This window comes from Pseudomonas morbosilactucae (genome assembly GCF_023241715.1).
GTDB classification, from domain to species: domain Bacteria; phylum Pseudomonadota; class Gammaproteobacteria; order Pseudomonadales; family Pseudomonadaceae; genus Aquipseudomonas; species Aquipseudomonas morbosilactucae.
The window spans coordinates 54328-111998 of sequence record NZ_JALQCW010000008.1 but is presented as its reverse complement, the minus strand read 5'-3'; the positions used below and the strand labels follow the sequence as shown (position 1 = coordinate 111998).

Annotated in this window: 53 protein-coding genes and 3 pseudogenes (2 of these 56 only partly in view); 19 read left to right on the top strand and 37 right to left on the bottom strand. The window is 60.8% G+C overall.

The genetic code is table 11. The features are described 5' to 3' along the window. Both M1B34_RS05070 and M1B34_RS05065 read left to right on the top strand, forming a co-directional pair. A protein-coding gene (locus M1B34_RS05070; protein ID WP_123327977.1) for an NAD-dependent epimerase/dehydratase family protein crosses the window boundary here: on the top strand, positions 1–87 show its end. It extends 738 nt beyond the left edge of the window; the window shows 87 of its 825 coding nt (coding positions 739–825); its start codon lies beyond the left edge, outside the window; the stop codon is at positions 85–87. 35 nt (positions 88–122) lie between these two features. Beyond that, positions 123–1013, top strand: a complete 891-nt coding sequence (locus M1B34_RS05065) for an SMP-30/gluconolactonase/LRE family protein (RefSeq protein ID WP_268264571.1) — start codon at positions 123–125, stop codon at positions 1011–1013. A 45-nt stretch (positions 1014–1058) separates the two neighbouring features. Here M1B34_RS05065 and M1B34_RS05060 read toward each other — a convergent pair whose 3' ends face one another. From M1B34_RS05060 to rpmH, 23 genes and pseudogenes are all read right to left on the bottom strand, one after another. Continuing rightward, positions 1059–1814, bottom strand: coding sequence for a FadR/GntR family transcriptional regulator (locus M1B34_RS05060; protein WP_123327979.1), 756 nt, complete (start codon positions 1812–1814; stop codon positions 1059–1061). Between the two features lie 246 nt (positions 1815–2060). After that, on the bottom strand, positions 2061–3023 hold the full coding sequence (locus tag M1B34_RS05055) for a bifunctional GNAT family N-acetyltransferase/nucleoside diphosphate kinase regulator (RefSeq protein ID WP_268264570.1): 963 nt from the start codon (positions 3021–3023) through the stop codon (positions 2061–2063). Between the two features lie 139 nt (positions 3024–3162). Continuing rightward, positions 3163–5010, bottom strand: a complete 1848-nt coding sequence (glmS, locus tag M1B34_RS05050) for a glutamine--fructose-6-phosphate transaminase (isomerizing) (RefSeq protein ID WP_268264569.1) — start codon at positions 5008–5010, stop codon at positions 3163–3165. A gap of 10 nt (positions 5011–5020) precedes the next feature. Next, positions 5021–5788 carry a DeoR/GlpR family DNA-binding transcription regulator gene (locus M1B34_RS05045; RefSeq protein WP_123327981.1) on the bottom strand — a complete coding sequence of 256 codons (768 nt, stop codon included), beginning with the start codon at positions 5786–5788 and terminating at the stop codon, positions 5021–5023. A 188-nt stretch (positions 5789–5976) separates the two neighbouring features. Next, positions 5977–7344 carry a bifunctional UDP-N-acetylglucosamine diphosphorylase/glucosamine-1-phosphate N-acetyltransferase GlmU gene (gene glmU / locus M1B34_RS05040; RefSeq protein WP_268264568.1) on the bottom strand — a complete coding sequence of 456 codons (1368 nt, stop codon included), beginning with the start codon at positions 7342–7344 and terminating at the stop codon, positions 5977–5979. Between the two features lie 117 nt (positions 7345–7461). After that, a complete protein-coding gene (locus M1B34_RS05035; RefSeq protein ID WP_123327983.1) occupies positions 7462–7887 on the bottom strand; it encodes a F0F1 ATP synthase subunit epsilon in 426 nt (141 codons plus the stop codon). A gap of 44 nt (positions 7888–7931) precedes the next feature. Beyond that, a complete protein-coding gene (gene atpD, locus M1B34_RS05030) occupies positions 7932–9308 on the bottom strand; it encodes a F0F1 ATP synthase subunit beta (protein WP_123327984.1) in 1377 nt (458 codons plus the stop codon). A gap of 27 nt (positions 9309–9335) precedes the next feature. After that, a complete protein-coding gene (gene atpG / locus M1B34_RS05025; RefSeq protein ID WP_123327985.1) occupies positions 9336–10196 on the bottom strand; it encodes a F0F1 ATP synthase subunit gamma in 861 nt (286 codons plus the stop codon). Between the two features lie 50 nt (positions 10197–10246). Continuing rightward, entirely contained in the window at positions 10247–11791 is a 1545-nt protein-coding gene (gene atpA, locus M1B34_RS05020; protein WP_123327986.1) for a F0F1 ATP synthase subunit alpha, read from the bottom strand. 21 nt (positions 11792–11812) lie between these two features. Further along, positions 11813–12348, bottom strand: a pseudogene (locus M1B34_RS05015) (F0F1 ATP synthase subunit delta). A gap of 12 nt (positions 12349–12360) precedes the next feature. Next, complete coding sequence (locus tag M1B34_RS05010) at positions 12361–12831, bottom strand: F0F1 ATP synthase subunit B (protein WP_123327988.1); 471 nt, start codon at positions 12829–12831, stop codon at positions 12361–12363. A gap of 57 nt (positions 12832–12888) precedes the next feature. Next, on the bottom strand, positions 12889–13146 hold the full coding sequence (atpE, locus tag M1B34_RS05005; protein ID WP_002555987.1) for a F0F1 ATP synthase subunit C: 258 nt from the start codon (positions 13144–13146) through the stop codon (positions 12889–12891). A gap of 134 nt (positions 13147–13280) precedes the next feature. Beyond that, positions 13281–14150 (bottom strand): F0F1 ATP synthase subunit A, encoded by an 870-nt coding sequence (atpB, locus tag M1B34_RS05000; RefSeq protein ID WP_123327989.1) that lies wholly within the window; start codon positions 14148–14150, stop codon positions 13281–13283. 16 nt (positions 14151–14166) lie between these two features. Next, entirely contained in the window at positions 14167–14574 is a 408-nt protein-coding gene (locus M1B34_RS04995) for a F0F1 ATP synthase subunit I (protein ID WP_268261141.1), read from the bottom strand. 148 nt (positions 14575–14722) lie between these two features. After that, complete coding sequence (locus tag M1B34_RS04990; RefSeq protein WP_123327991.1) at positions 14723–15595, bottom strand: ParB/RepB/Spo0J family partition protein; 873 nt, start codon at positions 15593–15595, stop codon at positions 14723–14725. A gap of 9 nt (positions 15596–15604) precedes the next feature. Continuing rightward, on the bottom strand, positions 15605–16402 hold the full coding sequence (locus M1B34_RS04985; protein WP_123327992.1) for a ParA family protein: 798 nt from the start codon (positions 16400–16402) through the stop codon (positions 15605–15607). An 18-nt stretch (positions 16403–16420) separates the two neighbouring features. Beyond that, positions 16421–17065 (bottom strand): 16S rRNA (guanine(527)-N(7))-methyltransferase RsmG, encoded by a 645-nt coding sequence (gene rsmG, locus M1B34_RS04980; RefSeq protein ID WP_268264567.1) that lies wholly within the window; start codon positions 17063–17065, stop codon positions 16421–16423. Then, positions 17062–18954, bottom strand: a complete 1893-nt coding sequence (gene mnmG / locus M1B34_RS04975) for a tRNA uridine-5-carboxymethylaminomethyl(34) synthesis enzyme MnmG (RefSeq protein WP_123327994.1) — start codon at positions 18952–18954, stop codon at positions 17062–17064. The genes rsmG and mnmG overlap by 4 nt, the downstream gene beginning before the upstream one ends. Positions 18955–19714: 760 nt before the next feature. Beyond that, positions 19715–21085, bottom strand: a complete 1371-nt coding sequence (gene mnmE / locus M1B34_RS04970) for a tRNA uridine-5-carboxymethylaminomethyl(34) synthesis GTPase MnmE (protein WP_123327995.1) — start codon at positions 21083–21085, stop codon at positions 19715–19717. 79 nt (positions 21086–21164) lie between these two features. Then, positions 21165–22847 carry a membrane protein insertase YidC gene (yidC, locus tag M1B34_RS04965; RefSeq protein WP_268264566.1) on the bottom strand — a complete coding sequence of 561 codons (1683 nt, stop codon included), beginning with the start codon at positions 22845–22847 and terminating at the stop codon, positions 21165–21167. 2 nt (positions 22848–22849) lie between these two features. Further along, positions 22850–23095, bottom strand: a complete 246-nt coding sequence (gene yidD / locus M1B34_RS04960; protein ID WP_010207715.1) for a membrane protein insertion efficiency factor YidD — start codon at positions 23093–23095, stop codon at positions 22850–22852. Next, complete coding sequence (gene rnpA, locus M1B34_RS04955; protein ID WP_221178408.1) at positions 23088–23489, bottom strand: ribonuclease P protein component; 402 nt, start codon at positions 23487–23489, stop codon at positions 23088–23090. The genes yidD and rnpA overlap by 8 nt, the downstream gene beginning before the upstream one ends. A gap of 16 nt (positions 23490–23505) precedes the next feature. Beyond that, a complete protein-coding gene (rpmH, locus tag M1B34_RS04950) occupies positions 23506–23640 on the bottom strand; it encodes a 50S ribosomal protein L34 (RefSeq protein WP_003213577.1) in 135 nt (44 codons plus the stop codon). Positions 23641–24208: 568 nt separating this feature from the next. Between rpmH and dnaA the strand changes: the two genes are divergently transcribed. From dnaA to M1B34_RS04920, 6 genes and pseudogenes are all read left to right on the top strand, one after another. Then, positions 24209–25738: a chromosomal replication initiator protein DnaA gene (gene dnaA / locus M1B34_RS04945; protein WP_268264565.1), complete on the top strand. Its 1530-nt coding sequence runs from the start codon at positions 24209–24211 to the stop codon at positions 25736–25738. 38 nt (positions 25739–25776) lie between these two features. Beyond that, a pseudogene (gene dnaN, locus M1B34_RS04940) lies at positions 25777–26879 on the top strand (DNA polymerase III subunit beta). Positions 26880–26899: 20 nt separating this feature from the next. Continuing rightward, positions 26900–28003, top strand: coding sequence for a DNA replication/repair protein RecF (recF, locus tag M1B34_RS04935; RefSeq protein ID WP_123327999.1), 1104 nt, complete (start codon positions 26900–26902; stop codon positions 28001–28003). Between the two features lie 4 nt (positions 28004–28007). Continuing rightward, positions 28008–30425 carry a DNA topoisomerase (ATP-hydrolyzing) subunit B gene (gene gyrB / locus M1B34_RS04930; RefSeq protein ID WP_123328000.1) on the top strand — a complete coding sequence of 806 codons (2418 nt, stop codon included), beginning with the start codon at positions 28008–28010 and terminating at the stop codon, positions 30423–30425. Between the two features lie 113 nt (positions 30426–30538). Beyond that, a complete protein-coding gene (locus tag M1B34_RS04925) occupies positions 30539–31054 on the top strand; it encodes an Imm21 family immunity protein (RefSeq protein ID WP_268264564.1) in 516 nt (171 codons plus the stop codon). 12 nt (positions 31055–31066) lie between these two features. Beyond that, positions 31067–31522, top strand: a complete 456-nt coding sequence (locus tag M1B34_RS04920) for a hypothetical protein (protein ID WP_268264563.1) — start codon at positions 31067–31069, stop codon at positions 31520–31522. A gap of 13 nt (positions 31523–31535) precedes the next feature. Here the strand turns inward: M1B34_RS04920 and M1B34_RS04915 are convergent, their stop codons facing one another. Next, entirely contained in the window at positions 31536–32261 is a 726-nt protein-coding gene (locus tag M1B34_RS04915; protein ID WP_268264562.1) for a response regulator transcription factor, read from the bottom strand. A gap of 223 nt (positions 32262–32484) precedes the next feature. Here M1B34_RS04915 and M1B34_RS04910 point away from each other — a divergent pair, with 223 nt between their 5' ends. The 3 genes from M1B34_RS04910 to M1B34_RS04900 all read left to right on the top strand — a co-directional run bounded on the left by M1B34_RS04910 (position 32485) and on the right by M1B34_RS04900 (position 36497). Next, positions 32485–32769, top strand: a complete 285-nt coding sequence (locus tag M1B34_RS04910; protein WP_123328004.1) for a hypothetical protein — start codon at positions 32485–32487, stop codon at positions 32767–32769. Between the two features lie 395 nt (positions 32770–33164). Then, complete coding sequence (locus M1B34_RS04905; protein WP_425273379.1) at positions 33165–34175, top strand: FecR family protein; 1011 nt, start codon at positions 33165–33167, stop codon at positions 34173–34175. Positions 34176–34193: 18 nt separating this feature from the next. After that, the gene (locus tag M1B34_RS04900) at positions 34194–36497 is read left to right on the top strand and encodes a CHASE2 and HATPase_c domain-containing protein (RefSeq protein WP_268264561.1); all 2304 of its coding nucleotides are present in this window, start codon (positions 34194–34196) and stop codon (positions 36495–36497) included. Positions 36498–36666: 169 nt separating this feature from the next. Here the strand turns inward: M1B34_RS04900 and M1B34_RS04895 are convergent. The 4 genes and pseudogenes from M1B34_RS04895 to glyQ all read right to left on the bottom strand — a co-directional run bounded on the left by M1B34_RS04895 (position 36667) and on the right by glyQ (position 41078). Continuing rightward, a pseudogene (locus M1B34_RS04895) lies at positions 36667–37436 on the bottom strand (lysophospholipid acyltransferase family protein). Between the two features lie 96 nt (positions 37437–37532). Next, a complete protein-coding gene (gene gmhB / locus M1B34_RS04890) occupies positions 37533–38066 on the bottom strand; it encodes a D-glycero-beta-D-manno-heptose 1,7-bisphosphate 7-phosphatase (RefSeq protein WP_123328007.1) in 534 nt (177 codons plus the stop codon). Between the two features lie 7 nt (positions 38067–38073). Further along, complete coding sequence (gene glyS / locus M1B34_RS04885) at positions 38074–40128, bottom strand: glycine--tRNA ligase subunit beta (protein ID WP_123328008.1); 2055 nt, start codon at positions 40126–40128, stop codon at positions 38074–38076. Next, positions 40125–41078 carry a glycine--tRNA ligase subunit alpha gene (glyQ, locus tag M1B34_RS04880; protein WP_053253611.1) on the bottom strand — a complete coding sequence of 318 codons (954 nt, stop codon included), beginning with the start codon at positions 41076–41078 and terminating at the stop codon, positions 40125–40127. Before glyQ ends, glyS begins: the two co-directional genes overlap by 4 nt. Positions 41079–41159: 81 nt before the next feature. Here glyQ and tag point away from each other — a divergent pair, with 81 nt between their 5' ends. From tag to M1B34_RS04865, 3 genes are all read left to right on the top strand, one after another. Beyond that, positions 41160–41723, top strand: a complete 564-nt coding sequence (gene tag / locus M1B34_RS04875; protein ID WP_123328009.1) for a DNA-3-methyladenine glycosylase I — start codon at positions 41160–41162, stop codon at positions 41721–41723. A 42-nt stretch (positions 41724–41765) separates the two neighbouring features. Continuing rightward, entirely contained in the window at positions 41766–42653 is an 888-nt protein-coding gene (locus tag M1B34_RS04870) for a lysophospholipid acyltransferase (RefSeq protein ID WP_268264560.1), read from the top strand. Positions 42654–42726: 73 nt separating this feature from the next. Then, positions 42727–42966 carry a PilZ domain-containing protein gene (locus M1B34_RS04865; RefSeq protein ID WP_123328011.1) on the top strand — a complete coding sequence of 80 codons (240 nt, stop codon included), beginning with the start codon at positions 42727–42729 and terminating at the stop codon, positions 42964–42966. A gap of 5 nt (positions 42967–42971) precedes the next feature. Here the strand turns inward: M1B34_RS04865 and M1B34_RS04860 are convergent, their stop codons facing one another. The 5 genes from M1B34_RS04860 to def all read right to left on the bottom strand — a co-directional run bounded on the left by M1B34_RS04860 (position 42972) and on the right by def (position 47664). Beyond that, the gene (locus tag M1B34_RS04860; protein ID WP_185039024.1) at positions 42972–43289 is read right to left on the bottom strand and encodes a tetratricopeptide repeat protein; all 318 of its coding nucleotides are present in this window, start codon (positions 43287–43289) and stop codon (positions 42972–42974) included. A gap of 85 nt (positions 43290–43374) precedes the next feature. After that, positions 43375–44748, bottom strand: a complete 1374-nt coding sequence (trkA, locus tag M1B34_RS04855) for a Trk system potassium transporter TrkA (RefSeq protein WP_123328013.1) — start codon at positions 44746–44748, stop codon at positions 43375–43377. A gap of 23 nt (positions 44749–44771) precedes the next feature. Further along, on the bottom strand, positions 44772–46097 hold the full coding sequence (rsmB, locus tag M1B34_RS04850; RefSeq protein ID WP_123328014.1) for a 16S rRNA (cytosine(967)-C(5))-methyltransferase RsmB: 1326 nt from the start codon (positions 46095–46097) through the stop codon (positions 44772–44774). Further along, positions 46094–47041 carry a methionyl-tRNA formyltransferase gene (gene fmt / locus M1B34_RS04845; protein WP_123328015.1) on the bottom strand — a complete coding sequence of 316 codons (948 nt, stop codon included), beginning with the start codon at positions 47039–47041 and terminating at the stop codon, positions 46094–46096. Before fmt ends, rsmB begins: the two co-directional genes overlap by 4 nt. 116 nt (positions 47042–47157) lie before the next feature. Beyond that, a complete protein-coding gene (gene def / locus M1B34_RS04840) occupies positions 47158–47664 on the bottom strand; it encodes a peptide deformylase (protein WP_123328016.1) in 507 nt (168 codons plus the stop codon). 335 nt (positions 47665–47999) lie between these two features. On the opposite strand from def, the gene dprA reads away from it, so the two are divergent. Both dprA and tsaC read left to right on the top strand, forming a co-directional pair. Continuing rightward, entirely contained in the window at positions 48000–49100 is a 1101-nt protein-coding gene (dprA, locus tag M1B34_RS04835; protein ID WP_268264559.1) for a DNA-processing protein DprA, read from the top strand. A 54-nt stretch (positions 49101–49154) separates the two neighbouring features. Beyond that, positions 49155–49712, top strand: coding sequence for an L-threonylcarbamoyladenylate synthase type 1 TsaC (tsaC, locus tag M1B34_RS04830; RefSeq protein ID WP_268261129.1), 558 nt, complete (start codon positions 49155–49157; stop codon positions 49710–49712). A gap of 54 nt (positions 49713–49766) precedes the next feature. On the opposite strand, the gene M1B34_RS04825 is transcribed toward tsaC, so the two are convergent. Next, on the bottom strand, positions 49767–50744 hold the full coding sequence (locus tag M1B34_RS04825; protein WP_268261128.1) for an NADPH:quinone reductase: 978 nt from the start codon (positions 50742–50744) through the stop codon (positions 49767–49769). Positions 50745–50912: 168 nt separating this feature from the next. On the opposite strand from M1B34_RS04825, the gene hemF reads away from it, so the two are divergent. Together hemF and aroE are read left to right on the top strand one after the other, a co-directional pair. Beyond that, on the top strand, positions 50913–51830 hold the full coding sequence (gene hemF / locus M1B34_RS04820; protein WP_123328020.1) for an oxygen-dependent coproporphyrinogen oxidase: 918 nt from the start codon (positions 50913–50915) through the stop codon (positions 51828–51830). Positions 51831–51909: 79 nt separating this feature from the next. After that, the gene (gene aroE / locus M1B34_RS04815) at positions 51910–52731 is read left to right on the top strand and encodes a shikimate dehydrogenase (protein ID WP_268261126.1); all 822 of its coding nucleotides are present in this window, start codon (positions 51910–51912) and stop codon (positions 52729–52731) included. Positions 52732–52964: 233 nt separating this feature from the next. Here the strand turns inward: aroE and M1B34_RS04810 are convergent, their stop codons facing one another. The 3 genes from M1B34_RS04810 to betC all read right to left on the bottom strand — a co-directional run bounded on the left by M1B34_RS04810 (position 52965) and on the right by betC (position 57114). Next, positions 52965–54536, bottom strand: coding sequence for a SulP family inorganic anion transporter (locus tag M1B34_RS04810; RefSeq protein WP_268264558.1), 1572 nt, complete (start codon positions 54534–54536; stop codon positions 52965–52967). Between the two features lie 130 nt (positions 54537–54666). After that, positions 54667–55584, bottom strand: a complete 918-nt coding sequence (gene choX / locus M1B34_RS04805) for a choline ABC transporter substrate-binding protein (protein ID WP_123328023.1) — start codon at positions 55582–55584, stop codon at positions 54667–54669. A 15-nt stretch (positions 55585–55599) separates the two neighbouring features. Then, positions 55600–57114 (bottom strand): choline-sulfatase, encoded by a 1515-nt coding sequence (gene betC, locus M1B34_RS04800; protein WP_123328024.1) that lies wholly within the window; start codon positions 57112–57114, stop codon positions 55600–55602. A gap of 114 nt (positions 57115–57228) precedes the next feature. Here betC and M1B34_RS04795 point away from each other — a divergent pair, with 114 nt between their 5' ends. Then, a protein-coding gene (locus tag M1B34_RS04795; RefSeq protein ID WP_268264557.1) for a choline sulfate utilization transcriptional regulator crosses the window boundary here: on the top strand, positions 57229–57671 show its 5' end (the start). Its footprint extends 508 nt past the window's final position; 443 of the gene's 951 nt are visible here — the first part of the coding sequence; it begins with the start codon at positions 57229–57231; the stop codon falls past the right edge of the window.

Genomic DNA, 57671 nt, shown 5'->3' with positions numbered 1-57671 from the left:
GAACAGCAGCCCAAGCCGGCCGCCGATGACCCCAACGCCACCTTGCAAGGCGGTGCCTTCTGCGCAGCCGGCCCGTTCGGCGACTGAGTCGCCCGATAGCCCCCACTTTGGAAAGGACCGCCATGCAAGCCGAACTGATCGTCGATGCACAGAACGCCACCGGAGAAAGCCCGGTCTGGCACAGCGCTGAAAACGCCCTGTACTGGGTGGATATCCCGGCCGGGCGCCTGCACCGCTGGACCCCGGACGGGCAGACCCGTCACTGGCAATCCGAAGAAATGCTCGCCTGTATCGCCCGCAGCGCCGATGGCCAATGGCTGGCCGGCCAGGAAACCGGGTTGTTCCACCTCACGCCCGAGGACAACGGGCAACTGCGCGCCCGGCCCCTGGCCGCGGTTGAGCACGCCACCGCAAAAATGCGCTTCAACGACGGTCGCTGTGACCGCCAGGGGCGTTTCTGGGCCGGCACCATGCAGGTCAATATGGGCGGTGACAGCGTGGGCGGGTTGTACCGTTACGACGGTGAGCAGGCTGGCATCGTGCCGTTGCTGCAACCCCAACTGGAAGGCCTGGTGGTGCCCAACGGCCTGGCGTTCAGCCCGGACGGACGGACGATGTACCTGTCCGACTCGCACCCGAGCGTGCAACTGATCTGGGCATTCGACTACGACACAGACACCGGCACGCCATCCAATCGCCGGGTGTTCGTGGACATGAACCAGCATCCCGGGCGCCCGGACGGGGCCGCGGTGGACGCTGAAGGTTGCTACTGGATTTGCGCCAACGATGCGGGACTGATCCTGCGCTTCACCCCTGAAGGCAAACTCGACCGTTCCCTGGCCGTACCGGTGAAAAAACCGGCCATGTGCGCCTTTGGTGGCAGCGGCCTGGACACCTTGTTCGTCACCTCGATCCGTCCCCAGGGCGATCTCAGCGACCAACCCCTGGCTGGCGGCGTGTTCGCCTTGAACCCTGGGGTCAAGGGCTTGGCAGAACCTGTCGCCCGGGGCTGATCAGCCCGTCATACGTTCCCTTGCTGAAAACAACTGCGCGTCTGATTAGCCGCGCAGTGCTTGTTCCTCCGCTTCTTCATACGCCTGGCGCAGCCGCTCGCGACTGTTGGTCAGGTGCAGGCGCATCGCTGCCCGGGCCGACTCGGCATCCTTGCGGGCAATGGCCGAGTAGATTTCCTCGTGCTCACGGCTCAGGCGTTCCAAGTAGAGCTTCTGGTCGTCATGGGCCAGGCCCGCGGAGTTGAGCCGGGTCCGCGGAATGATGCTGGTGCCCAGGTGCAACATGATGTCAGTGAAGTAGCGGTTACCCGTGGCCAGGGAAATCTGCTGGTGGAACTGGAAATCCGCCGCCACCGCGTCGCTGGAGCGATTGACGCTGGCATTCAGGGTGTCCAGGGCTTCACGCATCAGACGCAGGTGCTCATCGGTACGCCGGGCACTGGCCAGGCCTGCCGACTCCACTTCCAGGCTGATACGCAGCTCAAGAATCGCCAGCACATCACGCAGGGTGACAATGGTCGCCGGGTCGATGCGAAAGCCGCTGGGGCTGGGGATATCCAACACAAAGGTGCCGATGCCGTGGCGGGTTTCCACCAGGCCACCGGCCTGCAGGCGGGAGATGGCTTCACGCACCACGGTGCGGCTGACCCCCTGCTCTTCCATGATCTGCGACTCGGTCGGCAGTTTGCTGCCACGGGAAATCTCGCCGTCGCGAATGCGCCGAGTGAACTCAGTCACCAGCTCCTGGGCCAGGCTGCGATGTTTACGGCGGGTACGAGGTTGGACGGTGGGTTGGTCCATGGCGAACGCTTGTCTCAGTCAACTGATAAGCGCCAATGATAGCTGACGCAGTTGTACGACAACAGTAAATTTGCGTACGAACCTCGCTGATTTATGGTTTAAAAAACCGCAACTGCTCTAGATCGACGGTTGCGGGGGTGTGGTTCAAGGTGGACTGGTAAAAACCACAAAGCCCGGGTAATCCATTGATTTCCCGGGCTTTTGTATGCAATTACGCTGGCAGAAGCGGTTTAGCAAAACACGCAATTACAGGTGGAAGTCGCCCGCCGCCTCCGGCTGGTAAAGCACTTTCCTGATCTCAATCCGGCGGGTCCGATCAGAAATTCGCCAGTCGATGGCATCCCCCTCCTGATAGCCCAGGATGGCGGCGCCGATGTCGGAATACACGGAATGCTTGCCTGCGTTGCTGTCCGCGTCTTCAGGGTAGACCAAGGCCACTTCGATCTCTTCGTCGTCCAGCTGCAGCAAGGCCCTGGAGTTCATCGTGACGACATTGCCCGCCACCTGCTGCGGCTTGACGACAATGGCTCGCTCAAGCTCATGTTCAAGTTCAACAACGGCCGGGCCTGGCTCGAGTGCGATTAGACTCTCGAGCCTGGCCTTGTCGATTTCAGTGATGTAAATCCTCGTGGAGTCGCCAACGGCCCCTTCGCGCAATAACTGGAGATAGCGCCCCACCGTCATGGAAAAGGACTTCAATGTCGGCGTTTCGCTCTCAAGCAGAAAGCCGCTGCGCAGAAAGGCTTTCAGCGAACGCGCGTTATCCGGGTGGATCTTGGCGATGAGCTTCTCGGCCCGCATGTCGAGGAAAGCCAGTTTCATGCCTTCGCGGATCGTGCGGGGGCCAAGGTTTCGGCCCCATTTGTCGCTGTCTCCGATAACCAGGACTATCTCGCAATTTGAGCCGGTCTTGATTAGACGGACAAAGCCCACCGGAGCGTCGTGCCGGTCATAGGCCATGAAGAATCGGCCGCCCTGATTGAATAGATGGGTCAGGATCGGCAATTGAGTCCGATCGATGACGTGCTCGATGGAGCGGGAGACATGACGCGAATCGCTCAGATAGCAGGTGACGCGCTCATCCTCCAACCAATCCATCAGCGTCAGCGCGTGCGCCCGAGTAATTTCAGGGCACAGCGAAATGAAAGGCTTGTTCATCTTCAGCACACTTACTTGTAAAGGTTGGAAGCCCGTCATGGTGATGGCCATGACGGTTCTTTCGGCAAACGGTGGGGGGCTGCGACAGTTTGCGGTTCCTTTATACGACGCTGCAGGCCCCCGAAATACGGGCACCCTTCGCGACAGTTTTAATGCTCTAAAACCAGGACCCCGTCCGGCTGTGGATAACTCACTCCACGGTGACCGACTTGGCCAGGTTGCGTGGCTGGTCGACATCGGTGCCTTTGAGCACGGCCACGTAATACGACAGCAACTGCAGCGGGATGGTGTAGAGGATCGGCGACAGGATGTCGTGGATATGGGGCATGTGGATAACGTGGGTGCCCTCGCCGTTGGTCATGCCAGCCTGTTCGTCGGCAAACACGATCAGTTGGCCGCCACGGGCGCGCACTTCCTGCAGGTTGGACTTGAGCTTCTCCAGCAGCTCGTTGTTCGGCGCCACGGTGACCACCGGCATGTCGTTATCCACAAGGGCCAACGGACCGTGCTTGAGCTCACCGGCCGGGTAGGCTTCGGCGTGGATATAGGAGATTTCCTTAAGCTTGAGCGAGCCTTCCATCGCCACCGGGTACTGGGCACCACGGCCAAGGAACAGGGTGTGGTGCTTGTCGGCGAACAGCTCGGCGGTCTTTTCCACCACGCCGTCCATGGCCAGGGCTTCGCCCAGGCGGACCGGCAGGCGACGCAGTTCTTCCACCAACTGGGCCTCGACGCCCGGCGCCAACGTACCGCGTACCTGGCCCAGGGACAGGGTCAGCAGCAGCAGGCCCACCAATTGGGTGGTGAAAGCCTTGGTCGAAGCCACGCCGATTTCACGACCGGCCTGGGTCAGCAGGGTCAGGTCGGACTCACGCACCAGGGAGCTGATGCCGACGTTGCAGATCGCCAGGCTGGCCAGGTAACCGCCGGCGTCGCTAGGCAAGGCCTTGGCGTTGCGCAACGCGGCCAGGGTGTCGGCGGTTTCACCGGACTGGGAGATGGTCACGAACAGGGTGTTGTCCTGCACCACCACCTTGCGATAGCGGAACTCGCTGGCAACTTCGACCTGGCAGGGAATGCCGGCCAGCTCTTCCAGCCAGTAACGGGCAACCATGCCGGCGTGGTAACTGGTGCCGCAAGCCACGATCTGCACGTTGCGTACCTTGGCGAACAGCTCGGCCGCCTGTGGACCGAAGGCCTGGACCAGCACTTGGTTGGCGCTCAGGCGGCCTTCCAGGGTGCGTTGCACCACGGACGGTTGCTCGTGGATTTCCTTGAGCATGAAGTGGCGGTACTCGCCCTTCTCGGCGGATTCGGCACTGTCACGGTATTGCACAGCTTCGCGCTCGACAGCACGGCCGGTCACGTCCCAGATCTGCACGCTGTCGCGGCGGATCTCGGCGATGTCGCCCTCTTCCAGGTACATGAATCGGTCGGTGACCTGGCGCAGGGCCAGTTGGTCGGAGGCGAGGAAGTTTTCCCCCAGGCCCAGACCGATCACCAGCGGGCTGCCACTGCGGGCTGCCACCAGGCGATCCGGCTGGCTGGCGCTGATCACGGCCAAACCGTAAGCCCCGTGGAGTTCCTTGACCGTGGCCTTGAGGGCCGTGGTCAGGTCACCCAGCTCCTTGAGCTTGTGATTGAGCAGGTGGGCGATGACTTCGGTGTCGGTGTCCGAGGTGAACACGTAACCCAGGGCCTTGAGCTGTTCACGCAGGGGGTCGTGGTTTTCGATGATGCCGTTGTGCACCACCGCCAGGTCGCCAGAGAAATGCGGGTGGGCATTACGCTCGCACGGCGCACCGTGGGTGGCCCAGCGGGTGTGGGCGATGCCCAGACGACCGACCAGGGGCTCGTTGACCAGGGCCTGTTCCAGCTCGCTGACTTTGCCCGGGCGACGCATGCGCTCCAGGGTGCCGGCGTTGGTGTACACCGCAACGCCTGCACTGTCGTAGCCGCGGTATTCGAGGCGCTTGAGGCCTTCCAGCAAAATGGCGGTGATATTGCGTTCAGCAACGGCGCCAACAATTCCACACATGGTTTTTCTCCTAGCTGACAGCCGCGCAAATCAGAGTTATGCCGCGGGCCTGGATCTGGTCGCGGGCCTCAAGGGGCAGGCGATCATCGGTAATAAGGGTATGGACACTGCTCCAAGGCAGCTCCAGGTTGGGAATCTTGCGGCCGATCTTGTCGGCCTCGACCATCACCACCACTTCCCGGGCCACTTCGGCCATGACCCGGCTCAAGCCCAGCAGCTCGTTGAAGGTGGTGGTCCCGCGCACCAGATCGATGCCGTCGGCACCGATAAACAGTTGGTCGAAATCGTAGGAACGCAGAACCTGCTCGGCCACTTGGCCCTGGAACGACTCGGAATGAGGGTCCCAGGTGCCACCGGTCATCAGCAACACCGGTTCGTGTTCCAGTTCGCTCAAGGCGCTGGCGACATTCAACGAGTTGGTCATGACCACCAGGCCGGGTTGCTGGCCCAGTTCGGGAATCATCGACGCGGTGGTACTGCCACTGTCGATGATGATCCGCGCGTGTTCGCGAATGCGTTTGACCGCCGCACGGGCGATGGCTTGTTTGTATTTGGAGACGGGCTGGCCAAGGTCGCTGACCAGCTCCTGGGGCATGGTGATCGCGCCGCCGTAACGACGCAGCAGCAGGCCATGGCTTTCGAGTGCCGCCAGGTCTTTACGGATCGTAACTTCCGAAGTTTCGAAATGCTTGGCCAACGCGTCAACGCTCACTTCGCCCTGTTCATTGAGCAAGGCGAGGATATTGTGGCGACGCTGGGGTGTGTTGCGTTTCGACATAGTGGCTTTAAGTTTCGATTCGAAAGATAACGGAAGCAATCAAAACCTATCGCAAGGAAATCGTCAAGCAGCGAACACAAAAAATGTAGGAGCCGGCTCGCCGGCGATCACGCCAGGCCGCCGGGTGGCGATGCTCGGACGCTTTCGCCGGCAAGCGGCTCCTACAGGTCAGGCAGGGTGTGGATAACTCAGGTCTTTTTGATTTTGACCGGGCGTTTCCAGCCGTCGATGTTGCGCTGGCGCGCGCGCGCCACAGCCAACTGGGACTTATCCACATTCTGATTGATGGTAGAACCGGCCGCCGTGTTTGAACCATCGCCAATGCTGACGGGGGCAACCAGCGAGTTGTTGGAGCCGATAAACACATCGTCGCCAATGGTGGTCTGGTACTTGTTGGCGCCGTCGTAGTTGCAGGTGATGGTGCCGGCGCCAATGTTGGTGCGCGCGCCGATCTCCGCGTCCCCGAGGTAAGTCAGGTGACCAGCCTTGGCGCCTTCGCCCAAGTGGGCATTCTTCAACTCGACAAAGTTACCCACATGGGCCCGAGCTCCCAGCACGCTGCCCGGGCGCAGGCGAGCGAACGGACCGGCATCGCTGCCCTCGCCCATGATCGCGCCGTCGATGTGGCTGTTGGCCTTGATCACCACGCCCTTGCCCAGGGTGCTGTCCTTGATCACGCAGTTCGGACCGATCACCACGTCGTCCTCGATCACCACACGGCCTTCGAGAATCACGTTGATGTCGATGATCACGTCGCGCCCCACACTGACCTCACCCCGAATGTCGAAGCGGGACGGATCACGCAGGGTCACGCCCTGGGCCATCAAGCGGCGAGCGGCACGCAGTTGGTAGTGACGCTCGAGTTCGGCCAGTTGCTTGCGATCGTTGGCGCCCTGCACTTCCATGGCGTCGTGGGGTTGCTCAGTGGCAACCACCAGGCCATCGCCAACGGCCATGGCAATCACGTCGGTGAGGTAGTACTCGCCCTGGGCGTTGTTGTTGGACAGGCGGCTCATCCAGTCGCCCAGGCGCTGGGCCGGCACCGCGAGAATCCCGGTGTTGCCTTCGGTGATGGCGCGCTGGGCATCGTTGGCGTCTTTCTGCTCGACGATGGCGGTCACTTGGCCGGTGGCGTCACGCACAATGCGGCCATAACCGGTGGGGTCGTCCAGCTCGACAGTGAGCAGGCCAAGCTGTTCGGGGCCGACCTTTTGCAGCAAGCGCTGCAGGGTGTCCACTTCGATCAGCGGCACGTCGCCGTAGAGGATCAGCACGGTGTCGGCGCTGATAAAAGGCACAGCCTGGGCCACTGCATGGCCGGTGCCGAGTTGCTTGTCCTGCAGCACAAAATTCAGATCGTCAGCCGCCAGGCGTTCGCGCACGGCATCGGCTCCGTGGCCGATGACCACATGGATGCGCTGTGGATCAAGTTGCCGGGCGCTGTGGATAACATGACCAAGCATGGAGTTGCCGGCGACCGGGTGAAGCACCTTAGGCAAGGCCGAACGCATGCGAGTGCCTTGACCGGCGGCGAGGATAACGATTTCAAGAGACATGACTGGCTACCAATCCTGGGAGGTCAGGCTGTGACCCAAAGGGGGGAGATGTTGCAGAAAAAGAAAAAGGGTAGCCGAGGCTACCCTTTTTAATCAATCGCACAGGACGTTTGCGGCTTAGCCGCCGAACTTCTTGCGGATCTGCTGGACGGTGCGCAGCTGAGCTGCGGCCTCGGCCAGACGTGCAGCAGCAGAACCGTAGTCGAAATCTGCGCCTTTTTCATTCAGGGCCTTCTCAGCAGCCTTGACGGCTTCCTGAGCGGAGGCTTCATCCAGGTCGGCAGCACGTTGCACGGTGTCGGCAAGAACCTTGACCATGTTCGGCTGAACCTCGAGGTACCCACCGGAGATGTAATACACCTCGGCTTCCCCACCCTGTTTGATCAGGCGGATCGGACCTGGTTTGAGTTCAGTGATCAGCGGAGCGTGACCCAGAGCGATACCAAGATCACCCAGGCTGCCGTGCGCAATCACCATCTCGACCAGGCCGGAAAAGATTTCTCCTTCCGCGCTGACGATATCGCAATGGACTGTCATAGCCATCTGCTTGCCTCAACCTGATTAGCGCCCGTTGCCGGGCGCCGGGATTACAGTTTCTTGGCTTTCTCGATCGCTTCTTCGATGCCGCCGACCATGTAGAACGCTTGTTCTGGCAGGTGGTCGTAGTCACCGTTGAGGATGCCTTTGAAGCCAGCGATGGTGTCTTTCAGGGAAACGTATTTGCCTGGAGAACCAGTGAAGACTTCAGCCACGAAGAACGGCTGCGACAAGAAGCGCTGGATCTTACGAGCACGGTTTACCAACTGCTTGTCGGCTTCCGACAGCTCGTCCATACCCAGGATCGCGATGATGTCCTTCAGCTCTTTGTAGCGCTGCAGCACGTACTGAACGCCGCGAGCGGTTTCGTAGTGCTCGTTGCCGATCACGTTCGGATCCAGCTGACGTGAAGTCGAGTCCAGTGGGTCTACCGCTGGGTAGATACCCAGGGAAGCGATGTCACGGGACAGAACGACGGTAGCGTCCAAGTGGGCGAAGGTGGTCGCTGGCGACGGGTCGGTCAAGTCGTCCGCAGGTACGTATACCGCTTGGATCGAGGTGATCGAACCTTCCTTGGTCGAAGTGATGCGCTCTTGCAGCACGCCCATCTCTTCAGCCAGGGTCGGCTGGTAACCTACTGCGGAAGGCATACGGCCCAGCAGTGCGGATACTTCAGTACCGGCCAGGGTGTAACGATAGATGTTGTCGACGAACAGCAGAACGTCGTTACCTTCGTCACGGAACTTCTCGGCCATGGTCAGGCCGGTCAGTGCTACGCGCAGACGGTTACCCGGCGGCTCGTTCATCTGACCGTAAACCAGTGCCACTTTGTCCAGAACGTTGGAGTCCTTCATCTCGTGGTAGAAGTCGTTACCCTCACGAGTACGCTCACCCACACCGGCGAACACGGAATAACCGCTGTGCTCGATGGCGATGTTACGGATCAGTTCCATCATGTTTACGGTTTTGCCTACACCGGCACCACCGAACAGACCGACTTTACCGCCCTTGGCGAACGGGCAAACCAGGTCGATAACCTTGATGCCGGTTTCCAGCAGGTCGTTGCCGCCTGCCTGTTCTGCGAAGGAAGGAGCGGCGCGGTGGATACCCCAGCGCTCTTCGGTGTCGATCGGGCCAGCTTCGTCGATCGGGTTACCGAGGACGTCCATGATCCGGCCCAGGGTCGCTTTACCGACCGGTACGGAGATGGCTGCACCGGAGTCGATAACGTCCAGACCGCGCTTCAAGCCTTCGGTGGAACCCATCGCAATGGTACGAACTACGCCGTCGCCCAGCTGTTGCTGAACTTCCAGAGTAGTTTCCGCGCCTTGTACTTTCAGCGCGTTGTAGATGCTCGGTACGCTGTCGCGTGGAAATTCCACGTCGATAACGGCGCCGATGATTTGAACGATACGTCCGCTACTCATAGCTGGATCCTCTGAATATTTGAACCGTTAAACCGCGGCAGCGCCGCCGACGATTTCCGAGATCTCTTGGGTGATCGCAGCCTGACGCGCCTTGTTGTAGATCAGCTGCAAATCGCTGATCAAATCACCGGCGTTGTCGGTAGCGTTCTTCATTGCGATCATCCGCGCCGCTTGTTCAGCTGCGTTGTTCTCGACCACCGCCTGGTAGACCTGCGACTCCACGTAACGGACCATCAAGCCGTCGAGCAGCTCCTTGGCATCCGGTTCGTAGAGGTAGTCCCAGTGGTGCTTGAGTTCTTGCTCTGGGGTTGCCACCAGCGGAATCAACTGCTCCACGGTAGGCTGTTGCGTCATGGTGTTGATGAACTTGTTGGACACCACGGACAGGCGGTCAATACGGCCTTCCAGGTAAGCATCCAGCATCACCTTGACGCTGCCGATCAGGTCATTGATCGACGGTTCTTCACCCAGATGGCTGATAGCTGCAACGACGTTACCGCCGAAGTTGCGGAAGAAGGCCGCACCCTTGCTACCGACCACGCACAGATCGATCTCGACGCCGTTTTCGCGGTTTACCGCCATGTCCTTGACCAGGGCCTTGAACAGGTTGGTGTTCAAGCCACCACACAGACCACGGTCACTGCTCACCACAACGTAACCGACGCGCTTGATAGCACGGTCGATCATGAAAGGGTGACGATATTCCGGGTTGGCGTTGGCCAGATGACCAATAACCTGGCGGATGCGCTCCGCATAAGGACGGCTAGCAGCCATGCGCATTTGTGCCTTGCGCATTTTGCTGACCGCCACTTTTTCCATGGCGCTGGTAATTTTTTGCGTGCTTTTGATGCTCGCAATCTTACTGCGAATCTCTTTTGCGCCTGCCATGTAACACCTATCAGGTTAGCAAGCGGGAGCCTTGCGGCTCCCGCTGCGGCTTACCAGGTTTGGGTGGCCTTGAACTTCTCGATACCGGCTTTCAGGCCAGCGTCGATTTCGTCATTGAAGTCACCCTTCACGTTGATCTTCGCCATCAAATCGGCGTGATCGCGGTTGAAGTAAGCAATCAGCGCTTGTTCAAAGCTGCCGACCTTGGCGATTTCGACGTCAGTCAGGAACCCACGCTCAGCGGCATACAGCGACAGCGACATGTCGGCGATCGACATTGGCGCGTATTGCTTCTGCTTCATCAGCTCGGTAACGCGCTGACCATGCTCAAGTTGCTTACGGGTCGCTTCGTCCAGGTCAGAAGCGAACTGGGCGAATGCCGCCAGTTCACGGTACTGAGCCAGAGCGGTACGGATACCACCGGAGAGCTTCTTGATGATCTTGGTCTGAGCGGCGCCACCTACACGGGATACCGAAACACCGGCGTTCACTGCCGGACGGATGCCGGAGTTGAACATGGCCGATTCCAGGAAGATCTGACCGTCGGTGATGGAAATCACGTTGGTCGGAACGAACGCGGAAACGTCGCCAGCCTGGGTTTCGATGATCGGCAGAGCGGTCAGGGAACCGGTTTTGCCAGTCACTGCGCCGTTGGTGAACTTCTCTACGTACTCTTCCGAAACGCGGGATGCGCGCTCCAGCAGACGGGAGTGGAGATAGAACACGTCGCCTGGGTAAGCTTCACGGCCTGGTGGACGGCGCAGCAGCAGGGAAATCTGGCGGTAAGCCACTGCTTGCTTGGACAGATCGTCATAAACGATCAGCGCGTCTTCACCGCGGTCGCGGAAGAATTCGCCCATGGTGCAACCGGAGTACGGTGCCAGGAACTGCAGCGCAGGAGATTCGGAAGCACTGGCGGCCACAACGATGGTGTTGGCCAGGGCGCCGTTTTCTTCCAGCTTGCGAACCACGTTAGCGATGGTCGATTGTTTCTGACCGATCGCTACGTAAACGCAGAAAATGCCGCTGTCTTTCTGGTTGATGATCGCGTCGATCGCCAGAGCGGTTTTACCGATCTGACGGTCACCGATGATCAGCTCACGCTGGCCACGGCCGACTGGGATCATGGCATCGACAGCCTTGTAGCCAGTCTGTACAGGCTGGTCTACCGACTTACGCCAGATCACGCCTGGAGCAACTTTCTCGACCGCGTCGGTCTCGGTGTTGTTCAGCGGACCTTTGCCGTCAACTGGGTTACCCAGTGCGTCGACTACGCGACCCAGCAGTTCCTTACCAACCGGAACTTCGAGGATGCGGCCAGTGCACTTGGCGCTCATGCCTTCAGCCAGAGAGGTGTATGCGCCCAGTACAACGGCACCTACAGAGTCTTGCTCAAGGTTGAGGGCCATACCGTAGACGCCGCCCGGAAACTCGATCATCTCGCCGTACATAACGTCGGCCAGACCGTGAATCCGCACGATGCCGTCAGATACGCTGACGACAGTGCCTTCGTTACGGGCTTGGGAGGTCACATCGAGCTTGTCGATGCGGCCCTTGATAATTTCACTTATTTCGGAAGGATTGAGTTGCTGCATTGCTCTGCTGCCCCTTCAAACTCAAGATTTCAATGCTTCGGCAAGGTTCGCGAGTTTCCCGCGAATCGAGCCATCGATAACCAGGTCGCCGGCGCGGATTACGACGCCACCAATCAGGCTGGCATCCTCCGCAGCGTGCAGGCGCACTTCCCGGCCGAGCCGTGCACTGAGAACCTTGGCGAGTTTGTCTTGCTGTTCTTGGTTCAATGCAAAAGCACTGGTCACATCCACATCCACCGACTTCTCTTGTTCGGCCTTGTACAGGTCGAACAGAGCGGAGATCTCCGGCAACAGCAGGAGACGGTCGTTTTCGGCGGCAACGTGAATGAAATTCTGTGCCTGGACATCAAACTTGTCGCCACACACGTCGATAAACGTGGTGGCCTTTTCTGCGCTCGTCAGTCGCGGGGCCTTAAGCACGCGCTGCATGGTGTCATCTTGTGACACCGCTGCAGCCAGGCCGAGCATGGCTGACCAAGAGGCCAGCTGCTGGTGGGCCTGAGCGTGCTCGAAGGCGCCTTAGCGTAAGGTCGGGCCAACGTGGTCAATTCTGCCATGATCGCCCTCGCTTAAATTTCAGCAGCCAGTTTGTTAACCAGCTCTGCGTGCGCGTTTTGATCGATTGTGGCGCCCAGGATCTTCTCTGCACCATTGACCGCCAAGCTGCCCAGTTGGGCGCGCAGCGCGTCTTTGACGCCGTTCAGTTCCTGTTCGATCTCGGCCTGAGCCTGAGCCTTCACACGTTCAGCTTCGACACGAGCCTGTTCACGGGCTTCGTCGACGATCTGAGTGCCGCGTTTCTTGGCTTGCTCAATGATTTCAGCTGCCTGAGCCTTAGCTTCGCGAAGTTGCTGACCCGCTTTATCTTGGGCCAGTTCCAGGTCACGAGCTGCTCGGTTGGCAGCGTCCAGTCCATCCGCGATCTTCTTTTGACGTTCGTGCAAAGCAGCAATGACCGGAGGCCAAATGAACTTCATGCAGAACAGTACAAAAATTAAGAACGCAACGGACTGGCCAATCAGGGTTGCATTAATGTTCACGCCAACACCTCGCTCGTTCGTTGTCCATCACACCAATCAACTCGAATAATCGAGTGATTAGCCAGCGAGTTGGCCAACGAAGGGGTTCGCGAAGGTGAAGAACAAAGCGATACCAACGCCGATCATGGTTACGGCGTCGAGCAGACCGGCAACGATGAACATTTTAACTTGCAGCATTGGAACCATTTCTGGTTGGCGAGCAGCGCCTTCCAGGAATTTGCCGCCCAACAGGCCGAAACCAATTGCGGTACCCAGTGCGCCCAGGCCGATCAACAGTGCAACAGCGATAGCGGTTAGACCAACTACAGTTTCCATCTTTCCTCCCGACTTTTACGTCGTATGGTTTAGGTTTTTTTAATTTAAAGCGGTAAAACAAATCGTTTCATCAAGCCCTAAGCGGGCCCCCTCTCGTTTGACCGAGAGGGACATCAGACTAGTCGAGACTGGTCTTAATGGTTCTCTTCGTGCGCCATCGACAGGTAGACGATGGTCAGCATCATGAAGATAAACGCTTGCAGGGTGATGATCAGGATGTGGAACACAGCCCACGCCCATTGCAGCACCACGCCCAGGCCGCTGAGCCAGAGCAGGCCGCTGCCGAACATCACAGCGATCAGGATGAACACCAGCTCGCCAGCGTACATGTTGCCGAACAGACGCAGTGCCAGAGAGATTGGCTTGGCGATCAGCGTCACGAACTCCAGCAGGAAGTTCACCGGAATCAGCAGCGCTTGAACGAAGATGTTCTTGCTGCCGAACGGGTGCAGGGTCAGTTCGCCGATGAAGCCGCCGAAGCCCTTGATCTTGATGCTGTAGAAGATGATCAACGCGAACACCGACAGGGCCATGCCCAGGGTAGCGTTCGGGTCAGTGGTGGATACGGCACGGAATGGAATGTGCGCATCACCGGAGATCAGCATGGCCAGTTGTGGAATCCAGTCCACCGGCACCAGGTCGATGGCGTTCATCAAGAACACCCAGACGAAGATGGTCAGCGCCAGCGGTGCAATCACCGGGCTGCGGCCGTGGAAACTGTCCTTCACGCTGCCATCGACGAAGCCCACCAGCACTTCAACGAAGTTCTGCAGCGCGCCAGGCACGCCGGAGGTAGCTTTCTTGGCCGCCATGCGGAAAAGAAGAACGAAAATCACACCCAGTGCAACAGACCAGCCGAGGGTATCGACGTGGAATGCCCAGAAGCCCATTTCCTTGGCTTCTGCTGCGGTGTGGGCGAAGCCCCAGCCGCCATTGGGTAGCTGACCGAAGGTCAGGTTCTGCAAGTGGTGCTGGATATAGCCCGAAGCGGTTGTTTCTGCCATGGTTGCCTCAAACGCCCTAAGGTCTCGAAAGTCTTGTTCTCATTAGCAGGGGAGCGAACCAGCTGACCATTTGGGTCAGCACGAAGACGCCGAATACAGCTAGCGGCGCCAATGGCTTCACACCTGCGAACGTCAATGCAAACAGCACTGCCGTCAAAATCAGTTTGCCCGCCTCACCGGCATAAAAAGACCGGACGATGGCTTGGGCTGCTCGGGCGCCGGAAAACCGAAATGCCCTGTGAGCGAAGTACACATTGGGTAGCAAGGCTATCAGTCCTCCGCAAAGGCCCGAATACCCGGCAACGACTCCATGCCATTGCCACAGCGCCAAAGCGGCCAGCAGCAACACAACACATTGAGCCAATAACACGGGAAAAACCGCCAAGCGATGGAACGGCAAGCGGTTTGGCGTGCGGGTTTCCATCACTCTTGCTCCTCAAAGGCCGGCTGCCAGAATTCAATAACTTGGCATAATTTGTGCCGACAAAATGCGCGCAGAGTATAGGGGCGGTTCAGCCCCTATTCAACTGCCAGGTAGTGATTTCCGACTGCGCGCTACATGAGGAAATGTTTCAGCGGATGTGTGCGAGGACGCCCTGCAACTCATCGAGGGAGTTGTAGCCAATCACCAACTGCCCTTTCCCCTTCTTGCCGTGGCGGATCTGCACCGCAGAGCCCAGGCGCTCGGCCAGGCGCTGTTCGAGGCGAGCGATATCCGGGTCGGGTTTGGCCGCTTCCACGGGCTCCGGTTTGCCACTCAACCACTGGCGAACCAATGCCTCGGTTTGGCGCACAGTCAGCCCTCGTGCGACAACATGTCGCGCCCCTTCCACCTGCTGATTTTCCGGCAAGCCGAGCAAGGCACGGGCATGGCCCATTTCCAGGTCGCCATGGGACAGCATGGTCTTGATTACTTCCGGCAGCGCGATCAGGCGCAACAGGTTGGCCACGGTCACCCGCGACTTGCCCACTGCCTCAGCCACTTGTTGTTGGGTCAGCTGGAACTCCTGCTGCAAACGCTGCAGGGCCACGGCTTCTTCCACCGGGTTGAGGTCTTCGCGCTGGATGTTCTCGATCAGCGCCATGGCAATCGCGGTTTCATCCGGCACATCGCGGACCATGGCCGGAATGGTTTCCTGGCCAGCCTGCTGGCTGGCACGCCAGCGGCGTTCACCGGCAATGATTTCAAAGCGGCCGCTGCCGATGGGGCGCACCACAATGGGCTGCATCACACCTTGGGCCCTGATCGACTGAGCCAGTTCTTCCAGCGCCTGGGGATCCATGTCCCGACGCGGCTGGTATTTGCCACGCTGGATCAGGTCCAGGGGCAGGTGCTGCAGTTCACGCGAATCCGCCTGCACCGCTTGTTCTTCCAGGGCGCTGACGGTCGGACCACTCAACAGAGCATCCAGTCCACGTCCGAGACCTCGTTTCTTGACGGCCATGGGGATTCCTTAAGTTGGCAGGGCGGCGGCGGCGCGTGAGTTTTTCCGTTGCCGGCGAACCATCTCGCCCGCCAGGGCCAGATAGGCCAGCGCGCCACGGGATTGTTTGTCATAGGCCAACGCCGGCATGCCGTAACTCGGAGCTTCTGCCAGGCGGATGTTGCGTGGAATCACGGTGTCGTACAGCTGCTCGCCAAAGTGTTCCTTGAGCTGCGCCGAAACATCGTTCATCAGGCTCAGGCGCGGGTCGAACATGGTCCGCAGCAGGCCCTCGATCTTCAGCTCGGGGTTGAGCAATTCAGCGATGCGCTTGATGTTATCCACAAGGTCGCTCAAACCTTCCAGCGCGTAGTACTCGCACTGCATGGGGATAATTACCCCATCGGCGGCCACCAAGGCGTTGAGGGTGAGCATCGACAACGACGGCGGGCAGTCGATCAAGATGTAATCGTAGTTCTCGCGAATCGGCGCCAGGGCGCTGCGCAGACGGCTTTCCTTCATCTGCATTTCCAGCAGAACCACTTCCGCCGCGGTCAGGTCGCGGTTGGCCGGCAGCAATTGGTAACCGCCGTGCTCCGAGAAGTGCATGGCCTGGGCCAGGTCGCACTCGCCGATCAACAGGTCGTAGACCGAGTTTTCCAAGCCGTGTTTATCCACACCGCTACCCATGGTGGCGTTGCCCTGTGGATCAAGATCGATCAACAGCACCCGGCGCTTGGTAGCGACCAGGGAAGCTGCGAGGTTGATGCAGGTGGTGGTCTTGCCCACGCCACCTTTTTGGTTCGCTATCGCGAATACCTTAGCCATTCTTGCTTGTGTTCCCAATCATGCCGTGCGGCGCAGTATCAGCAGATGGCGTTGGCCTTGGCAACCGGGTACGGCCAGGGCGTGTTCGCTATCAAGGTGGAAGTCCGCGGGCAATGCTACCAGCTCATCCGAGGGATGAACGCCCTTCATTGCCAGCCAACGTGTATCGCGGTCGCCGAGGTGGCGGGTCCAGTTGCTGAAATTCTCCATGCTGCTGAACGCCCGGGAAATGATCCCGTTGAAAGGCTGATCAGGCTGGAAGGCTTCGACCCGACTGTGGATAACTTGCAGGTTATCCAGCTTGAGTTCGAGTTTGACCTGGGTCAGGAAGCGGGTTTTCTTGCCGTTGCTGTCCAGGCAGGTCACCTGGGACTCGGGAAACAGGATCGCCAGGGGAATACCAGGCATTCCGCCGCCACTGCCCACGTCCAGCCAACGGCCATTTTCGATGAAGGGCATCACGCTCAAACTGTCCAGCAGATGCCGCGAGACCATTTCGTCCGGATCGCGCACCGCCGTGAGGTTGTACGCCTTGTTCCATTTGACCAACAGGGCCAGGTAACCCAGCAGCAACGTGTGCTGGGCTTCGCTCAGGTCGACCCCGAGCTGGCGGGCACCTGTGGATAACTCTTCGGCATGTTGCACGGTAACCAACGAACTCAAGCGCTTTGCTCCAACTGACGGCCCGCGCCGCGTTTTTTCAAGTGAATCATCAACAGGGAAATCGCCGCCGGTGTAACCCCAGGGATCCGCGACGCCTGGCCCAGCGTCTCGGGACGCGTTGCGCCGAGCTTGCTCTGGATCTCTTTGGACAGGCCGGAAATGCCGGTGTAATCGATATCCACAGGCAGCTTGGTGTTCTCGCTGGCCCGCAGACGAGCAATTTCGTCCTGCTGACGATCAATGTAACCGGCGTATTTGGTCTTGATCTCGACCTGCTCGGCGACCTGTGGGTCTTCCGCGCCCTGCCCGGTCACTTCCACCAGGCCCACGTAGTCAATTTCCGGACGGCTCAGCAGATTCAACAGGTTGTATTCATGGGTCAGCGGCGTGCCGAATTTCTCGGCGATCGCATCGCCCTGCTCGGTGCCCGGGCGGACCCAGGTGGATTTCAGACGCTGCTCTTCCTGGGCAATGCTTTCGCGTTTTTTGCAGAACGCTGCCCAACGCACGTCATCCACCAGACCCAGTTCGCGGCCTTTTTCGGTCAAGCGCAGGTCAGCGTTGTCTTCGCGCAGGATCAAACGGTATTCCGCCCGAGAGGTGAACATCCGGTACGGTTCTTGGGTACCCAGGGTAATCAAGTCGTCCACCAGCACGCCGATGTACGCCTCATCGCGCCGCGGGCACCAGCTGTCTTTGCCCTGTGCACGCAAAGCTGCGTTGGCGCCGGCCAGCAAACCTTGGGCCCCGGCTTCTTCGTAACCGGTGGTGCCGTTGATCTGCCCGGCAAAGAACAGACCGCCGATGACTTTGGTTTCCAGGCTGTACTTCAGGTCGCGCGGATCGAAGTAGTCGTACTCGATGGCGTAGCCCGGACGCACGATATGGGCGTTTTCCATACCGCGGATCGATTGCACGATCTGCAACTGCACATCGAACGGCAAGGATGTGGATATCCCGTTCGGGTACAGCTCGTGTGTGGTCAGGCCTTCAGGTTCGATAAACACCTGGTGGCTTTCCTTGTCGGCAAAGCGATGAATCTTGTCTTCGATCGACGGGCAATAGCGCGGGCCGATCCCTTCGATTACACCGGAATACATCGGCGACCGATCAAGGTTGGACGCGATGATTTCGTGAGTACGGGCGTTGGTGTGGGTAATCCAGCAACTGACTTGCGCTGGATGCTGTTCTTTCGAGCCCAGGAACGACATCACCGGGATCGGTGTATCGCCAGGTTGTTCGGTCATCACCGAAAAATCCACAGAACGGCCGTCGATACGTGGCGGGGTACCGGTTTTCAGCCGGCCCACACGTAGAGGCAACTCCCGCAGGCGGTGAGCCAGGGCGATCGAAGGTGGATCGCCGGCGCGGCCGCCAGAATAGTTCTGCATCCCAATGTGGATAAGTCCGCCGAGGAAGGTCCCGGTGGTCAACACCACGGATTCGGCGAAGAAACGCAGGCCCATTTGAGTAACCACGCCGCGCACTTGGTCTTGTTCAACGATCAGGTCGTCCGCGGCCTGTTGAAATATCCACAGGTTGGGCTGGTTCTCGAGGATCTCGCGCACAGCGGCTTTATACAGAATGCGGTCGGCCTGGGCGCGAGTAGCGCGTACGGCTGGGCCTTTGCGACTGTTCAATACACGAAATTGAATACCGCCTTTATCGGTCGCGATGGCCATCGCGCCGCCAAGGGCATCGATTTCCTTGACCAGATGGCTTTTACCAATCCCACCGATGGCGGGGTTGCAGCTCATTGCTCCGAGGGTTTCCACGTTATGCGTCAGCAACAGGGTTTTTGCCCCCATGCGTGCTGATGCAAGTGCTGCCTCGGTACCGGCATGACCGCCGCCGATGACGATCACTTCAAAACGGGAAGGGAAATCCACCACGCACCTCGTGCCTGCTTCAAGTAGGAGTAATTAGGAGTAGTTGTTGGGTTGGTTTTTGGACCAAGGCGGCAAGTATAGGGACTTAGCCCTTCCTAAAGAACCCTTTGCACAAAATTTAACCAGCTGTGGATGAATCACGGACAATAGAAATTAAAAGAGAGAAATTTATTAAATCTTTGTTTTTATGTTTATTCTTACTGAGCACCCTTTCTGTGGATAGATTGCTATAGGCCTTTATTTTCAATGTGTACAGAGAATTTAAAGTCTGTGGTTAGGTGCCAATGAGGGCGTTGGATAACCGGTTTAAGCCTGTGGATGAATGGGGTGGTTATCCACAGAGGTGGTTTTCCTCAGTTTTGAAGCCCTGTTATCAACTGAGCACAGGGCCAGTTATTCACAGGGCTTAATCCACAGAAACGCCTGCTGAGCGATGAATTTCACCCACGACTGTTCCTCTCCTGGAGAGGAGTGACTGGCAAAAATCTATAAATCGCGAGGGTGAAGGTCGAGTGACGCACCGGCAGATGCGATCTGTCAGGCACTTGAGGCAGGCTTGGGCCCCATCAACCTTCACCATTTAGATGGCAAGGATGGGTGAAAGGGAGCCGATTGAGGGTACGAGCGCCACACGCCGGCGGAATTATCCCCAGGCAGTCTATTCAGACCCTGAAATAACACCGTTCGCAACTTGGACGATCAAAGGGATTCCCCTGGTGCTGCAGGCCGTAAGAGACCTGCAGGTTCCAAGGCGGAGGGATTACTTGCCGATGCAGAAGCTGGAAAAGATCCTTCCCAGCAAATCATCTGAACTGAACGCGCCGGTAATTTCGCCCAGGGAGTGCTGCGCTTGCCGCAGATCCTCCGCCAACAGCTCCCCAGCGCCGGCTAGGGTGAGTTGGGCACGACCATGTTCCAGTGCCGTGCTGGCATGGCGCAGGGCTTCAAGGTGGCGACGGCGAGCGCTGAAGCTGCTTTCGGACGTCTGTTCATAACCCATGCATGCTTTCAGGTGCTCGCGCAGCAGCTCCAGGCCGGTGCCGGCGGCCATGGCACTGAGGCTGATGGTCACGTGTCCGTCGTCGCTTGTTTCGAGGGCAATGGCTTCACCGGTCAGGTCGGCTTTGTTGCGGATCAGCGTGACATTCGCCGGATCGGGGCGTTGTTCGAGAAATTCCGGCCACAGGGCAAAGGGGTCCGCCGCCTCGGCGGCCGTGGCATCCACCACCAGCAGTACGCGATCGGCTTCACTGATGGCCTTGAGTGCCCGCTCCACACCGATTTTTTCCACCTGGTCGTCGGTATCTCGCAAGCCCGCAGTATCGACCACGTGCAGCGGCATGCCATCAATGTGGATATGTTCACGCAGGATGTCCCGGGTGGTGCCGGCGATTTCAGTGACGATCGCTGCCTCCCGGCCCGCCAGGGCATTGAGCAGGCTGGATTTGCCGGCATTCGGCCGGCCGGCAATCACCACCGTCATGCCATCGCGGAGCAAGGCGCCCTGCCCGGCTTCACGCAGTACTGTGGATAAATCATCACGAACCGCATCGAGCATCGACAGCACGTGGCCATCGGCGAGGAAGTCGATTTCTTCCTCAGGAAAATCGATTGCGGCTTCAACGTAGATACGCAGGGCGATGAGTTGCTCGGTCAGATGATGCACACGTTGCGAGAACGCGCCCTGCAAGGACCGCAAGGCATTGCGCGCCGCCTGTGTCGAACTGGCTTCGATCAGGTCGGCGATGGCTTCGGCCTGGGCCAGGTCGAGTTTGTCATTGAGAAAAGCCCGCTCGCTGAATTCTCCCGGCCGGGCCAGGCGGCAGCCCAGTTGCAGGCAACGTTGCAGCAACATATCCAGGACGATGGGGCCGCCGTGCCCCTGAAGCTCCAATACATCCTCGCCGGTGAATGAGTTCGGCCCGGGGAAATACAAGGCGATCCCTTCATCCAGCACCTCGTCCTGCGCACTGAGGAATGGCCCGTAATGGGCAAAACGCGGTTTCAGTTCGCGGCCGCTGATGGCTTGGGCAGCCACGCTGGCCAGGGGCCCGGAGATCCGGACGATACCCACGCCGCCGCGACCTTGGGCGGTGGCGACAGCGGCGATGGTTTCACGAGGGACGGTCATAACCCAGGTTCCAGATAAAAGTGACAGATAGCAAAACGCCCCACTAGGGGGCGTCTTGAGTGGTTATCCACAGCGTAGGTCAGGCAGCGGCGTTCTTGGTCGCGGCTTCAATCTTACGGGTGATGTACCACTGTTGGGCGATCGACAGGCAGTTGTTCACAACCCAGTACAGAACCAGGCCCGCCGGGAACCACAGGAAGAAGAAGGTGAAGATGATTGGCATCATTTTCATCACCTTGGCCTGCATCGGATCCGGTGGAGTCGGGTTCAACTGCTGCTGGATGAACATGGTGGCGCCCATGATGATCGGCAGGATGAAGAACGGATCCTTGATCGACAGGTCGGTAATCCACAGCATGAACGGCGCTTGGCGCATTTCCACGCTTTCCAGGAGTACCCAGTACAGAGACAGGAAGACCGGCATCTGCACGAGGATTGGCAAGCAACCACCCAGCGGATTGATCTTCTCTTTCTTGTACAGCTCCATCATGGCCTGGGACATTTTCTGCCGGTCATCGCCATGTTGTTCTTTCAGAGCAGCCAGTTTCGGTGCCACGGCGCGCATGCGAGCCATGGATTTGTAGCTGGCAGCCGACAGTGGGAAGAAGATCCCCTTGATCAGCATGGTCAGGAAGATAATCGACCAGCCCCAGTTACCCACCAGGCTGTGGATATGTTGCAGCAGCCAGAAGATCGGCTGAGCGATGAACCACAGGAAACCGTAGTCCACAGTCAATTCCAGACCTGGGGACAACTCTTTCAGCACCGCCTGGCTTTTCGGGCCGGCATACAGAATGGCGCTGGTTTCAGCCTTGGCACCCGGTGCAACGGTCAATGCTGGGCCGGTGTAGCCGATGATGTAGTTGCCTTTGCTGTCTTTGCGGGTCTGGACCAGGTTGTTTTCACCCTTGGCCGGGATCCACGCAGTTACAAAGTAGTGTTGCAGCCAGGCAACCCAACCACCTTGGACGGTCTCTTTCAACTGAGCCTTGTCCATGTCCTTCATCGACACTTTTTTGTACGGCTCGGAACTTGTCCACAGGGCAGCGCCCAGGTAAGTCGCGGTGCCAGTGGCAGTGCTGGAGGATGGATCGGAACTGGCGTCACGCTTGAGCTGGGCGAACATCGCACCGGACCAAGGTTGAGCACTTTCGTTGTCGATCAGGTAGGAAACGGTGATGTCATACAGGCCGCGCTTCAGGGTAAAACGCTTGATGTAATTGACGCCGTCCTTGCTGAATTTCAGGTCGACAATCAGTTGGTCCTGGCCATCGGCCAGTTGATAAGTCTTCTTCTCCGAAGAGAACACCGGACGACCGGCCGGGTTGGCGTCCGGACCGTTGGTGCCGATCAGGCCGCTTTGCGCCAGGTAGGTCCGCTCATTGCCGTTATCGAACAGCTGGAACGGAATTTCCGGATGGTCTTGGCGACGTGGATACAAAGGCAAACGCAGCTGGGCGATGTCACCACCTTGTGGGTCGACAGCAATGTCGAGCACATCCGTTTTGATCTGGATGAGGTCTTTGCTGGCTGCCACGGGAGTTTCAGCGGGAGCACTGGTATCGCTTGCCGCGCGCGGAATATCGTCGCTGACGGAAGCATTGTTACCAGCCGCCGTGTCTGGCAGGCCCGTTGTGCTGGTGCTGGAAGCAACATTCTGAGTCGGCAGGGCAGCTTGGCCGTAGTCCTGGTTCCATTTAAGGACCATGACGTAGGACACGATTGCCAGGGCGACGATCAGGATCGTGCGTTTAATATCCATGATTACTCGGCCATCGAAGAAGAACGGGAGGTAGGGATAGGTGGAACCGGGTCATAACCACCGGGATTCCACGGATGACAGCGACCTAAACGACGAAAGGTCAGCCAGCCACCGCGCAGAAGGCCATGATTTTCTATGGCCTCTAACGCGTAGCAGGAACAACTGGGGTAGAAACGACAGTGACTGGCCATCAGGGGACTAATGGCATAGCGGTAAAACTGGATCGGAACGAGCGCCAGTTTACGCATCGGGACTGTCTACCCCTACAGTTTCGGCTTTGACTTCCGGTACCGGCTTGTTACGTGCCAGACGCTTCCAGAGTTTGCCGAAATGCTGAATCAATTCGGGGTTTTCTACATCGCCCAAACCTTTGCGCGCGACGATAACGATGTCCCAACCAACCAGTGAATCCTGGTGGAGGCGAAACGATTCGCGCATCAGACGCTTGAGGCGATTGCGCTCAACGGAGAGCTTGACGCTCTTTTTCCCGATCACGAGCCCCAGACGGGGATGATCCAGGTCGTTGTTGCGCGCAAGGAGCAGGAGATTTTTCCCCGGAACCTTGCCGGTAGGGGAGTCAAAGACTGCCTTGAAGTGCCGGGGAGTTAGCAGACGCTTTTCCCGACTGAAGTCCTGACTCACCTCCAGTACCGGATTATCAAACTGCCAGACGCGCACGACCTTTGGCGCGGCGACGCGACAGGACAGCACGGCCGTTCTTGGTAGCCATGCGAGCACGGAAGCCGTGGGTACGGGCGCGTTTGATGGTGCTTGGTTGGAAAGTACGTTTCATGGCGTTGTTACCTGGTTCGTCCACAACGGGCCGGAATGGCCCCCGTTTTAAGAGACCGGCGATTCTAGAGAAAGCAAGCCTCTAGGTCAATTTCCAACCAGCTTTTCCTTTATCCGGGTATGTCGGGCTCTTATGCCGAGAAACCCGGTTAGCCAGATATAGAAATAAAAGAAGGGAATTATTTAAAGCTTTTCTGTAAAGCTTATAAAGACTAGGGACGCACTCATCTGTGGATAACTACCTTTAGCCCTTCTATCACGTGCTGTACAGAGAATGACAACACGGTTGAGAAGCGGTGCTCTGCCTGTGCTACGCCCTCGGAAAACCTGTGTGTGGAATGGACTGTTATCCACAGGCGAGTTATCCACTGAGTTTCGCCCCCACTTGTACAACGACCTCAAGTGGGGTTATCCACAGAGCTTATGCACATACCATTGGTCGTGTTTTCCCCGGTTAAGACATTGATTCTTGGTGATCAGTGATCAACCTACATGTGGATAAGTGGGCGTCTGGTCGCTACAATGGCCGCTTGTTTTTGCCTCACCGGCTTTCAACTTAGGGGATATCCGTGTCAGTGGAACTTTGGCAGCAGTGCGTGGAGCTTCTGCGTGATGAGCTGCCTGCCCAGCAATTCAACACTTGGATCCGTCCGCTACAGGTCGAAGCCGAAGGCGACGAGTTGCGTGTCTACGCACCGAATCGCTTTGTTCTCGATTGGGTCAATGAAAAGTACCTGGGCCGCGTGCTCGAACTGCTGGATGAGCATGGCAATGGCATGGCGCCGGCGCTTTCCTTATTAATAGGCAGCAAACGCAGCTCGGCGCCCCGTGCGGCACCGAATGCACCGTTGGCCGCTGCCGCCTCTCAGGCACAGCAAGCCGCGGCTGCCGCTCCGGTCAGCAACACCACGCCCGCCGCCGCAACCGCACCGAGCAAACCGGTCGCCACGCAGAAAGCCGCCGAGGTCAGTGAAGAACCTTCTCGCGACAGCTTCGACCCCATGGCGGGCGCCAGCTCCCAGCAGGCTCCGGTTCGCGCCGAGCAACGCACCGTTCAGGTCGAGGGTGCGCTCAAGCACACCAGCTACCTGAACCGCACCTTCACCTTCGAGAACTTCGTCGAAGGCAAGTCCAACCAACTGGCCCGTGCTGCGGCCTGGCAAGTCGCGGACAACCCCAAGCACGGTTACAACCCGCTGTTTCTTTATGGCGGCGTCGGCTTGGGTAAAACCCACTTGATGCACGCTGTGGGTAACCACCTATTAAAGAAGAACCCGAATGCCAAGGTCGTGTACCTGCATTCCGAGCGTTTCGTGGCGGACATGGTCAAGGCGTTGCAGCTCAACGCGATCAACGAGTTCAAGCGCTTCTACCGTTCGGTGGATGCGTTGCTGATCGACGATATTCAGTTCTTCGCCCGTAAAGAGCGTTCCCAGGAAGAGTTTTTCCACACCTTCAACGCCCTCCTGGAAGGTGGCCAACAGGTGATTCTCACCAGTGACCGCTACCCGAAAGAGATTGAAGGCCTGGAAGAACGCCTGAAGTCGCGTTTCGGCTGGGGCCTGACGGTGGCGGTAGAACCACCTGAGTTGGAAACCCGCGTGGCGATCCTGATGAAGAAGGCCGACCAGGCCAAAGTCGATCTGCCTCACGATGCGGCGTTCTTTATCGCCCAGCGTATTCGCTCCAACGTGCGTGAGCTCGAAGGCGCGCTCAAGCGCGTTATCGCTCACTCGCACTTCATGGGCCGCGACATCACCATCGAGCTGATTCGCGAATCCCTGAAGGACCTGCTGGCCCTGCAAGACAAACTGGTCTCTGTGGATAACATTCAGCGCACCGTCGCCGAGTACTACAAGATCAAGATCTCCGATCTGTTGTCCAAGCGCCGCTCGCGTTCCGTTGCGCGGCCGCGTCAGGTAGCCATGGCCTTGTCCAAGGAGCTGACCAACCACAGCCTGCCGGAAATCGGCGATGTGTTTGGTGGCCGCGATCACACCACGGTCTTGCACGCGTGCCGCAAGATCAATGAACTTAAGGAATCCGACGCGGACATCCGCGAGGACTACAAGAACCTGCTGCGTACACTGACCACTTGATGACACCAGCGCAGCTTATTAAGGCAAGGGACTAGACCATGCATTTCACCATTCAACGCGAAGCCCTGTTGAAACCCCTGCAACTGGTCGCCGGCGTCGTCGAACGCCGTCAGACCTTGCCGGTACTTTCCAACGTGCTGCTGGTTGTCGAAGGCCAGCAACTGTCGCTGACCGGTACCGACCTTGAAGTCGAGCTGGTCGGTCGCGTGCAACTTGAAGAACCCGCCGAGCCTGGCGAGATCACCGTGCCTGCGCGCAAGCTGATGGACATCTGCAAAAGCCTGCCCAACGACGCTTGATCGATATCAAGGTCGATGAGCAGAAGCTGGTGGTGAAAGCCGGTCGTAGCCGTTTCACCCTGTCCACCTTGCCAGCCAATGACTTCCCTACTGTGGAAGAAGGCCCGGGCTCGCTGACCTGCAGCCTGGACCAGAGCAAGCTGCGTCGCTTGATCGAACGCACCAGCTTCGCCATGGCCCAGCAGGACGTGCGCTACTACCTCAACGGCATGCTGCTGGAAGTGTCTGCCGGGATCATCCGCGCGGTCGCTACCGACGGTCACCGTCTGGCCATGTGCTCGATGCAGGCCGACATTGGTCAGCCGGACCGCCACCAGGTGATCGTGCCGCGTAAAGGCATCCTGGAGCTGGCGCGTCTGCTCACCGAGCCGGACGGCAATGTCAGCATCGTGTTGGGTCAGCATCATATTCGCGCCACCACCGGCGAGTTCACCTTCACCTCCAAGCTGGTGGACGGCAAGTTCCCGGACTACGAGCGCGTGCTGCCAAAAGGTGGTGACAAGCTGGTACTGGGCGACCGTCAGGCACTGCGTGAAGCGTTCAGCCGCACGGCGATCCTGTCCAACGAGAAGTACCGCGGTATCCGTCTGCAACTGGCCAATGGTCAGCTGAAAATCCAGGCTAACAACCCGGAGCAGGAAGAAGCGGAAGAAGAAGTGGGCGTGGAATACAACGGCGGCTCCCTGGAGATCGGCTTCAACGTCAGCTACCTGCTGGACGTGTTGGGCGTGATGACCACCGAGCAGGTGCGTCTGATCCTCTCCGACTCCAACAGCAGCGCCCTGGTCCAGGAGTCCGACAACGACGACTCGGCCTACGTTGTTATGCCGATGCGTCTGTAATCATGCTCAGCAGAAGCTAGATGTCCCTCAGTCGCGTCTCGGTCACCGCGGTGCGCAATCTGCACCCGGTGACCTTCTCCCCCTCTCCCCGCATCAACCTCCTCTACGGCGCCAACGGCAGTGGCAAAACCAGCGTGCTGGAAGCCATCCACCTGCTGGGGCTTGCGCGTTCGTTTCGCAGTGCCCGGCTGTTGCCGGTGATCCAATACGAACAACTGGCGTGCACCGTGTTCGGCCAAGTCGAGTTGGCGGAGGGTGGCCATAGCAGCCTGGGGATCTCTCGTGATCGGCAGGGGGAATTCCAGATCCGCATCGATGGGCAGAATGCTCGTAGTGCGGCACAGCTGGCAGAAATTCTGCCGTTGCAACTGATCAACCCGGATAGCTTCCGCTTGCTGGAAGGGGCGCCGAAGATTCGTCGGCAGTTCCTCGATTGGGGGGTGTTCCACGTGGAACCCCGCTTTATGTCAACCTGGCAGCGCTTGCAGAAGGCCCTGCGGCAGCGGAACTCATGGCTGCGGCATGGTACACTTGACGCCGCTTCGCAAGCGGCCTGGGACCGGGAACTGTGTCAGGCCAGCGCTGAAATTGATGAATACCGCCGCGCTTATATCAAAGCCTTGAAACCAGTCTTTGAGCGGACCTTGAGCGATTTGTTGGAGCTCGAGGGCTTAACGCTTAGCTATTACCGTGGTTGGGATAAAGAGCGAGAACTCAGTGCAGTGCTCGCGACGTCCCTCCATCGTGATCAGCAAATGGGTCATACCCAGGCCGGCCCCCAACGTGCTGATTTGCGTCTTAGATTGGGCGCACACAACGCCGCGGATATCTTGTCCCGCGGGCAGCAGAAGTTGGTGGTCTGTGCCTTGCGTATCGCCCAAGGGCATTTGGTCAGCCAAGCCCGGCGTGGCCAGTGTATTTATCTGGTGGATGACTTGCCGTCCGAGCTGGACGAGCAGCATCGCCGCGCACTTTGTCGCTTGTTGGAAGACTTACGCTGCCAGGTGTTTATCACCTGTGTAGATCACGAATTATTGAGGGAAGGCTGGCAGACGGAAACGCCAGTTGCTCTGTTCCACGTGGAACAGGGCCGTATCACCCAGACCCACGACCATCGGGAGTGAAGGCATGAGCGAAGAAAATACGTACGACTCGACCAGCATTAAAGTGCTGAAAGGTTTGGATGCCGTACGCAAACGTCCCGGTATGTACATCGGCGACACCGATGATGGTAGCGGTCTGCACCACATGGTGTTCGAGGTGGTCGACAACTCGATCGACGAAGCTCTGGCCGGCCACTGCGACGACATCAGCATCATCATCCACCCGGACGAGTCCATCACCGTGCGTGACAACGGTCGCGGCATTCCGGTGGACGTGCATAAAGAAGAAGGCGTTTCCGCAGCCGAGGTCATCATGACCGTACTGCACGCCGGCGGTAAGTTCGACGACAACTCCTACAAAGTTTCCGGCGGCCTGCACGGCGTAGGTGTGTCGGTGGTGAACGCTCTGTCTGAAGAGCTGATCCTGACCGTGCGCCGTAGCGGTAAGATCTGGGAACAGACCTACGTTCACGGTGTGCCGCAAGAGCGGATGAAGATCGTTGGCGACAGCGAATCCACCGGTACTCAGATTCACTTCAAGCCTTCGGCTGAAACCTTCAAGAACATCCACTTCAGCTGGGACATCCTGGCCAAGCGGATTCGTGAACTGTCCTTCCTCAACTCCGGTGTCGGCATCGTCCTCAAGGACGAGCGCAGCGGCAAGGAAGAGCTGTTCAAGTACGAAGGCGGCCTGCGTGCATTCGTTGAATACCTGAACACCAACAAGACTGCGGTCAACCAGGTGTTCCACTTCAACATCCAGCGTGAAGACGGCATCGGCGTCGAAATCGCCCTGCAGTGGAACGACAGCTTCAACGAGAACCTGTTGTGCTTCACCAACAACATCCCGCAGCGCGACGGCGGTACTCACTTGGTGGGTTTCCGTTCCGCACTGACCCGTAACCTGAATACCTACATCGAAGCCGAAGGCCTGGCCAAGAAGCACAAGGTCGCCACCACCGGTGACGACGCTCGTGAAGGCCTGACCGCGATCATTTCGGTGAAGGTGCCGGATCCGAAGTTCAGCTCCCAGACCAAAGACAAGCTGGTGTCTTCCGAAGTGAAGACTGCGGTCGAACAGGAAATGGGCAAGTACTTCTCCGACTTCCTGTTGGAAAACCCCAACGAAGCCAAGCTGGTGGTCGGCAAGATGATCGACGCCGCCCGTGCTCGTGAAGCGGCGCGTAAAGCCCGTGAGATGACCCGTCGTAAAGGTGCGCTGGATATCGCCGGCCTGCCGGGCAAACTGGCGGACTGCCAGGAAAAAGACCCTGCCCTTTCCGAACTCTACCTGGTGGAAGGTGACTCTGCTGGCGGCTCCGCCAAGCAGGGACGCAACCGTAAAACCCAGGCGATCCTGCCGCTCAAAGGCAAGATCCTCAACGTCGAGAAAGCACGCTTCGACAAGATGATCTCCTCGCAAGAGGTGGGCACCTTGATCACTGCGCTGGGCTGCGGCATTGGTCGCGACGAGTACAACATCGACAAGCTGCGTTATCACAACATCATCATCATGACCGATGCTGACGTCGACGGTTCGCACATCCGTACCCTGCTGCTGACCTTCTTCTTCCGGCAGTTGCCTGAGCTGATTGAGCGTGGCTACATCTATATCGCTCAACCACCGCTGTACAAGGTGAAGAAAGGCAAGCAAGAGCAATACATCAAAGACGACGACGCCATGGAAGACTACATGACGCAGTCGGCCCTGGAAGATGCCAGCCTGCACCTGAACGACGAAGCCCCTGGTATTTCCGGTGAGGCCCTCGAGCGCCTGGTGACTGACTTCCGCATGGTGATGAAGACCCTCAAGCGCCTGTCGCGCCTGTATCCACAGGAACTGACGGAGCACTTCATCTACCTGCCAGCGGTAAGCCTGGAGCAGCTGTCTGACCACGCCGCGATGCAAGAGTGGCTGGCCAAGTACGAAACGCGCCTGCGCACCGTCGAGAAATCCGGCCTGGTCTACAAAGCCAGCCTGCGCGAAGACCGTGAACGTAACGTCTGGCTGCCCGAGGTCGAACTGATCTCCCACGGCTTGTCCAATTACGTCACCTTCAACCGCGACTTCTTCGGCAGCAATGACTACAAGACCGTCGTCACCCTGGGCGCGCAACTGAGCACCCTGTTGGACGAAGGCGCTTATATTCAGCGTGGCGAACGCAAGAAAGCAGTCACCGAGTTCAAGGAAGCCCTGGACTGGCTGATGGCCGAAAGCACCAAGCGCCACACCATCCAGCGCTACAAAGGTCTGGGCGAGATGAACCCGGATCAGCTGTGGGAAACCACCATGGACCCAAGCATGCGTCGCATGCTCAAGGTGACCATCGAAGACGCCATCGGCGCTGACCAGATCTTCAACACCCTGATGGGTGATGCGGTCGAACCTCGTCGCGACTTCATCGAAAGCAACGCGCTGGCAGTGTCCAACCTGGACTTCTGATCAGCAGCTGCACCCCAAAAGCAACGCCTAGCGTTGGCTTTTTTTTGTGCCGACATCATGGCGTTGTCCGTGGATCATGTAGCTGTTCTGCTTAACAGAAAGGCAAGGAGCCTATGAGTCGATTGAAGATTTCTCCATGGCTGTCCAGTTCCGGTGGCCCCTTGGTGGCGATGGGTGAGGGTTTCGCCGGTATGTGGCGTGGCCTCGACGGCCATCCCTCGGATTACCACAGGGCCTGTCAGATTGATGACTATGCCGGCCGGCTGGAGGGCGTCGATGGCGACATTCTTGTCCTGGGTGATGAGCCTTTGGACACGGCGATTGCCACGGCAGATGATGCCTTGCTGATTATCCGATGGATATGCGCCCCATCTGAGGCCGAGGTGCTGGCGCAGCTTGATCTGCTTGAGCTGGGTTCACTGACCCCGATCGAGCGGTTGAGTATTGATTGGGCAAGCGACGCGCTGGTGCTGTTTGACGGGGCCGAGCGGTTTGACCCACAGGCTTGTCTGGACCTTCAACTGTTGTCGCCGCACAGCGAGGTATCGACATTCCGCTACCAGCCCACGGCCGATACCGCCCTGCTGATCCACCAGATAGTGCCTCGCCAGTGGGCCCATCCGTACTGAGGTTTGGCCTGCATGGATAGGCAGCACTACCTTTTTGATGAGCAACGCTACCCCATTGCCTGGCGGTTCAATGCTCGGGATTGTGGGTTGTCCTATAGCGACAAACAGCGTCTGTGCTTGTACCAGCAGGCGCAGTCCCAGGCGCTATGGGATGAGCGGGTTGCGGTTTCGCACCTGATGAGCGTCAGCGCTGGGACGTTCCAGGTCAGCGAAACGATCACCCTGGATTTCAAGCGTCGGGCTGACGGCGCTGGGTTTTTCCAGAAGGCCCTAGAGGGTGAGGAATGGCTCTGGTTGTTCTGGGGCCGGGATTGCGCGGCGCATGTGCCCAGTGACGTCTTTGTGAGGTGCTGGGATGACTTCTTTTATCCCGATGACGACAACACCCTGTTGATCATGGAGCACAGCGCCAGGGTCATTTTTTCCTGCGAGGAGACGTTCTTCAGGGGGCAGTTTTTAGGGCGTTGACCGCCCAGCCTTCTTAGCCCTGCTCGATCGCCGGGCTGACGCTTTCCAGCCGATAGCCATAGCCGTAGATGGTCAGCAGTTGCCAGCCCCGGTCCGCCGTCAGCCCCAGTTTGTTGCGCAGGCGGTAGATGTGGGTATCCAGTGGCCGGGAAGAGGCGATTTCTTCATGGGTCCAGAAACGCTCATAGAGGTACTCCCGGGACAGCGGTCGTCCCAGGTTGGCGAACAGGCAGCGGGCCAGCCGGTACTCGCGCTCGGTCAGGCTGATGGGCAGGCCGGCCCGGGTCACAGTCAGTTCCGCATCGTCGAAACTCAAGTCATTGAACACCAGCACCTCGCTGGCGGCTGTGCGCTGCAGGCCATTGCGCCGCAGCACCGCGGTGACCCTGGCCTTGAGTTCGTTGGGGCGGAAGGGTTTGCTGACGTAGTCGTCGGCGCCGGCATTCAGGGCCTGGACAATGTCGCTCTCGGCATCGCGGCTGGTGAGCATGATGGCCGCCGGTGGCGCCTCCATGTGCTCCCGGGTCCAGCGCAGCAGCGACAGGCCGCTAAGGTCAGGCAGTTGCCAGTCGAGAATCAGCAGGTCGAAGGTTTCCCGGCGCAGTTGCCGCAGCAGGTCTTCGCCCCGGGCAAAACAGTGCAGGCTCCAGGGCTGTTCGGACGGGCCGGGTATCTGTCGCAGTGTCTGTTCTACCCGAGCCAGTTCGGCGGGTTCGTCATCCAGTATTGCGACACGCATGCGAGGCAGTTCCTTGAAATCCGGGGAGTGCTGGGGGCGTTGGCGACAAGCGCCCGAGTGGGGGGAGTTTAGGCGTTTGTGTGGAATCTGAACAATTGTGCTGAATACCCCTGTCGCGCTCCCTGGGTCGGTACGCTGATGTCAAATAGCCGGTAACCCACAGGGCATGTGGGCCCTGGCGTGCAATGGCGAGACAGCGGCGTGAGTCCGCAAGGAAAGCATCATGGGCAATCTGTTTGGCTCCGGCCTGGGCCAGCGAGCGATCATCGTCAGTGGCCTTCAAGCGACCCGTTTCACCGGCCTGGTCCTGGCCGCCTATTTGAGTCTGGGCTGCAGCAGCGGCCAGGCGTTCACCGAGCAGCGGCCCACACCGCAGCCTTTCAAGGTTGCGCCCATTCACAGTGCTTTGAATGAGACCCTCGGGTTTGCCCCGGGGCTTGAACCGCAGGTGCAACCCATTGCCCTGCCCTCCGGCATTTATGCGCCAGCCCAACGCTGGGTGTTTTAGGGGCTGGACGGATGATTCTGAACAAATCTGGCAAATCTCCTCCGGCTTCGTTGCGGCGGGTAAATTGGCTCGGGCTGAGTGGCACCTGGAGCGCGGGATGTGCTCCGACACAGGATGTGTCAACCGCCAGGTTGGCGGGGGCGTGGTCTGTTTGCGGGCCACGCCGAAGGGGAACCAAAAGGAGTGCCTCTTCAGGATCCAGGATCGATCGACCCGTCGCTTCGGTTCCGACACAGGGATGTGTCACTCCCCTCCCCTTTAGGTTTTTCCGGCAATACTTGCCAGCTCTCTAGGCGCCAGTCGAGCGCGCCGGGTTCGGCTATCGGCCCGTGACCGGCCTCAGGTATGGTGCGTAGGATTTCGCAGTGACTTCCCCAAGGGCTCACAGAACACCCATGAATGACGTCCACCCTTCGCCTTTTCCCAACCCTGGCCCCATGGCTCAGCGCCTGTTGATGGTGAGCGGCCTGCTGGCGACTTTTTTCCTGCCTCTGGGCCATCTCAACGCCGCGCCCCAGCGCCTGCCCTACATCGATGACCAGCAACAGTGTCGCGGCCAGCCATTGCCGGCGACGGTCGAGCACTTGACCGGGGAAGCCTGGAAGCTCGACGCCAAGGGACGGGAGATCCTGCTGGAAGAAGGCATGAGCATTGATGAGCAGGAAGGTGTGAAGACCTCGCCTTCGGCCTTTGTCAGCCTGTCCCTGGGCGATGGTTCGCGGGTCGTGCTGCCGTCCAGTTCCCACATCACCTTGCGCCTCAACCGGCAGCAGCCGATTCCTCAACTGAGCCTGGAACAGGGCCAGGTCGAGTCTTATGTGATCAAGCGCGACAGTGACTACGACCGCTTTCAGATCCTCACGCCGGTCGGGGTGCTGGGGGTACGTGGTACGCATTTTCGCGTGCGCAATGATGATCAGGCATCCCTGGTCGAGGTGCTCAATGGCCAGGTGGCGGTCAGTCGCGAGGAACAATCCGCGACCGGGAGCAAGCCGCGCGCCACCAAGCGGGTTGTGGATAAACCCGCAGGCCCGGTGCCGGGAGAGGTTCAGGTCATGGCCCGGCAAGGGTTGCGCATCCAGCGGCAAGGGGCGTTGAAACCGGTGGAGCTGCTCCCGGCCCCACAGTTGCTGGGCCAGTCCGGGCAGTCCGGAAAGCTGCCGTATTGGCGGCTGATTATGAGACCCTTGCCCGGCGCCCAGCGCTATCGGGCCCAAGTGGCCACGGACAAGGAATTTCGCGACATCAAGCAGGAACAGTTTTCCAGCACACCCGAGATCAGCTTCAGTGGCTTGAAAGCGTTTTTCTACCACGTACGCCTTTCGGCGTTCGATGAGCAGGGCCTGGAAGGAGAAACCGGGGTCTATGACATCTTTTATTACCCGCCTACGGCGCGGGCCGAATAAGCCAACCGCGGGCTGTCCATGAAGCCCTGGCGTCGCGCCGACGGGCGTGAGCCAAGCCAGGCCCAGCAGCTGTTCCGGCGCCTGGTCCGGGAATGGCTGGGGGTCAGCCTGATCCTCCTGCCGCTGACCGCCGTGCTATCCCTGAGCCATGGGTTGGCGCTGAACAATCTGCTGTATGACAGCTTGCGGCGCCTCAGCCCACTGCCCGTGGACCCGCGGATTCTGCTGGTCACCATCGACGATTACAGCCTTAAGCAGCTGGGCCAATGGCCCTGGTCGCGGACGGTGCACGGCGCCTTGCTGGACCGTTTGCACGCGGCGCAAGCCAAGGGCGTGTTGTTCGACGTGATCTTCAGTGAGCCCGACCCGCTGCCCGCCAACGATGCCCTGTTGGCCAGCGCCCTGTGCCGGGCCGGCAATGTTTATTTGCCGGTGCTGCGGGAGAACGTTGCCCGTTATGCACAGCCTCTTGGCGAGCTGGCTCCGGTGCCGTCCCTACTGGCGTGTGCCCGGAGCGTCGGCCACATCAATGCCGAGGCCGACCGCGATGGAATTGTGCGCAGCGTGTACCTGCGTGAAGGGCCTGTGGATAACCCCAAGCCGCAATTGGCCTGGCGGCTCTATGAGTTGGCCCAGCAGGACGTGGCTCAGGCGCAGATGCCGGGCGTCCCTGCGGCAGCCATTACCCAGGGCTGGCTGCGTTCCCATGAGGTGCGTATTCCCTTTATCAGCGCCACGGCGGGCTTTCCCAGCGTGCCGTATGTCAGCGTGTTACGCGGGGAGGTGCCCGCCGAGCTGCTGCGCGATCGCCTGATCCTGGTGGGCGCTACGGCGGCCGGTTTGGGGGATCGCTACGTCACTCCGCAATCCGCCCAGCAGGGCACCACCCCCGGCATCGAAATCCAGGCCAATGTGCTCAACGGCCTGTTGCAGCAACGCAGCATCGTCGCCCTCGGCGAACTGACGGGGATGTGCCTGTCTCTGGGTTTGGTGGCGGCGTTGTTGAGCCTGTTGTTGTGGCGTCCGCGACATGCCCTGTGGCTGACCTTGGGTTGCATGGCCGCCGCGTTGCTGGGCTCGGCCCTGTTGCTGCGCCTGGGGGCTTGGTGGTCCCCGGCGGCCAGTGTGCTGGGCATGTTGCTGGCGTACCTGACCTGGAACTGGCGACGCTTGCGGGTCGTCCTGGCGTACTTCGGCTGGGAGCTGGCGCGCCTGGACGCCGAACCCAAGGTGCTGCCCGAGCGGCGTCGACGCCAGGCGCCGAGCGGTGATGTGTTGCAGGGGCAGATTGTCGCCTTGGAACAGGCCATGAGCCGCACCCGGGATACCCAGCGTTTTATCGCCGACGGCCTGGAGTACCTGCCGGTGGCCACCTTGATCAGCGATCCGGGCGGGCGGATTTTGCTGGCCAACCGCAACGCCCGCGAGTTGTTCGCGCACAGCCTGGTCGGCAGCGATCTGCTCGCGCAATTGGCCAGCCTGGGCTACCCGGGGCTGGAGGATCAGACCCTGGCCAGCCTGGTGCCCGTGGAGTTTCGCGATACCCAGGAGCGCAGCCTGCGTACTGACCTGGCGCCGCTGTTACCGGTGGACAGCGATATTCCCATCGGCTGGCTGCTGAGCCTGACCGACCTCAGCGTTGAGCGTGATGCCGAACGCCAGCGTGGGCTGTTGCTGCGCTTTCTCTCCCACGACCTGCGTGCGCCCCATTCGGCGATCCTGGCCTTGCTTGACGTGCAGCGCCTTCAGGCGCCCGACGATCAGCCTGTGTATAACCAGATCGAACTCCAGGTGCGCCGTGCCCTGGAGTTGACCGAAGCTTTTGTGCAATTGGCCAGGGCCGAGTCCGAGGCCTATCAGTTTGAACCGAGCATGTTCGCCATGCTGGTGCTGGATGCTTTCGACCAGGCCAACACCCTGGCCCAGCTGAAGCAGATCCAATTGCTCCACGAGCTGGATGACGAGGATGAAGGATTGGTGCTGGCCGATCAGGCCCTGCTGACCCGGGCCTTGTTCAACCTGCTGGAGAACGCCATCAAATACAGCCCGCCCGGCTCCACGGTGCGTGTGCAACTGCACGCGGATGAGCATTGGTTGACTTGTGAAATCATCGATCAGGGCCGGGGGATCGCCGCCGCAGAGTTGCCTCGGTTGTTCAACCAGTACCAGCGCTTTGTCTCGGCCCAAGGAATCGAAGGGCTCGGTTTGGGCCTGGCCATGGTCAAGGCGGTGGTGGATCGCCATGAGGGGCTTATCCGTTGTCAGAGCGTGGTGGGCCAGGGCACGTGCTTCACGCTGGGTCTGCCCTTGCTCAAGGAGTAAAAATCGAGGCAAAAAAAACCGGCTTTTCAGGCCGGTTTTTTTATCACCTAAAAACTTATGCACGTTTTCAGTGATTTTATGAGCTTCAGAAATATGTATTTAAATCATTAGCTTACAGATCAAATTCAGGGATTTTCGACAATCTCGTACACAGGTTATCCACAGATTCTCATAACGCCACTTGATCGGCCTTTGTGGCCACGGCTGGCAGGGAGCCCATGTCCCGTTGTGCCTGCTCGTTCCAGGCCTGTACCCGCTCGTTGAGCTCGGCGATGGCCCGTGGGCCGCTGCCTTCGGCGTACATCGCGCGCCGATGGTCACGGTGATGGTACCGGGGCGCTTGGCCCAGCCAGCCTTGGGCCAGAACTTGCCGGCGTTGTGGGCGATCGGCAACACCGGCAAGTCGGCATTCACCGCCAGGGCACTGCCGCTGCGGGAGAACTTGCCAATCTGGCCATAAGGCACTCGGGTGCCTTCCGGGAAAATCAGCACCCAGACATTGTCCTTGAGCAACTCGTCGCCTTTGCTTGCCACCTGCTTGAGGGCGGCCTTGGGGTTATCACGATCAATCGCGATGGGGCGCAGCATGGCCATGGCCCAGCCGAAGAACGGCACGTACAGCAGCTCACGCTTGAGCACTTGGCTCAGGGGCTCGAAGTACGCCGAGAGAAAGAACGTTTCCCAGGTGCTCTGGTGGTTCGAAACGATCACACACGGCCGCTCCGGGACGTTTTCTGCGCCCTTCACGTCCACGTGGATATTCAGGAAGACCTTGGTCAGCCACAACGCGCAGCGACACCAGTACACATTGATAAAACGGTAACGTGCCTTGAACGGCAGGAACGGCGCAATAAAAAAGCTCAGGGAGCACCACAGCAGCGAGCTGGTGCCCAACAGCAGGTAAAAGAAAAAGGTTCTGATTGCCTGCAGGATCGACATAGCGGCATTTACCATTGCGGGCAGTACCCGCCTGTAAAAAGCGTACCCCTGAGCAGTCCTTGTTCAGGATGTCGGAAGTGCACTTTGTTAATAAATTCAGTTGTGGATAAGTTCAGCAGCCACGGCCGCCAGGTCGTCAAAAATCAACGTCCCCACCGGCAGGGTTTTCCCCAGGGTCTTTTCACCTTTCCCGGTCTTTACCAAAACGGGTTGTGAATCGACGGCTTTCGCGGCCTCCAGGTCACCGAGGCTGTCGCCCACGAACCAACATCCGGCGAGATCGACCTGATAATGCTCGGCAATTGTCCGCAGCATCCCCGGCTTGGGTTTGCGGCAGGCGCAACCTTCATCCGGGCCGTGTGGGCAATAAACGATCAAACCGACCTCGCCACCCTGCTCCGCCACCAACGTGCGCAAGCGCTCGTGCATGGCGTCGAGGGTGGCCAAATCGTAGTAGCCACGAGCGATGCCGGACTGGTTGGTGGCGATTGCCACGGTCCAGCCGGCCTTGCTCAACTGCGCGATGGCCGCGATCGAGCCGGGGAGCGGAATCCACTCCGCCACCGATTTGATGTACGCATCGGAGTCATGGTTGATGACCCCGTCCCGATCGAGAATCAGCAGTTTCAACGCGCGCTTACCCCAGCAACGAGATGTCGGCGACACCCAGGAACAAGCCACGCAGACGCGCCAGCAGCGCATAGCGGTTGGCCCGTACCTTGGGGTCTTCAGCGTTGACCATCACCGCTTCGAAGAACGCGTCCACCGGCTCGCGCAAGGCGGCCAGGCGCGCCAGGGTCTCGCTGTATTGACGGGCCACGGCCATCGGCTGCACTGCCTGGTCCGCTTGCTGGATCGCCGAATACAGGGAGAACTCGTTGGCGTTGTCGAAGTACTTGGCTTCCACGGTGCTTGGCACGCTGCCTTCAACCTTGCTCAGCAGGTTCGACACGCGCTTGTTCACTGCGGCCAGGGCGGCGGCTTCCGGCAATTTGCGGAAGGCCTGCACGGCTTGTACGCGCTGGTCGAAGTCCAGGGCCGAACCCGGCTTCAGGGCACGTACCGACAGGTAAGTGGCCACGTCCACGCCTTCGTCTTCGTAACGCGCACGCAGGCGGTCGAAGATGAATTCCAGCACCTGGTCGCCCAGGCCGGCGGCCTTGACCTTGGCACCGAACGCGCTGACGGCGAATGCCACGGCTTCGGTCAGGTCGAGGTCGAGCTTCTTGTCGATCAGGATGCGCAGCACGCCGAGGGCGGCACGACGCAGGGCGTAGGGGTCTTTGCTGCCGGTAGGCAACATGCCGATGCCGAAGATCCCCACCAGGGTATCCAGCTTGTCGGCGATGGCCACGGCGGCACCGGTCAGGGTGCTTGGCAGCTCGGCGCCGGCGCCACGGGGCATGTACTGCTCGTTCAGGGCCAGGGCCACGTCTTGCGGCTCGCCGTCATTGAGGGCGTAGTAGTAGCCGGCGACACCTTGCATCTCCGGGAACTCGCCGACCATTTCGGTGGCCAGGTCGCACTTCGACAGCAGGCCGGCACGGGCTGCACGCTGGGCGTCGCCACCAATGCGCGGGGCAATGAACGCCGCCAGCTTGGAGATGCGTTCGGCTTTGTCGTAGACGCTGCCCAGCTTCTCCTGGAACACCACGTTCTGCAGGCGCAGGTTGAAGGCTTCGAGCTTCTGCTTCTTGTCCTGCTTGAAGAAGAACTCGGCGTCGGTCAGGCGTGGGCGCACGACTTTCTCGTTGCCCTCGATGATCTGGCGCGGGTCCTTGCTTTCAATGTTGGCCACGGTGATGAAGCGCGGCAGCAGCTTGCCGTCCACGTCCAGCAGGCAGAAGTACTTCTGGTTGTCCTGCATGGTGGTGATCAGGGCTTCTTGCGGCACGTCGAGGAAGCGTTCCTCGAACGAGCACACCAGCGGCACAGGCCATTCCACCAGGGCGGTCACTTCGTCCAGCAGGTCGGCCGGAACGATGGCGGTGCCTTCTTGCAGGGTGGCCAGTTCGGCGGTGCGCTTGCTGATCAGCTCGCGACGCTCGTTGGCATCGGCCAGTACGTAGGCAGCACGCAGGTCGTTGAGGTAGTTGGCCGGAGCACTGATGCGCACGTTTTCCGGGTGATGGAAACGGTGGCCACGGGACTCGCGACCGGCTTTCTGGGCAAGGATGGTGCAGTCGATCACCTCATCGCCCAGCAGCATGACCAGCCATTGGGTCGGACGCACGAACTCTTCCTTGCGCGCGGCCCAGCGCATGCGCTTGGGAATCGGCAGGTCGTTCAGCGAGTCTTCGACGATGGTCGGCAGCAGGCTGGCAGTAGGCTTGCCCTGGATGCTCTGGCTGTAGCGCAGTTTCGGACCGCTCTGGTCGATCTCGCTCAGGTCCACGCCGCACTTCTTGGCAAAACCCAGGGCCGCCTGGGTCGGGTTACCGTCGGCGTCGAACGCGGCCTGGCGCGGCGGGCCGTCCAGGTTGATGCTGCGATCGGGCTGCTGAGTGGCCAGTTGGGTGATCAGCACCGCCAGGCGCCGTGGCGCGGCGTAGACCTGCTTGGCTTCGAAGCTCAGGCCAGCGGCTTGCAGGCCTTTGTCGATGCCGGCCAGAAAGGCTTCGGCCAGGGTGTTCAGGGCTTTGGGTGGCAGCTCTTCAGTGCCCAGTTCAACCAGAAAATCTTGCGCACTCATTGTGCCGCCTCCAACTTAGCCAACACTTCATCACGCAGGTCCGGGGTCGCCATCGGGAAGCCCAGCTTGGCGCGAGCCATCAGGTAGGCTTGGGCGACGGAACGCGCCAGCGTGCGTACCCGCAGGATGTACTGCTGACGGGCGGTAACGGAGATTGCCCGGCGCGCATCCAGCAGGTTGAAGGTGTGGGATGCCTTGAGGACCATTTCATAGCTTGGCAGCGGCAGCGGCTGATCCAGTTCGATCAGGCGCTTGGCTTCGCTTTCGTAGAAATCGAACAGTTCGAACAGCTTCTCGACGTTGGCGTGTTCGAAGTTGTAGGTGGACTGCTCCACCTCGTTCTGATGGAACACGTCGCCGTAGGTCACCTTGCCGAACGGGCCGTCGGCCCAGACCAGGTCGTACACCGAGTCCACGCCCTGCAGGTACATGGCCAGGCGTTCCAGGCCGTAGGTGATCTCGCCGGTCACCGGGTAGCACTCGATGCCACCGGCTTGCTGGAAGTAAGTGAACTGAGTCACTTCCATGCCATTGAGCCAGACTTCCCAGCCCAGGCCCCAGGCGCCCAGGGTCGGCGATTCCCAGTTGTCTTCAACGAAACGGATGTCGTGGACCAGCGGGTCCAGGCCGACATGTTTCAGCGAGCCCAGGTACAGCTCCTGGAAGTTGTCCGGGTTGGGCTTGAGCACCACCTGGAACTGATAGTAGTGCTGCAGGCGGTTGGGGTTTTCGCCGTAGCGGCCGTCAGTCGGGCGACGACTGGGCTGCACATAAGCGGCGTTCCAGGTTTCCGGGCCAATGGCCCGCAGGAAGGTAGCGGTGTGGAAAGTGCCGGCGCCTACTTCCATATCGTAGGGCTGAAGTACCACACAACCTTGCTCGGCCCAGTACTGCTGGAGGGCGAGGATCAAGTCTTGGAAGGTACGCACGGCTGGCGTAGGCTGGCTCACGAAATTCACCTGTTACTTGGGCTGCGATTTAAGGAGCGGGAGTATACCCGATTCGGTCCTGCGCACGCCCCCTGGAGCCTTATGCCACGCTGCTTTTGGTGTTCCGAAGATCCGCTGTACATGGCTTATCACGATCAGGAGTGGGGCGTGCCGCTACGGGATGCGCAGCGCTTGTTCGAGTTGTTATTGCTCGAAGGGTTCCAGGCGGGCTTGTCGTGGATCACCGTATTGAAGAAGCGCGAACGCTATCGGCAAGTGCTCTGGGGCTTCGATGTACAGCGTGTGGCGCAGATGAGCGATGCGGAAATCGACGAGCTGATGCTCGACCCCGGGATCATCCGCAACCGCTTGAAACTCAATGCCGCCCGGCGCAATGCCGAGGCCTGGCTGGCCCTGGAAGACCCGGTGGAATTTCTCTGGTCGTTCGTCGATGGCCAGCCCAAGGTCAATCATTTCAAGGATCGCAGCGAAGTCCCGGCGGTCACGCCCGAGGCGCTAGCCATGAGCCATGGCCTGAAAAAGGCCGGCTTCACCTTCGTCGGCCCGACCATTTGTTATGCCCTGATGCAAGCCTCGGGCATGGTCATGGATCACACTCAAGACTGTGATCGTTACGCCGTCCTGTTGAACAGCCGGTTAGAATAGCCGGCTCGCGACAGATCATGACCTACAGATCAGGAGTCACTTGTGGATAAGTTCAAAGGCGCCCTGCTGGTGGGCGCCCTGCGATTGTTTGCCCTGCTGCCATGGCGCGCGGTGCAAGCCGTTGGCTCGGCCATTGGCTGGGTCATGTGGAAAACCCCCAACCGTTCCCGGGACGTGGTGCGCATCAACCTGGCCAAGTGCTTTCCGCAGATGGACCCGGCTGAGCGCGAGCGCTTAGTCGGCCAGAGCCTGAAAGACATCGGCAAATCCCTGACCGAAAGCGCCTGCGCCTGGATCTGGCCGGCCCAGCGCTCCATCGATCTGGTGCGCGAAGTCGAAGGCCTGGATGTGCTCAAGGAGGCCCTGGCTTCGGGCAAGGGCGTGGTGGGCATCACCAGCCACCTGGGCAACTGGGAAGTGCTCAACCATTTCTACTGCAGCCAGTGCAAACCGATCATTTTCTACCGTCCACCCAAGCTCAAGGCTGTGGACGAACTGTTGCGCAAGCAGCGGGTGCAACTGGGCAACCGCGTCGCCGCCTCGACCAAGGAAGGCATCCTCAGCGTTATCAAGGAAGTGCGCAAAGGCGGTGCAGTGGGTATTCCCGCCGACCCGGAACCGGCCGAATCCGCCGGGATCTTCGTGCCCTTCTTCGCTACCCAGGCGCTGACCAGCAAGTTCGTGCCGAATATGCTGGCCGGCGGCAAGGCGGTGGGCGTGTTCCTGCATGCCCTGCGCTTGCCGGATGGTTCGGGCTACAAGGTGATCCTCGAAGCAGCCCCGGAAGACATGTACAGCACTGACACTGAAACCTCCTGCGCCGCCATGAGCCGGGTGGTCGAGCGTTACGTGGCTGCGTATCCGAGCCAGTACATGTGGAGCATGAAGCGCTTCAAGAAACGCCCACCGGGCGAAGCACGCTGGTACTGACCGGCGCTGGCACGATCTGTGGATAACTGGACTGACCTGGTTATCCACAGCCATTGATCAAAGGGCGCTAAAGATGTCCGAACACCGCAAATCCTTCCGCATCAAGATCCAGCACGAAAGCTTCGGCGAGTGTTTGGGGCAGACGCGCCAGTTGTCCGCCAGTGGCGTGTATGTGCAGAGCCCGACCCTGGCCCGGCTGCCCAAGGGCGCCGTGGTGTATGGCCAGGTGCAGGGCTTGCCGGTGACGGCGCCGCGGGTGCGCATGGAAGTGGTGCAAGTGGACGCTGAGGGCATTGCCCTGCGCTATTTGTAGGCGTTTCAGGGCGCCTTGCGCTCGAGCTTCTTAAGAAACACGGTCATTTCCTTTTCCGCCTGTTTATCGCCATGCCCGCGAGCGACTTCCAGGCCCTGCTCCCAGGCTTGGCGCGCCGCCGGATAATCGTCCTGGGCCAGGTAGGCCTTGCCCAACAGCTTCCAGGCGGCGGAGTACTTGGGGTCGAACCCCACGCAGCGTTGCAGGTGTTCGGCGGCTTTGGAGTTATCCCCAAGGTCCAGGTAACCCTTGCCCAGGCCGAAGCGCAACAGGGCGTTATCCACACCCTTGGCGAGCATTTTTTCCAACGATTCCAGCATCACAGACTCCCCTTCTATGCCGCGCAAATGTGCGTAGGAGCTGGCTCGCCAGCGATAGGCCGTTCAAGCCCGCCATCGCTGCCTAGCCTCAGAAGAAGCTCAACCCTACGTGGAACAGCTTCTCTACATCGCGAATGTGCTTTTTATCCACAAGGAACAGAATCACGTGGTCGCCCGCTTCGATCACTGTGTCGTCGTGGGCGATGAGCACCTCTTCGTCACGGATGATTGCGCCAATAGTGGTGCCCGGCGGCAGGCCGATGTTCTCGATGGCCCGGCCGATGACCTTGCTCGATTTGGCGTCACCGTGGGCGATGGCCTCGATGGCCTCTGCCGCCCCGCGGCGCAGGGAGTGCACGCTGACGATATCGCCACGGCGCACGTGGGCCAGCAAGGTGCCGATGGTGGCCAGCTGCGGGCTGATGGCGATGTCGATGTCGCCGCCCTGGATCAGGTCTACGTAAGCCGGGTTGTTGATGATGGTCATGACCTTCTTGGCGCCCAGGCGCTTGGCCAGCAGCGACGACATGATGTTGGCTTCGTCGTCGTTGGTCAGGGCCAGGAAGATGTCGGCATCGGCGATGTTCTCTTCCAGTAGCAGGTCGCGGTCCGAGGCACTGCCCTGCAACACCACGGTGCTGTCGAGGCTGTCGGACAAGTAGCGGCAACGTGCCGGGTTCATCTCGATGATCTTCACCTGGTAGCGGCTTTCGATGGCCTCGGCCAGGCGCTCGCCGATCTGCCCACCGCCGGCGATAACGATGCGCTTGTAGGATTCGTCGAGACGACGCATCTCACTCATCACCGCACGGATGTGGACCTTGGCAGCGATGAAGAACACCTCGTCGTCCGCCTCGATCACCGTGTCGCCCTTGGGCATGATCGGTCGGTCACGACGGAAGATCGCCGCCACCCGGGTGTCGACGTTTGGCATGTGCTCGCGCAACTGGCGCAATTGCTGGCCCACCAACGGTCCGCCGTAGTAAGCCTTGACCGCCACCAGTTGGGCCTTGCCTTCGGCGAAGTCGATCACCTGCAGGGCGCCGGGGTGTTCGATCAGGCGCTTGATGTAGTTGGTCACCACTTGCTCGGGGCTGATCAACACGTCCACCGGGATCGCGTCGTTGTCGAACAGGCCGGCGCGGGTCAGGTAGGCGGCTTCGCGTACCCGGGCAATCTTGGTCGGAGTGTGGAATAGGGTGTGGGCGACCTGGCAGGCGACCATATTGGTCTCGTCGCTGTTGGTCACCGCCACCAGCATGTCGGCGTCGTCGGCACCGGCCTGGCGCAGTACTGTGGGGAACGAGCCCCGGCCCTGCACGGTGCGGATGTCCAGGCGGTCGCCGAGGTCGCGCAGGCGTTCGCCGTCGGTGTCGACCACGGTGATGTCGTTGGCTTCGCTGGCCAGGTGTTCCGCCAGGGTGCCGCCCACTTGCCCTGCGCCGAGGATGATGATTTTCATCCAGTCACTCCCTTAAACCCGTGTTAGCCGCGTGCTGCGGCGATCTTGATCAGCTTGGCGTAGTAGAAGCCGTCATGGCCGCCCTCTTGCGCCAGCAACTGGCGTCCGTGGGGCTGCTTGAGGCCCGCGGCAGGCTGGCCGAGTTGGCCGGCGATGTCCAGTTCGCGAGCGCCCGTGGTCCGGGCCAGGAAAGCCTCGATCACCTCGGTGTTCTCGGTGGGCAAGGTGGAGCAGGTGGCGTAGACCAGGATGCCGCCGACCTCCAGGGTTGGCCACAGGGCGTCCAGCAACTCACCTTGCAACTGGGCCAGGGCGGCAATGTCGTCGGGTTGGCGAGTCAGCTTGATGTCCGGGTGGCGACGGATTACGCCGGTGGCCGAGCACGGCGCGTCCAGCAGGATGCGCTGGAACGGCTTGCCATCCCACCAGGCCTGGGTGTCGCGACCGTCGGCGGCGATCAGTTCAGCGGCCAGGCCCAGGCGCTCAAGGTTCTCGCGAACCCGCACCAGGCGCTTGGCTTCCAGGTCCACGGCGACCACACCGGCCAGGGCCGGTTCGACTTCGAGGATATGGCAGGTCTTGCCCCCGGGCGCACAGCAGGCGTCCAGCACCCGTTGCCCCGGCGCCAGCTCCAGCAGGTCCGCAGCCAGTTGCGCGGCTTCGTCCTGGACGCTGATCCAGCCTTCGGCAAAACCCGGCAGGTTGCGCACGTCGCAGGCTTCATCGAGGACGATGCCGTCCTGGCTGAAGACGCATGGCTTGGCCTCGACGGCGGCGGCACTCAGTAACTGCAGGTACGCGTCCCGGGAATGATGGCGGCGATTGACCCGCAGGATCATCGGTGGGTGGGCGTTGTTGGCGGCGCAAATGGCTTCCCACTGCTCGGGCCAGAAGGCCTTGAGGGACTTTTGCAGCCAGCGCGGGTGGGCCGTGCGCACCACCGGGTCATGTTCCAGCTCGGCCAGCAGCGCTTCGCTTTCGCGCTGGGCGCGGCGCAGCACGGCGTTGAGCAGGGCCTTGGCCCAGGGCTTTTTCAGCTTTTCGGCGCAGCCCACGGTTTCACCGATGGCGGCGTGGGCCGGCACCCGGGTGTAGAGCAGTTGGTAAAGCCCCACCAGCAGCAGCGCCTCGACATCGGCGTCGGCAGCCTTGAAGGGTTTTTGCAGCAGCTTGGCCGCCAGCGCCGACAGCCGTGGCTGCCAGCGCGCGGTGCCGAACGCCAGGTCCTGGGTAAAGCCGCGATCGCGGACCTCGACCTTGTCCAGTTGGGTGGGCAACGAACTGTTGAGGGAGGCCTTGCCGTTGAGTACGGCGGTCAGGGCCTTGGCAGCGGCCAGACGTGGGTTCATTGGGCGTCCACCGCTTGACCGAGGACGGTGCCGAGGGCGAATTTCTCACGGCGGCTGTTGAACAGGTCGCTGAAGTTCAGGGCCTTGCCGCCGGGCAATTGCAGGCGGGTCAGGCACAGCGCCTGTTCACCGCAGGCGACGATCAGGCCGTCTTTGCTGGCGTCGAGGATCTCACCGGGTGTGCCCTGGCCTTCTGCCAGGTTGGCGGCCAGGACCTTCAGCGATTCGCCGTTGAGGGTGCTGTGGCAGATCGGCCACGGGTTGAAGGCGCGCACCAGGCGCTCCAGTTCCGGTGCCGGACGGCTCCAGTCGACGCGCGCCTCGTCCTTGTTCAGTTTGTGGGCGTAAGTGGCCAGGCTGTCATCCTGTACTTCGCCTTCCAGGGTGCCTGCCGCCAGGCCGGCAATGGCCTGGAGCACGGCCGGCGGGCCCATTTCGGCTAGACGGTCATGCAGGCTGCCGCCAGTGTCTGCGGCGCTGATCGGGGTGCTGACCTTGAGCAGCATCGGCCCGGTGTCCAGGCCCGCTTCCATGCGCATCACGGTCACGCCGCTCATCGCATCGCCGGCTTGCACGGCGCGCTGGATCGGCGCCGCACCGCGCCAGCGCGGCAGCAGCGAGGCGTGGCTGTTGATGCAGCCCAGGCGCGGAATATCCAGCACCACTTGCGGCAGGATCAGGCCGTAGGCCACTACCACCATCAGGTCCGGCTTGAGCGCCGCCAGTTCGGCCTGGGCCGCGGCGTCACGCAGGGTCGGCGGTTGCAGCACCGGGATGTTGTGCTCCAGCGCCAACTGCTTGACCGGGCTTGGCATCAGCTTCTGCCCACGCCCCGCTGGACGGTCCGGCTGGGTGTAGACCGCTACGATCTCGTCAGGGCCGGCAAGCAGGGCCTTGAGGTGTTCGGCGGCAAATTCCGGGGTGCCGGCAAAGACGATGCGCATGATGGGTACTCGCTTGGAAAGGGGACGCAGGTGAAACGACCGCGGGCAAGCCCGCTCCTACACAAATGAACCATTGTAGGAGCGGGCTTGCCCGCGATGCACCACTGGATAAGGAATCAAGCGTTCTGGCGATGCTGCTTTTCCAGCTTCTTCTTGATCCGGTCACGCTTGAGCGTGGACAGGTAGTCAACGAACAGCTTGCCGTTGAGGTGGTCGCATTCGTGCTGGATGCACACCGCCAACAGGCCTTCGGCGATCAGTTCATAAGGCTGGCCATCACGGTCCAGGGCCTTGATCTTGACCCGCTGCGGGCGATCGACGTTTTCGTAGAAACCCGGTACCGACAGGCAGCCTTCCTGGTACTGGTCCATCTCATCGGTGAGGGCTTCGAACTCAGGGTTGATAAACACCCGTGGCTCGCTGCGGTCTTCGGACAGGTCCATGACCACGATGCGCTTGTGCACGTTGACCTGGGTCGCCGCGAGGCCGATGCCTGGGGCTTCATACATTGTTTCAAACATGTCATCGACCAACTGACGCACTTCGTCGTCCACTACGGCCACGGGTTTGGCGATAGTGCGCAGGCGCGAATCGGGGAATTCGAGGATGTTTAAAATGGCCATAAGCTTGATTGCTGCACGTGTGAAGTAAGGGCGGAGTCGGGGGCCGGGCAGGTTCTGGACCTGGGCCGCCGATGCGAAACGTGCTCGGTAGGAGCTGCGAGCCGCGCAGGCTCTGGCGTTTCACGCGAACGCACATAATAAAGGGATTCAGCCCCTGAGGAAATGACTACTCGCCGGGCTCTTGCCGCTCCGGCCTCAGTTGGCGCTGTGGGCAATGACGCTGACCAGCCCCCTTCGGCGCCCCTGAAACGAATAAAGATTCAACAAGTTACCAACAGACTTATCCACAGCTTGTTCTCGCTGCGGCGGGAGCTGAAACGATCAAGGATGATCCGATGACTGCGTCTGTCCCGGCGACGATTTCCCCTGCGGAACTCGAAGCCTGTTTACGTCTGCACCGTCTGCCCGAGCTTGGGCCGGCGCGCTTTCAACGCTTGCTGCACGCCTTCGGCTCGGCCTCCAAAGCCCTCAGTGCACCGGATGCCGCCTGGCGGTCTCTGGGGTTGCCGGCGGCCTGCGCCGAGGCCCGGCGCAGTGCCCAGGTGCGGGACGGCGCAAGCCATGCACTGGCCTGGCTGGAGCGTCCGGGCCAGCATTTACTGATGTTGGGCCAGCCCGGCTACCCGGCCTTGCTCGCCGAGTTGCCCGACGCCCCGCCGCTGCTGTTCGTGGCCGGCGCCCCGGAAATCCTGGAAAAACCGCAACTGGCGATGGTCGGTAGCCGGCGCGCATCGCGACCGGGCCTGGACACCGCGACGGCGTTTTCCCGCGAGCTGGCCGCCGCCGGTTTTGTCATCACCAGCGGCCTGGCCCTGGGCATCGACGGTGCGGCTCATCAGGCGGCGTTGGCCGTGGGTGGCCAGACCGTAGCGGTGTTGGGCACCGGTCTGGAAAAACTTTATCCACAGCGCCACCGAGCCTTGGCCGAAGCGATGATCGATCGCGGCAGCGCGGTGATTTCCGAGTTCCCCCTGGACACGCCACCCCTGCCCGACCACTTCCCGCGGCGCAACCGGATCATCAGCGGTCTGTCCCTCGGTGTGCTGGTGGTGGAAGCCAGTGTCGCCAGCGGTTCGCTGATCACTGCGCGCCTGGCGGCGGAACAAGGGCGCGAGGTGTACGCCATTCCCGGGTCCATCCACCACCCCGGCGCCCGGGGTTGCCACCAATTGATTCGTGACGGTGCGGTGCTGGTGGAAACCATCGAACACATTCTTGAGGCCTTGCGGGGCTGGCAGAACGTGGGGCCGGTCAGTGTGCCGTCGGCGCCGGAGCATCCCTTGCTGGCGCTGTTGCACGCCGCGCCCCACAGCAGCGAAGCCCTGGCCGCCGCTATGGGCTGGGCATTGCCCACTGTTCTGGCGGCCCTGACGGAACTTGAGATCGAGGGTCGCGCGGTGTGCGAAAACGGTCGCTGGTTTGCGCGTATCCGCTAGGCTTTACGGGCAAGATCGGTAAACTGCGCACAGCTTTTATCCGGAGAATCAGCAATGGTCAGCAGTTGGCGTGTGCAGCAAGCCGCACGAGAAATTCGCGCAGGGGCGGTGATTGCCTATCCAACCGAAGCGGTGTGGGGCCTGGGCTGTGATCCGTGGAACGAAGAGGCGGTGGATCGGTTATTGGCGATCAAGTCCCGGTCTGTGGATAAGGGCCTGATCCTGATTGCCGACAACATCCGTCAATTCGATTTCCTCTTCGAGGACTTCCCCGACACCTGGATCGAGCGCATGTCCAGCACCTGGCCGGGGCCCAATACCTGGCTGGTGCCCCATCAGGATTTGCTGCCCGAGTGGATCACCGGGGTGCACGACACCGTGGCGCTGCGGGTCAGCGACCATCCTCAAGTCCGTGAGTTGTGTTCCTTGGTAGGGCCGCTGATTTCCACCTCGGCCAACCCTCAAGGGCGCCCGGCGGCGCGCACGCGGATTCGCATCGAGCAGTACTTCCGCGGGCAGTTGGACCTGGTGCTGGGGGGCAACCTGGGTGGCCGCAAGAACCCGAGCCTGATTCGGGATCTGGCCACCGGCAAGGTGGTGCGGCCTTCGTAACAAGCATCGCCGGCAAGCCGGCTCCCTTAGGAGCCAGCTTGCCGGCGATAACCCTCAAGGCAGCAGGATGGTCGAGCCGGTCGTACGCCGCGCCGACAACTCCACGTGGGCCTTGGCCGCGTCTGCCAGTGGGAAGCGCTGGCCGATCTCGATCTTCAGCTTGCCACTGGCAATCATGGCGAACAGATCATCGGCCATGTGTTGCAGGTTTTCGGCATTGTTGGCGTAGGTCGCCAGGGTCGGCCGGGTTACGTACAGCGAGCCCTTGGCCGAGAGAATCCCCAGGTTCACCCCGTCCACGGCCCCTGACGCATTACCAAAGCTGACCATCAGCCCGCGCGGCGCCAGGCAGTCCAGGGAGGTGAGCCAGGTGTCTTTGCCGACGCCGTCGTAGACCACCGGGCACTTCTTGCCATCGGTCAATTCCAGCACCCGTTGGGCCACGTCTTCATGGCTGTAGTCGATGGTTTCCCAAGCCCCGAGGGATTTGGCGATGGCGGCTTTTTCCGGCGAGCTGACGGTACCGATCAGCTTCACGCCCAGGGCCTTGGCCCACTGGCAGGCCAGGGAACCCACGCCCCCGGCAGCGGCGTGGAACAGCACGGTTTCACCGGCCTTCAGTTCATAGGTCTGACGCAACAGGTACTGCACGGTCAGGCCCTTGAGCATGACCCCGGCGGCCTGCTCAAAGCTGATGGCGTCCGGCAGGTGCACCAGGTTGGCTGCCGGCAGCACATGCACATCGCTGTAGGCGCCCAGGGGGCCGCTGCCATAGGCCACACGATCGCCGACCTTGAACTGGCTGACCTCGCTGCCCACGGCCTCGACCACCCCGGCACCTTCAGCCCCCAGGCCCGAAGGCAGGGCTGGCGGCGCGTAGAGGCCGCTGCGGAAATAGGTGTCGATAAAGTTCAGGCCAATGGCCTTGTTGCTGACGCGAACCTGTTGCGGGCCAGGCTCGGCGGGGACGTAGTCGACATACTCAAGCACTTCGGGGCCGCCATGGGCACGGAACTGGATACGTTTGGCCATCTGCAATTTCTCCTCGGTCGTGTCGCGAAAGTGCTCTATCGGACTCCTCTGCTTGACCGTCGTCAACTGTGGCAGACCCTGGCGCGGTGTTATGCTACGCGCCCATTTGCGCCGGCCCACCGCTGCACCCCTGGCGCCGCGTAGCTTTGCCCGATTCAAGGTGATGCCATGACTACCCGCACCGAGGCCGTAAAAGCCTACCTGCTCGACCTGCAAGACCGCATTTGCGCTGCCCTGGAAATCGAAGACGGCGGTACGCGTTTTGTCGAAGACGCCTGGACCCGCCCTGCTGGCGGCGGCGGCCGGACCCGGGTGCTGGCCGATGGCGCAGTGATTGAAAAAGGCGGGGTCAACTTCTCCCACGTGTTCGGCAGCGGCTTGCCGCCTTCCGCCAGCGCCCATCGGCCGGAACTGGCTGGGCGCGGCTTCGAGGCCCTGGGTGTGTCCCTGGTGATCCACCCGCACAACCCCCACGTGCCCACGTCCCATGCCAATGTGCGTTTCTTCATTGCCGAGAAAGAGGGCGAAGAGCCAGTCTGGTGGTTCGGCGGCGGCTTCGACCTGACCCCCTACTACGCCAACGAAGAAGACTGTGTGCACTGGCACCGCGTGGCCGAGCGCGCCTGTGCGCCGTTCGGCGCCGACGTCTACCCGCGCTACAAGGCTTGGTGCGACAGCTACTTCCACATCAAGCACCGCAACGAACCGCGGGGCATTGGCGGCCTGTTCTTCGATGACCTGAACCAGTGGGATTTCGACACCAGCTTCGCCTTTATGCGCGCCATCGGCGACGCCTACATCGAGGCCTACCTGCCCATCGTGCAGCGCCGCAAAGCCATGGCCTATACCGAGCAGCAGCGGGCCTTCCAGGAATTCCGTCGTGGCCGTTATGTGGAGTTCAACCTGGTCTACGACCGTGGCACCCTGTTCGGCCTGCAGTCGGGCGGGCGCACCGAATCGATCCTCATGTCGCTGCCGCCCCACGTGCGCTGGGGTTACGACTGGAAGGCCGAGCCCGGCAGCGAAGAAGCACGTTTGACCGAGTACTTCCTGCAAGACCGGGACTGGTTGGCAGGCAGCAACTAATCGCTTACCCACTGTAGGGGCCGGCTCGCCGGCGAACGGGCTGCGGCTGCAGGTGGGCGCTGAGCAAAAGGGGTGAGAGATGGATCAGTACGTCGTTTTTGGTAACCCGATCGGCCACAGCAAGTCGCCGCTGATCCATCGGCTGTTTGCCGAGCAGACCGGCCAGCAACTGGACTACAACACCTTGCTGGCGCCCCTGGATGATTTCGTCGGCTGCGCCCAGGCGTTTTTCGCCGAGGGCCGGGGCGCCAACGTCACCGTACCGTTCAAGGAAGACGCCTATCGCCTGGCCGATACCCTCAGCGAACGGGCCCAGCGTGCTGGCGCGGTCAACACCCTGAGTAAGCTCGCCGACGGCCGCCTGTTGGGTGACAACACCGACGGCGCCGGCCTGGTGCGCGACCTGACGGTGAATGCCGGTGTCAGCCTCAAGGGCAAGCGCATCTTGTTGCTGGGGGCCGGCGGCGCAGTGCGTGGGGTGCTGGAGCCGTTGCTGGCCGAGCAACCGGCGTCGGTGGTGATCGCCAACCGTACCGTGGCCAAGGCCGAGTTGCTGGCTGAGCTGTTCGCTGATTTGGGGCCGGTATCGGCCAGCGGCTTCGATTGGTTGGAGGAGTCGGTGGACCTGATTATCAACGCCACTTCGGCCAGCCTGTCCGGCGACCTGCCACCGATTGCCAGCAGCCTGATCGAGCCCGGCCACACCGTTTGCTACGACATGATGTACGGCAAGGAGCCCACGCCGTTCTGTCGCTGGGCCACTGAACACGGCGCGGTGGCGGCGCTGGATGGCCTGGGAATGCTGGCCGAACAAGCGGCGGAAGCCTTCTACCTGTGGCGCGGCGTCCGCCCGGACAGCGCCCCGGTGCTGGCCGAACTGCGCCGCCAACTGGCCCTCTGACACGCCCTGTGTAGGCGCTGGCGCGTCAGCGATAGCGCCCTCAAGATCGCCATCGCCGGCAAGCCGGGCTCCTACGGTTCTGAGGCCGCCCATTTGTAGGCGCTGGCTCGCCAGCGATAGCGCCTTCAACATCGCCATCGCCGGCAAGCCGGCTCCTACGGTTCTGAGGCTGCCCATTTGTAGGCGCTGGCTTGCCAGCGATTACGGGCTTGATCCCCGTTCCGATAAAAACCTCAATCTTCAAAACGGATCGGGCATTTCTCCGGGCCTTCCAGCTTGATCAATTCCTCCATCACCGGTTGCCGGGCGCGGCGCAAGGTCAGGCTACGGCGTTGGCGTAACAGCCGGCGGGCTTCCTGGTGGAGCATTTCCACCCCGGAATAGTCGATGAAGTTGATGTGCTGGGCATCGATCACCAGCTTCGGGGCCTGGCAGCGCTGCATGCGCACTTGCAGGTAATGGCTGGCGCCAAAGAAGATCGAGCCCCCCACCCGCAGAATGTCCTCATCACCCTCGCGCCACTGCTGCACCCGCGGCTGGGAAGTGCGCTTGAGGTAGAAGAACAGTGACGCCAGCACCCCGGCATAGATCGCCGTTTGCAGCTCCAGGAGCAAGGTGGCGACGCAGGTCAGGCTCATTACCACGAACTCAGCGCGGCTGACCCGGAACAGGGCTCGAATGCCCCGGTGGTCCACCAGCCCCCAGCAGATCAGAAGAATGCTCGCGGCCATGCCCGGGATCGGGATATGGGCAATCAGCCCGGCCCCGGCCACCGCGAACGAAGCCACCCACAGTGCGGAAAACACCCCGGCCAGGGGCGAGCGGGCGCCGGCGTCGTAGCTCAGCCCGGAGCGGGTGAACGAGCCGGAAGACAGGTAGCCGGAGAAGAATCCGCCGATGATGTTCGACAGGCCCTGGGCGCGGACCTCCTGGTTGGCGTCCAGCAGTTGTTCGGAGCGTGCCGACAGCGAGCGGGCGATCGACAGGCTGGTGACCAGGCCGAGCATGCCCACCGCCACCGCACTGGGCAGCAGGCGCAGGATCATCTCCAGGTCCAGCAATGGCAGCGGGCTCAAGGGCGGCAGGTGGCCGACGAAGGCGCTGACCAGCTTCACGTGGCCGAACAGGGCCGGCCACAGCCAGACCACCAGGCTGCTGAGCACCAGGGTGATCAGCAATGTCGGCCAGCGCGGCACCAGCAACTTGAGTCCGACCCCGACAACCAGGGTCCCCAGACCCAGCAGCAGCGAGGGTTTATCCAGGTCATGCAGGTGCTCCAGCAGGCTGTTGAGGCTATTGAGGGCGGTGGCCTGGCTGGGCAGGTCCAGCCCCAGCAGGTTGGGTAACTGGCCGAGGGCGATCACCACCGCAGCGCCCAGGGTGAAACCCAGCACCACGGAATGGGAGACGAAGTTCACCAGGGCGCCGAAACGCAGCATGCCCAGCAGCCATTGGAAAACCCCGGCAAGAAAGGTCAGCAACAGGATCAGCGTGATGTAGTCCTGGGACGCCGGCACCGCCAGGGGGCTGACGCTGGCGTAGAGGACGATGGAAATGGCCGCAGTGGGCCCGCAGATCAGGTGCCAGGACGAGCCCCAGAGGCAGGCAATCAACACCGGGACAATGGCTGCGTACAGGCCGTACTCCGGGGGCAGGCCGGCGATCAGGGCGTAGGCAATGGATTGCGGTAAAGCGAGGATGGCACCGCTCAGACCCACCAGCAGGTCGCGGCCGACGCTGGCGCGGGTTTGTTGCGGCAGCCAGCTCAGGAACGGCAAGAGGGAGTGGCGGTTGGGCCAGGCCATGGGTCCTCGCGGTGTGGGGAAATGGAGCGTCAGGGTGGCGTGTCAGCGATTGGGGTGCAAGTTCCAAAGGCCGTTCGCCTGGGGCGGCCGCCGGTCGGCGACGGTCACAGGGCGAACGGTGCGCCTCGATCTACAGCTTGGCCTTTACCGCCGCCAACGCGTCTTTGCCGTCCAGGGTCTTGACCCCGTCCAGCCACTTGTCCAGCACCGCCGGGTTGGCCTTGATCCAGGCCTTGGCCGCTACCGCATTGCTGACTTTCTTGTTCACCACCTCGGACATGATGCTGTTCTCCATCTCCTGGGTGAAGCTCAGGTTGGTCAGCAGCTTGCCAACATTCGGGCAGGCCTGTGCATAACCTTTGCGGGTCAGGGTGTAGACACTGCCGGTGTCGCCGAAGTACTTCTCGCCGCCCTTGAGGTAATGCATGTTCAACTGCACGTTCATCGGGTGTGGGGTCCAGCCGAGGAAGGTCACGAACTTCTGCTTTTTCACCGCCCGCGACACTTCGGCCAGCATCGCCTGCTCGCTGGATTCCACCAGCTTCCACTGGCCGAGTTCGAAGTCGTTCTTCTTGATGATCTCCTGCAGCGAGATATTGGCCGGGGCGCCGGAGCCGATGCCGTAGATCTTCTTCTCGAATTTGTCGGCGAATTTGTTCAGGTCGGCAAAGTCGTGCACCCCCGCGTCCCAGACGTAGTCCGGCACGGCCAGGGTGAACTCGGTGCCGTCGAGGTTCTTGGCCAGTTGAGTGACATCGCCATTGGCCACGAACTTGTCGTAGAAGCCCTGCTGCGCCGGCATCCAGTTACCCAGGAACACATCCACCTGGCCGTCCTTGAGGCCGCCAAAGGTGATCGGCACCGCCAGGGTGTCGACCTTGGCCTTGTAGCCCAGGCCGTCCAGCAGGAACCCGGTGATGGCGTTGGTTGCGGCGATGTCGCTCCAGCCCGGATCGGCCATTTTCACCGTCTCGCACGAGTCGGCCCAGGCCGATGCGCTGCCCAGGGCCAGGAGCCCGAGCGTCAGTGCTGTGGATAACCTTTGCATGCGCTTCCCCTTACATTATTGGTGTTGGCAGGGTTGTGGATAACGAGCCTTGCGCTCCAGGTCATCGAGGTCGATGTGGTTGCGCATGTATTGCTGACTGGCGTCGACCAGGGGCTGGTGATCCCAGCTCTTCAGCGTACCCAGGGTCAGCGCCTGGGCGACGAAACGCCGGCGGCGCTGACTGGCAAGCACCTGTTGGCGGATGACCGGGATGTCCCACTTGGCCCGGGCTTCGGCGAGGAAGGCCGCGAACAGTGATCGATGGGCCGGCGACTGGCTGAGTTCTTCCTGCTCACGCGGGTCGTTGTGCACATCGAAGAGTAGGCAAGGGTCATCTTCGCTGTAGATGAATTTGTAGGCGCCGCGACGAATCATCATCAGTGGGCTGATGGTGCCTTCGGCCATGTACTCGCCGAACACCTCGTCGTGGCCGCCCTGCCCCTGCAAGTGCGGGACCAGGGAGCGGCCATCCAAGGGCAGGCCCGGCTGCAGCTCGCCGCCGGCCAGTTGCACCAGGGTGGGCAGCAGGTCGGCCGTGGACACCGCGGCGCTGACCCGGCCGGCGGCGAACTGCCCCGGCGCGCTGATCAGCAGCGGCACCCGGGCGGCCATTTCAAACCAGTGCATTTTGTACCAGAGGCCGCGCTCGCCGAGCATGTCGCCGTGGTCGCCGGAGAAGACAATGATGGTGTTCTCGGCCAGGCCTGTTTCTTCAAGGGTTTGCAGGAGTTTGCCGACGTTGTCGTCGATGTAGCTGCACGCCCCGAAGTAGGCCCGGCGCGCATCGCGAATCTTATCCACAGGCAGTGGCTTGTCCCACAGGTCGTAGACCTTGAGCAGACGCTGGGAATGGGGGTCTTGGCTGTCTTGCGGCGGGGTCTGCGGCAAGGGGATGTCGGCGTCCTGGTACAGGTCCCAGTAGGCCTTGGGAATGGTGTACGGGTCGTGGGGGTGGGTCATGGACACGGTGAGGCAGAACGGCTGGTCGCCGTCTTCGCGGATGTGATCGAACAGGTATTGCCGGGCCTTGAACACCACCTCTTCGTCGAAATCCAACTGGTTGGTGCGCACGCAAGGGCCGGCCTGCAGCACCGAGGACATGTTGTGGTACCAACTGGGGCGCACGTCGGGCTCGTCCCAGTTCACCGCCCAGCCGTAGTCGGCGGGGTAGATGTCGCTGGTCAGGCGTTCCTCATAGCCGTGCAACTGGTCCGGGCCGCAGAAATGCATCTTTCCCGAGAGCGCGGTGCGATAACCCAGGCGGCGCAGGTAGTGGGCGTAAGTCGGCACATCGGCGGGAAAGTCCGCAGCGTTGTCATAGGCGCCGATCTTACTCGGCAACTGGCCGCTGACCAGGGTGAAGCGCGACGGGGCGCACAGTGGGCTGTTGCAATAGGCGGCGTCGAACACCACGCCTTCGGCCGCCAGGCGGCTGAGGTGGGGCAGCTTGATCGGGGAGGCACCGTAGAACGGCAACAAGGGCGCGGCCATTTGATCGGCCATGATGAAAAGAATGTTCTTGCGCTTCATGTATTCGCGGCATTCCATAGTCGATGGTTATGCGAAAGTGCTGCGATTGAGGATGAAACCCCTGCCATTCGCGGTAAAGCCCATACGCGGCAATGACTAGGATAAGCCCTGCTTATGTATGACGCCCTTGGTAACCTGTCCCTGGACCTGTTACGTGCCTTTGAAGCGGCGGCGCGGCAACGCAGTTTCACCGCCGCTGCCGTGGAGTTGGGCACCACCCAACCGGCCATCAGCCAGCAGATCAAGCGGCTGGAGGAGCAACTGGGCACCCGCTTGTTCGATCGGATCTACCGCGGTATCGAGCTCACCGAGGCCGGGACGGTTCTGTTCGAGCAGGTGCAGGCCGGCCTGCAGAGCATCGACGCGGGCCTCAGCGCCATCAGTGCCCAGCACCAGCACGAGGTGCTGCACGTGGCCACCGACTTCGCCTTCGCCGCCTACTGGCTGATGCCACGCCTGCATCGCTTTCATGAAGCCAACCCGCAGGTGGATGTCAGCCTGGTTACCAGCGAGCGCAGCCACAGCATGCTGCGCAGCGATATCGACGTGGCGGTGCT

Coding starts and splice junctions, on each gene's coding strand:
- M1B34_RS05065 (WP_268264571.1), top strand. CDS start 123: ATGCAAGCCGAACTGATCGTCGATGCACAGAACGCCACCGGAGAAAGC.
- M1B34_RS05060 (WP_123327979.1), bottom strand. CDS start 1,814: ATGGACCAACCCACCGTCCAACCTCGTACCCGCCGTAAACATCGCAGC.
- M1B34_RS05055 (WP_268264570.1), bottom strand. CDS start 3,023: ATGGCCATCACCATGACGGGCTTCCAACCTTTACAAGTAAGTGTGCTG.
- glmS (WP_268264569.1), bottom strand. CDS start 5,010: ATGTGTGGAATTGTTGGCGCCGTTGCTGAACGCAATATCACCGCCATT.
- M1B34_RS05045 (WP_123327981.1), bottom strand. CDS start 5,788: ATGTCGAAACGCAACACACCCCAGCGTCGCCACAATATCCTCGCCTTG.
- glmU (WP_268264568.1), bottom strand. CDS start 7,344: ATGTCTCTTGAAATCGTTATCCTCGCCGCCGGTCAAGGCACTCGCATG.
- M1B34_RS05035 (WP_123327983.1), bottom strand. CDS start 7,887: ATGGCTATGACAGTCCATTGCGATATCGTCAGCGCGGAAGGAGAAATC.
- atpD (WP_123327984.1), bottom strand. CDS start 9,308: ATGAGTAGCGGACGTATCGTTCAAATCATCGGCGCCGTTATCGACGTG.
- atpG (WP_123327985.1), bottom strand. CDS start 10,196: ATGGCAGGCGCAAAAGAGATTCGCAGTAAGATTGCGAGCATCAAAAGC.
- atpA (WP_123327986.1), bottom strand. CDS start 11,791: ATGCAGCAACTCAATCCTTCCGAAATAAGTGAAATTATCAAGGGCCGC.
- atpE (WP_002555987.1), bottom strand. CDS start 13,146: ATGGAAACTGTAGTTGGTCTAACCGCTATCGCTGTTGCACTGTTGATC.
- atpB (WP_123327989.1), bottom strand. CDS start 14,150: ATGGCAGAAACAACCGCTTCGGGCTATATCCAGCACCACTTGCAGAAC.
- M1B34_RS04995 (WP_268261141.1), bottom strand. CDS start 14,574: ATGGAAACCCGCACGCCAAACCGCTTGCCGTTCCATCGCTTGGCGGTT.
- M1B34_RS04990 (WP_123327991.1), bottom strand. CDS start 15,595: ATGGCCGTCAAGAAACGAGGTCTCGGACGTGGACTGGATGCTCTGTTG.
- M1B34_RS04985 (WP_123327992.1), bottom strand. CDS start 16,402: ATGGCTAAGGTATTCGCGATAGCGAACCAAAAAGGTGGCGTGGGCAAG.
- mnmE (WP_123327995.1), bottom strand. CDS start 21,085: ATGACCGTCCCTCGTGAAACCATCGCCGCTGTCGCCACCGCCCAAGGT.
- yidC (WP_268264566.1), bottom strand. CDS start 22,847: ATGGATATTAAACGCACGATCCTGATCGTCGCCCTGGCAATCGTGTCC.
- yidD (WP_010207715.1), bottom strand. CDS start 23,095: ATGCGTAAACTGGCGCTCGTTCCGATCCAGTTTTACCGCTATGCCATT.
- rpmH (WP_003213577.1), bottom strand. CDS start 23,640: ATGAAACGTACTTTCCAACCAAGCACCATCAAACGCGCCCGTACCCAC.
- recF (WP_123327999.1), top strand. CDS start 26,900: ATGTCCCTCAGTCGCGTCTCGGTCACCGCGGTGCGCAATCTGCACCCG.
- gyrB (WP_123328000.1), top strand. CDS start 28,008: ATGAGCGAAGAAAATACGTACGACTCGACCAGCATTAAAGTGCTGAAA.
- M1B34_RS04925 (WP_268264564.1), top strand. CDS start 30,539: ATGAGTCGATTGAAGATTTCTCCATGGCTGTCCAGTTCCGGTGGCCCC.
- M1B34_RS04920 (WP_268264563.1), top strand. CDS start 31,067: ATGGATAGGCAGCACTACCTTTTTGATGAGCAACGCTACCCCATTGCC.
- M1B34_RS04915 (WP_268264562.1), bottom strand. CDS start 32,261: ATGCGTGTCGCAATACTGGATGACGAACCCGCCGAACTGGCTCGGGTA.
- M1B34_RS04910 (WP_123328004.1), top strand. CDS start 32,485: ATGGGCAATCTGTTTGGCTCCGGCCTGGGCCAGCGAGCGATCATCGTC.
- M1B34_RS04905 (WP_425273379.1), top strand. CDS start 33,165: ATGAATGACGTCCACCCTTCGCCTTTTCCCAACCCTGGCCCCATGGCT.
- M1B34_RS04900 (WP_268264561.1), top strand. CDS start 34,194: ATGAAGCCCTGGCGTCGCGCCGACGGGCGTGAGCCAAGCCAGGCCCAG.
- glyS (WP_123328008.1), bottom strand. CDS start 40,128: ATGAGTGCGCAAGATTTTCTGGTTGAACTGGGCACTGAAGAGCTGCCA.
- tag (WP_123328009.1), top strand. CDS start 41,160: ATGCCACGCTGCTTTTGGTGTTCCGAAGATCCGCTGTACATGGCTTAT.
- M1B34_RS04865 (WP_123328011.1), top strand. CDS start 42,727: ATGTCCGAACACCGCAAATCCTTCCGCATCAAGATCCAGCACGAAAGC.
- trkA (WP_123328013.1), bottom strand. CDS start 44,748: ATGAAAATCATCATCCTCGGCGCAGGGCAAGTGGGCGGCACCCTGGCG.
- rsmB (WP_123328014.1), bottom strand. CDS start 46,097: ATGAACCCACGTCTGGCCGCTGCCAAGGCCCTGACCGCCGTACTCAAC.
- fmt (WP_123328015.1), bottom strand. CDS start 47,041: ATGCGCATCGTCTTTGCCGGCACCCCGGAATTTGCCGCCGAACACCTC.
- def (WP_123328016.1), bottom strand. CDS start 47,664: ATGGCCATTTTAAACATCCTCGAATTCCCCGATTCGCGCCTGCGCACT.
- dprA (WP_268264559.1), top strand. CDS start 48,000: ATGACTGCGTCTGTCCCGGCGACGATTTCCCCTGCGGAACTCGAAGCC.
- tsaC (WP_268261129.1), top strand. CDS start 49,155: ATGGTCAGCAGTTGGCGTGTGCAGCAAGCCGCACGAGAAATTCGCGCA.
- M1B34_RS04825 (WP_268261128.1), bottom strand. CDS start 50,744: ATGGCCAAACGTATCCAGTTCCGTGCCCATGGCGGCCCCGAAGTGCTT.
- hemF (WP_123328020.1), top strand. CDS start 50,913: ATGACTACCCGCACCGAGGCCGTAAAAGCCTACCTGCTCGACCTGCAA.
- aroE (WP_268261126.1), top strand. CDS start 51,910: ATGGATCAGTACGTCGTTTTTGGTAACCCGATCGGCCACAGCAAGTCG.
- M1B34_RS04810 (WP_268264558.1), bottom strand. CDS start 54,536: ATGGCCTGGCCCAACCGCCACTCCCTCTTGCCGTTCCTGAGCTGGCTG.
- choX (WP_123328023.1), bottom strand. CDS start 55,584: ATGCAAAGGTTATCCACAGCACTGACGCTCGGGCTCCTGGCCCTGGGC.
- betC (WP_123328024.1), bottom strand. CDS start 57,114: ATGAAGCGCAAGAACATTCTTTTCATCATGGCCGATCAAATGGCCGCG.